This is a genomic window from Sphingomonas endophytica, from assembly GCF_014199415.1.
Lineage (GTDB): Bacteria > Pseudomonadota > Alphaproteobacteria > Sphingomonadales > Sphingomonadaceae > Sphingomonas > Sphingomonas endophytica.
On the sequence record NZ_JACIJN010000007.1, the window covers coordinates 1 to 54,902 of the forward strand.

59 protein-coding genes and 2 pseudogenes (1 of these 61 running past the window's edge) are annotated in these 54,902 nt (G+C 69.5%); 38 read left to right on the forward strand and 23 right to left on the reverse strand.

Translation table 11 applies throughout. The annotated features are described in order from the left end of the window. Positions 1-169 precede the first annotated feature (169 nt). The 11 genes from FHS97_RS11090 to FHS97_RS11140 all read right to left on the reverse strand — a co-directional run bounded on the left by FHS97_RS11090 (position 170) and on the right by FHS97_RS11140 (position 9,192). Positions 170-1,009, reverse strand: a complete 840-nt coding sequence (locus FHS97_RS11090) for a flagellin N-terminal helical domain-containing protein (RefSeq protein WP_184037300.1) — start codon at positions 1,007-1,009, stop codon at positions 170-172. Between the two features lie 62 nt (positions 1,010-1,071). Beyond that, the gene (gene flgK, locus FHS97_RS11095; RefSeq protein ID WP_184037303.1) at positions 1,072-2,415 is read right to left on the reverse strand and encodes a flagellar hook-associated protein FlgK; all 1,344 of its coding nucleotides are present in this window, start codon (positions 2,413-2,415) and stop codon (positions 1,072-1,074) included. Between the two features lie 192 nt (positions 2,416-2,607). After that, the gene (locus FHS97_RS11100) at positions 2,608-2,949 is read right to left on the reverse strand and encodes a rod-binding protein (protein WP_184037307.1); all 342 of its coding nucleotides are present in this window, start codon (positions 2,947-2,949) and stop codon (positions 2,608-2,610) included. Continuing rightward, positions 2,949-4,043, reverse strand: a complete 1,095-nt coding sequence (locus FHS97_RS11105) for a flagellar basal body P-ring protein FlgI (RefSeq protein WP_184037312.1) — start codon at positions 4,041-4,043, stop codon at positions 2,949-2,951. The genes FHS97_RS11100 and FHS97_RS11105 overlap by 1 nt, the downstream gene beginning before the upstream one ends. Beyond that, complete coding sequence (locus FHS97_RS11110) at positions 4,043-4,771, reverse strand: flagellar basal body L-ring protein FlgH (RefSeq protein WP_184037931.1); 729 nt, start codon at positions 4,769-4,771, stop codon at positions 4,043-4,045. The genes FHS97_RS11105 and FHS97_RS11110 overlap by 1 nt, the downstream gene beginning before the upstream one ends. Before the next feature lie 11 nt (positions 4,772-4,782). Next, on the reverse strand, positions 4,783-5,574 hold the full coding sequence (gene flgG, locus FHS97_RS11115) for a flagellar basal-body rod protein FlgG (protein ID WP_184037316.1): 792 nt from the start codon (positions 5,572-5,574) through the stop codon (positions 4,783-4,785). A 14-nt stretch (positions 5,575-5,588) separates the two neighbouring features. Further along, positions 5,589-6,341 (reverse strand): flagellar basal body rod protein FlgF, encoded by a 753-nt coding sequence (locus FHS97_RS11120; protein ID WP_184037320.1) that lies wholly within the window; start codon positions 6,339-6,341, stop codon positions 5,589-5,591. A 32-nt stretch (positions 6,342-6,373) separates the two neighbouring features. Further along, a complete protein-coding gene (locus tag FHS97_RS11125; protein ID WP_184037323.1) occupies positions 6,374-7,660 on the reverse strand; it encodes a flagellar hook protein FlgE in 1,287 nt (428 codons plus the stop codon). A 39-nt stretch (positions 7,661-7,699) separates the two neighbouring features. Further along, positions 7,700-8,425, reverse strand: a complete 726-nt coding sequence (locus FHS97_RS11130) for a flagellar hook assembly protein FlgD (protein WP_184037326.1) — start codon at positions 8,423-8,425, stop codon at positions 7,700-7,702. A 2-nt stretch (positions 8,426-8,427) separates the two neighbouring features. Continuing rightward, positions 8,428-8,838, reverse strand: a complete 411-nt coding sequence (gene flgC / locus FHS97_RS11135; protein WP_184037329.1) for a flagellar basal body rod protein FlgC — start codon at positions 8,836-8,838, stop codon at positions 8,428-8,430. Positions 8,839-8,841: 3 nt separating this feature from the next. Further along, positions 8,842-9,192 carry a flagellar basal body rod protein FlgB gene (locus FHS97_RS11140; RefSeq protein WP_184037935.1) on the reverse strand — a complete coding sequence of 117 codons (351 nt, stop codon included), beginning with the start codon at positions 9,190-9,192 and terminating at the stop codon, positions 8,842-8,844. A 288-nt stretch (positions 9,193-9,480) separates the two neighbouring features. Between FHS97_RS11140 and FHS97_RS11145 the strand changes: the two genes are divergently transcribed. The 9 genes from FHS97_RS11145 (at position 9,481) to FHS97_RS17640 (ending at position 16,007) form a co-directional block, all read left to right on the forward strand. Continuing rightward, positions 9,481-10,170, forward strand: coding sequence for a motility protein A (locus FHS97_RS11145; protein ID WP_184037332.1), 690 nt, complete (start codon positions 9,481-9,483; stop codon positions 10,168-10,170). After that, the gene (locus FHS97_RS11150) at positions 10,167-10,697 is read left to right on the forward strand and encodes an OmpA family protein (RefSeq protein ID WP_246346617.1); all 531 of its coding nucleotides are present in this window, start codon (positions 10,167-10,169) and stop codon (positions 10,695-10,697) included. Before FHS97_RS11145 ends, FHS97_RS11150 begins: the two co-directional genes overlap by 4 nt. Beyond that, positions 10,694-11,203, forward strand: a complete 510-nt coding sequence (locus tag FHS97_RS11155) for a flagella basal body P-ring formation protein FlgA (protein WP_184037336.1) — start codon at positions 10,694-10,696, stop codon at positions 11,201-11,203. The genes FHS97_RS11150 and FHS97_RS11155 overlap by 4 nt, the downstream gene beginning before the upstream one ends. Before the next feature lie 69 nt (positions 11,204-11,272). After that, complete coding sequence (gene flgM, locus FHS97_RS11160) at positions 11,273-11,581, forward strand: flagellar biosynthesis anti-sigma factor FlgM (RefSeq protein ID WP_184037355.1); 309 nt, start codon at positions 11,273-11,275, stop codon at positions 11,579-11,581. Further along, entirely contained in the window at positions 11,568-11,879 is a 312-nt protein-coding gene (locus FHS97_RS11165) for a flagellar protein FlgN (protein ID WP_184037358.1), read from the forward strand. The genes flgM and FHS97_RS11165 overlap by 14 nt, the downstream gene beginning before the upstream one ends. Before the next feature lie 258 nt (positions 11,880-12,137). Next, positions 12,138-12,977 carry a transglycosylase SLT domain-containing protein gene (locus FHS97_RS11170; protein WP_184037361.1) on the forward strand — a complete coding sequence of 280 codons (840 nt, stop codon included), beginning with the start codon at positions 12,138-12,140 and terminating at the stop codon, positions 12,975-12,977. 3 nt (positions 12,978-12,980) lie between these two features. Further along, on the forward strand, positions 12,981-15,044 hold the full coding sequence (gene flhA, locus FHS97_RS11175) for a flagellar biosynthesis protein FlhA (protein ID WP_184037364.1): 2,064 nt from the start codon (positions 12,981-12,983) through the stop codon (positions 15,042-15,044). Further along, on the forward strand, positions 15,041-15,814 hold the full coding sequence (locus FHS97_RS11180; protein WP_184037368.1) for a sigma-70 family RNA polymerase sigma factor: 774 nt from the start codon (positions 15,041-15,043) through the stop codon (positions 15,812-15,814). Before flhA ends, FHS97_RS11180 begins: the two co-directional genes overlap by 4 nt. A 58-nt stretch (positions 15,815-15,872) precedes the next feature. Continuing rightward, the gene (locus tag FHS97_RS17640) at positions 15,873-16,007 is read left to right on the forward strand and encodes a hypothetical protein (protein ID WP_260396535.1); all 135 of its coding nucleotides are present in this window, start codon (positions 15,873-15,875) and stop codon (positions 16,005-16,007) included. Positions 16,008-16,825: 818 nt separating this feature from the next. On the opposite strand, the pseudogene FHS97_RS17775 reads toward FHS97_RS17640, so the two are convergent. Further along, positions 16,826-17,080 (reverse strand): annotated as a pseudogene (locus tag FHS97_RS17775) (flagellin); the annotation flags it as partial. 732 nt (positions 17,081-17,812) lie between these two features. Further along, positions 17,813-18,223, reverse strand: a pseudogene (locus FHS97_RS17780) (flagellin N-terminal helical domain-containing protein); the annotation flags it as partial. A gap of 259 nt (positions 18,224-18,482) precedes the next feature. Here FHS97_RS17780 and FHS97_RS11190 point away from each other — a divergent pair. From FHS97_RS11190 to FHS97_RS11275, 18 genes are all read left to right on the forward strand, one after another. Next, a complete protein-coding gene (locus tag FHS97_RS11190; protein ID WP_184037374.1) occupies positions 18,483-19,754 on the forward strand; it encodes a sigma-54 interaction domain-containing protein in 1,272 nt (423 codons plus the stop codon). Continuing rightward, entirely contained in the window at positions 19,751-20,113 is a 363-nt protein-coding gene (gene fliE / locus FHS97_RS11195; protein ID WP_184037377.1) for a flagellar hook-basal body complex protein FliE, read from the forward strand. Before FHS97_RS11190 ends, fliE begins: the two co-directional genes overlap by 4 nt. A gap of 1 nt (position 20,114) precedes the next feature. Then, positions 20,115-21,857 carry a flagellar basal-body MS-ring/collar protein FliF gene (gene fliF / locus FHS97_RS11200; protein WP_184037379.1) on the forward strand — a complete coding sequence of 581 codons (1,743 nt, stop codon included), beginning with the start codon at positions 20,115-20,117 and terminating at the stop codon, positions 21,855-21,857. Continuing rightward, complete coding sequence (gene fliG / locus FHS97_RS11205; protein WP_184037382.1) at positions 21,854-22,891, forward strand: flagellar motor switch protein FliG; 1,038 nt, start codon at positions 21,854-21,856, stop codon at positions 22,889-22,891. Before fliF ends, fliG begins: the two co-directional genes overlap by 4 nt. Next, positions 22,884-23,654: a FliH/SctL family protein gene (locus FHS97_RS11210; protein ID WP_184037385.1), complete on the forward strand. Its 771-nt coding sequence runs from the start codon at positions 22,884-22,886 to the stop codon at positions 23,652-23,654. Before fliG ends, FHS97_RS11210 begins: the two co-directional genes overlap by 8 nt. After that, positions 23,648-24,979, forward strand: coding sequence for a FliI/YscN family ATPase (locus FHS97_RS11215; protein ID WP_184037388.1), 1,332 nt, complete (start codon positions 23,648-23,650; stop codon positions 24,977-24,979). Before FHS97_RS11210 ends, FHS97_RS11215 begins: the two co-directional genes overlap by 7 nt. Beyond that, entirely contained in the window at positions 24,972-25,379 is a 408-nt protein-coding gene (locus tag FHS97_RS11220) for a hypothetical protein (protein ID WP_246346618.1), read from the forward strand. The genes FHS97_RS11215 and FHS97_RS11220 overlap by 8 nt, the downstream gene beginning before the upstream one ends. 57 nt (positions 25,380-25,436) lie before the next feature. Further along, on the forward strand, positions 25,437-27,863 hold the full coding sequence (locus FHS97_RS11225; RefSeq protein WP_184037391.1) for a flagellar hook-length control protein FliK: 2,427 nt from the start codon (positions 25,437-25,439) through the stop codon (positions 27,861-27,863). Positions 27,864-27,879: 16 nt separating this feature from the next. After that, positions 27,880-28,554: a flagellar basal body-associated FliL family protein gene (locus FHS97_RS11230; RefSeq protein ID WP_184037396.1), complete on the forward strand. Its 675-nt coding sequence runs from the start codon at positions 27,880-27,882 to the stop codon at positions 28,552-28,554. 6 nt (positions 28,555-28,560) lie between these two features. Continuing rightward, positions 28,561-29,499: a flagellar motor switch protein FliM gene (locus tag FHS97_RS11235; RefSeq protein ID WP_184037399.1), complete on the forward strand. Its 939-nt coding sequence runs from the start codon at positions 28,561-28,563 to the stop codon at positions 29,497-29,499. Next, positions 29,496-29,786 (forward strand): flagellar motor switch protein FliN, encoded by a 291-nt coding sequence (fliN, locus tag FHS97_RS11240; RefSeq protein WP_028967502.1) that lies wholly within the window; start codon positions 29,496-29,498, stop codon positions 29,784-29,786. Before FHS97_RS11235 ends, fliN begins: the two co-directional genes overlap by 4 nt. Positions 29,787-29,800: 14 nt before the next feature. Beyond that, on the forward strand, positions 29,801-30,079 hold the full coding sequence (locus FHS97_RS11245) for a flagellar biosynthetic protein FliO (protein ID WP_184037402.1): 279 nt from the start codon (positions 29,801-29,803) through the stop codon (positions 30,077-30,079). A gap of 11 nt (positions 30,080-30,090) precedes the next feature. Continuing rightward, positions 30,091-30,972, forward strand: coding sequence for a flagellar type III secretion system pore protein FliP (gene fliP / locus FHS97_RS11250; RefSeq protein WP_184037943.1), 882 nt, complete (start codon positions 30,091-30,093; stop codon positions 30,970-30,972). 107 nt (positions 30,973-31,079) lie between these two features. Further along, entirely contained in the window at positions 31,080-31,361 is a 282-nt protein-coding gene (gene fliQ, locus FHS97_RS11255; protein ID WP_028967499.1) for a flagellar biosynthesis protein FliQ, read from the forward strand. A 211-nt stretch (positions 31,362-31,572) separates the two neighbouring features. Continuing rightward, positions 31,573-32,346 (forward strand): flagellar biosynthetic protein FliR, encoded by a 774-nt coding sequence (gene fliR / locus FHS97_RS11260; protein WP_184037405.1) that lies wholly within the window; start codon positions 31,573-31,575, stop codon positions 32,344-32,346. Further along, positions 32,346-33,470, forward strand: a complete 1,125-nt coding sequence (locus tag FHS97_RS11265) for an EscU/YscU/HrcU family type III secretion system export apparatus switch protein (protein WP_184037409.1) — start codon at positions 32,346-32,348, stop codon at positions 33,468-33,470. The genes fliR and FHS97_RS11265 overlap by 1 nt, the downstream gene beginning before the upstream one ends. Before the next feature lie 34 nt (positions 33,471-33,504). Further along, positions 33,505-35,049, forward strand: a complete 1,545-nt coding sequence (gene fliD / locus FHS97_RS11270) for a flagellar filament capping protein FliD (protein ID WP_184037413.1) — start codon at positions 33,505-33,507, stop codon at positions 35,047-35,049. Positions 35,050-35,068: 19 nt separating this feature from the next. Further along, a complete protein-coding gene (locus FHS97_RS11275) occupies positions 35,069-35,467 on the forward strand; it encodes a flagellar export chaperone FliS (RefSeq protein ID WP_184037416.1) in 399 nt (132 codons plus the stop codon). A gap of 89 nt (positions 35,468-35,556) precedes the next feature. Here the strand turns inward: FHS97_RS11275 and FHS97_RS11280 are convergent, their stop codons facing one another. From FHS97_RS11280 to argH, 5 genes are all read right to left on the reverse strand, one after another. Then, a complete protein-coding gene (locus FHS97_RS11280; RefSeq protein ID WP_184037419.1) occupies positions 35,557-36,513 on the reverse strand; it encodes a zinc transporter ZntB in 957 nt (318 codons plus the stop codon). After that, entirely contained in the window at positions 36,510-37,265 is a 756-nt protein-coding gene (locus tag FHS97_RS11285) for a precorrin-2 dehydrogenase/sirohydrochlorin ferrochelatase family protein (protein ID WP_184037422.1), read from the reverse strand. The genes FHS97_RS11280 and FHS97_RS11285 overlap by 4 nt, the downstream gene beginning before the upstream one ends. 247 nt (positions 37,266-37,512) lie before the next feature. Further along, positions 37,513-38,769, reverse strand: a complete 1,257-nt coding sequence (lysA, locus tag FHS97_RS11290) for a diaminopimelate decarboxylase (RefSeq protein ID WP_184037426.1) — start codon at positions 38,767-38,769, stop codon at positions 37,513-37,515. A gap of 19 nt (positions 38,770-38,788) precedes the next feature. Beyond that, on the reverse strand, positions 38,789-39,022 hold the full coding sequence (locus FHS97_RS11295) for a hypothetical protein (protein ID WP_184037429.1): 234 nt from the start codon (positions 39,020-39,022) through the stop codon (positions 38,789-38,791). Further along, positions 39,019-40,377 carry an argininosuccinate lyase gene (gene argH / locus FHS97_RS11300; protein WP_184037946.1) on the reverse strand — a complete coding sequence of 453 codons (1,359 nt, stop codon included), beginning with the start codon at positions 40,375-40,377 and terminating at the stop codon, positions 39,019-39,021. The genes FHS97_RS11295 and argH overlap by 4 nt, the downstream gene beginning before the upstream one ends. A gap of 16 nt (positions 40,378-40,393) precedes the next feature. Here argH and FHS97_RS11305 point away from each other — a divergent pair, with 16 nt between their 5' ends. The 7 genes from FHS97_RS11305 (at position 40,394) to FHS97_RS11335 (ending at position 47,088) form a co-directional block, all read left to right on the forward strand. Continuing rightward, the gene (locus tag FHS97_RS11305) at positions 40,394-40,981 is read left to right on the forward strand and encodes a TlpA family protein disulfide reductase (protein ID WP_184037433.1); all 588 of its coding nucleotides are present in this window, start codon (positions 40,394-40,396) and stop codon (positions 40,979-40,981) included. A gap of 179 nt (positions 40,982-41,160) precedes the next feature. After that, positions 41,161-42,081, forward strand: a complete 921-nt coding sequence (locus tag FHS97_RS11310; RefSeq protein ID WP_184037436.1) for a DMT family transporter — start codon at positions 41,161-41,163, stop codon at positions 42,079-42,081. Continuing rightward, complete coding sequence (locus FHS97_RS11315) at positions 42,078-42,746, forward strand: COQ9 family protein (RefSeq protein ID WP_184037451.1); 669 nt, start codon at positions 42,078-42,080, stop codon at positions 42,744-42,746. Before FHS97_RS11310 ends, FHS97_RS11315 begins: the two co-directional genes overlap by 4 nt. A 60-nt stretch (positions 42,747-42,806) precedes the next feature. Further along, positions 42,807-43,070, forward strand: a complete 264-nt coding sequence (locus tag FHS97_RS11320; RefSeq protein WP_184037455.1) for a FeoA family protein — start codon at positions 42,807-42,809, stop codon at positions 43,068-43,070. 22 nt (positions 43,071-43,092) lie between these two features. Beyond that, positions 43,093-44,943: a ferrous iron transporter B gene (gene feoB, locus FHS97_RS11325; protein ID WP_184037458.1), complete on the forward strand. Its 1,851-nt coding sequence runs from the start codon at positions 43,093-43,095 to the stop codon at positions 44,941-44,943. Between the two features lie 9 nt (positions 44,944-44,952). Further along, positions 44,953-45,540: a single-stranded DNA-binding protein gene (gene ssb, locus FHS97_RS11330; protein ID WP_184037461.1), complete on the forward strand. Its 588-nt coding sequence runs from the start codon at positions 44,953-44,955 to the stop codon at positions 45,538-45,540. Continuing rightward, positions 45,541-47,088 (forward strand): PAS domain-containing protein, encoded by a 1,548-nt coding sequence (locus tag FHS97_RS11335; RefSeq protein WP_343053433.1) that lies wholly within the window; start codon positions 45,541-45,543, stop codon positions 47,086-47,088. Between the two features lie 6 nt (positions 47,089-47,094). Here the strand turns inward: FHS97_RS11335 and FHS97_RS11340 are convergent, their stop codons facing one another. The 3 genes from FHS97_RS11340 to metX are packed head-to-tail and all read right to left on the reverse strand — an operon-like array spanning position 47,095 to position 49,256. Next, on the reverse strand, positions 47,095-47,493 hold the full coding sequence (locus tag FHS97_RS11340; RefSeq protein ID WP_184037464.1) for a response regulator: 399 nt from the start codon (positions 47,491-47,493) through the stop codon (positions 47,095-47,097). A 24-nt stretch (positions 47,494-47,517) separates the two neighbouring features. Next, positions 47,518-48,129, reverse strand: coding sequence for a methionine biosynthesis protein MetW (gene metW / locus FHS97_RS11345; protein ID WP_184037467.1), 612 nt, complete (start codon positions 48,127-48,129; stop codon positions 47,518-47,520). Next, on the reverse strand, positions 48,126-49,256 hold the full coding sequence (metX, locus tag FHS97_RS11350) for a homoserine O-acetyltransferase MetX (protein ID WP_184037470.1): 1,131 nt from the start codon (positions 49,254-49,256) through the stop codon (positions 48,126-48,128). The genes metW and metX overlap by 4 nt, the downstream gene beginning before the upstream one ends. Before the next feature lie 169 nt (positions 49,257-49,425). Here metX and FHS97_RS11355 point away from each other — a divergent pair, with 169 nt between their 5' ends. Genes FHS97_RS11355 through FHS97_RS11365 form a run of 3 tightly spaced genes read left to right on the forward strand, consistent with a single transcriptional unit; the run spans position 49,426 to position 52,095 of the window. Further along, positions 49,426-49,989 carry a hypothetical protein gene (locus FHS97_RS11355; RefSeq protein ID WP_184037475.1) on the forward strand — a complete coding sequence of 188 codons (564 nt, stop codon included), beginning with the start codon at positions 49,426-49,428 and terminating at the stop codon, positions 49,987-49,989. Between the two features lie 49 nt (positions 49,990-50,038). Continuing rightward, on the forward strand, positions 50,039-51,187 hold the full coding sequence (gene hisC / locus FHS97_RS11360) for a histidinol-phosphate transaminase (protein ID WP_184037478.1): 1,149 nt from the start codon (positions 50,039-50,041) through the stop codon (positions 51,185-51,187). Then, on the forward strand, positions 51,187-52,095 hold the full coding sequence (locus FHS97_RS11365) for a prephenate/arogenate dehydrogenase family protein (protein ID WP_184037481.1): 909 nt from the start codon (positions 51,187-51,189) through the stop codon (positions 52,093-52,095). The genes hisC and FHS97_RS11365 overlap by 1 nt, the downstream gene beginning before the upstream one ends. Positions 52,096-52,209: 114 nt before the next feature. Here FHS97_RS11365 and FHS97_RS11370 read toward each other — a convergent pair whose 3' ends face one another. Further along, positions 52,210-52,617, reverse strand: a complete 408-nt coding sequence (locus FHS97_RS11370; protein WP_184037485.1) for a DUF1489 family protein — start codon at positions 52,615-52,617, stop codon at positions 52,210-52,212. Between the two features lie 40 nt (positions 52,618-52,657). Beyond that, positions 52,658-54,109 carry a peptidoglycan DD-metalloendopeptidase family protein gene (locus tag FHS97_RS11375; protein WP_184037488.1) on the reverse strand — a complete coding sequence of 484 codons (1,452 nt, stop codon included), beginning with the start codon at positions 54,107-54,109 and terminating at the stop codon, positions 52,658-52,660. Positions 54,110-54,316: 207 nt separating this feature from the next. Between FHS97_RS11375 and FHS97_RS11380 the strand changes: the two genes are divergently transcribed. Continuing rightward, positions 54,317-54,902: the beginning of a helicase-related protein gene (locus FHS97_RS11380; RefSeq protein WP_184037491.1), read on the forward strand. It continues 1,895 nt past the right edge of the window; the window shows 586 of its 2,481 coding nt (coding positions 1-586); the start codon lies at positions 54,317-54,319; its stop codon lies off the right edge, out of view.

The following is a 54,902-nucleotide window of genomic DNA, read 5'->3' on the forward strand; positions in this document are numbered from 1 at the left end:
AACACCGCTCCTCGAGCGTAAGCTGACGATATCTCGACATGGCAGCACCTGTCTCAGGTGTTGCACTTCGTTTGTGAACTCAGGGGGGTCCCGCTAACACGTCGGTCGAGAAAAAGCGGGGCCCGGGATCAAATCCGGGGCGACGACGACAGGAAGGTCGCGGCGGAGATCAACGCAGGTAGCTGAACAGCGACAGCTGCGACAGCTTCGAGAAGCTCGACTGGGTCGCGGTGAGGATCGTCATCGTCTTCGCGAACTCGGCCGCGGTCGCGGTCATGTCGGTATCCTCCAGCGACGAGCGCAGCTCCTCGCGGTCGGCCGAGACATTCTCCTGCAACGTCTGTTGCAGGTCGACGCGCGCGGCGCGGGCGCCGACCGACGCCTGGACGATCGAGACCTGATCGGTCGCGCTGTTGACCTTGTCGAGCGCACTGCGCGCGGCTTCGCCCGTCGCGTCGCCGCCCTGCAAGGCCGCGGCGAGCTGCGACAGGATCGCGAGCGTGTCGCCGGCCGGGCCCTGGAAGATCCGCGCGGCGGTTTCGGTGGGCTGGATCGACATATTGTCGGCGATCGGCACTTCGGACAACGACGGCGCGGTATTGTAGGTGAAGGTGCCGTCGGTGTTCTTCGTGATCGCCGCATCGCCGCTGGCGCTGCCGAACAGCGAACGGCCGTTCGAGTCGCTGACGTTGCCGAGCCCGATCAGCGTATCGACGACTGCCTTCATCTCGTCGCCGATCACCTTGCGGTCCTGGACGCTGAGCGAGCCGTTGCTGGCGCGCACCGTCAGTTCGGTGGCGCGCTGCATCTGCGTGTAGATCGAATCGAGCGTCGTGTCGGCCTGCGACAGCAGCGACGACGACATGTTCATGTTCGACGTATAGGCGGCGGCGTCGATGTTCTTGCGGTCGAATTCGGCGAGCTGCTGCCCGACCGTGACATTCTCGGACGGCGAGGTGAATTTCTTCCCGGTCGCCAATTGCGTCTGGAGCTTGACCGCGTTCGACATCAGCGATCCCATCCGGGCCGCGGAACGATCGAACATGAGGCTGCTGGAGATCTGCATCGCGCTTACCTGATCTCGAGGATCGACTGGAAGGTTTCCTTGGCGACCTGGATGACGCGGCTCGAGGCCTGATACGCCTGCTGATACTTCAGCAGGTCGACCGCCTCGTTATCCAGATTGACCCCGGTCAGTTCGGAACGCGTGGTGATCGCGCCGTCGCGGATCGTGGTCTGCGCCTCCGCGACCAGCCGCCGCTGCTTGAGCGTCGCGGCATTGTCGGTGACGAGCGCCTGCACGCTGCCCTCGAACCCGATGCTGCTGCGCTTGCCCGCCAGCGAAACGAGATTCGACGCATCGCGCGACCCACCGGCGCGCGCCGCCGCGGCGATCTGGTCGCCGCCGGTCAGGGCCACCTTGAACTGGGTGGGATCGGTGGTGCTCGCCGTGAAGAAATCGGTGCCGGCATTGCCCTTCAGGTCGTCGCCGGCGGCTTGCAGCGTGTTGACCGTCTCGGTCAGGTCCTTGGCGATCCGCGCGAGCCCGTCGCGGGTGGTGGCGATCCGCTGCGCGCCCTCGACCATCCCCGCCAGCGACCCGCCCTCGGGGTCGAAGACGGTCGGCGAGCCGCTCGGCGGGCGCACCGCGAGCGCGACGTTGCTGCCGGTGCGGCCATAGGCGACCTCGCTGGCGTCTTTCGGATCGACGAGCACCGGGCCGTTCGGGCCGGCGGCGCGGACGGTGGCGCGGCCGTAATCGTCGATCTTGACGTCGACATCGGTCAGCGCGCTCATCTGCTGGAGCAGATCGTCGCGCTGGTCCATCAGCCCGGCCATCGCCGAGGTACCCGGCGCGGTCTTCACCAGCCCCTGGTTGACCTTGAGCATCGCCTGGTTGAGCCGGGTCAGCTCGGCGGCGGCCTGTCCGGCCTGCCCGTCCAGCTCGGCGGCCGAATCGTCGAGCGCGCGTGCGGTGACGCCGAACGCATCGGCGACCGACGACCCGGCGCTCAGCATCCCGGCGCGCAGCGCGGCGGAAGACGGATCGGCCTGCAACGCGGTGCCGGCGGCGAAGAAGGCGGTCATCCGCGACGACAGCCCGCCGCTGCCCAGCGCGGTCTCGATCCGCTCCAGCCAGACCGAGCCGGCCTCGGTCCGCGACAGGTCCGATGCGGCGGTGCGCAGCGTCTGGTCGGCATAGGTATTGCCGGCGCGCAGGATGTTGAAGGCCGACGACCCCATGCCGTTCGGCGACGAGGTATTGAAGCCGGTGCCACCGGTGATCTCGCGGATGCTGGGGGTGCGCCGGACATAGGACGCATTGCCGGCATTGGCGATATTCTCCGACGTCGTCGCCAGCGCCGTCTGATACGTGCGCACGCCCGAAGCGCCGAGGGAGAGCAGATCACTCATGCGGTGAGAGTCGCACGATTCGGGTTAAGATCGGGTTTATGCTTGGTTTGACAGGCGTTTGGCTCATTGCCCGGCCTTGAGGGAGGCAAGGGTCGCCTCAAGGTCGTCGTCAGTGCGAGCGCAGCGAAGCAATCCGGGGCGTCCTGGTCCGGCTCTGGATTGCTTCGCTGCGCTCGCAATGACGAACAAGGGTCAGGGCTTCGGCGTGGCCGTCCCCGTCCCGTCCGACCCTGCCCCCATCTCCGGCTGCGACTGCGCAAGGAACTTGCTCATCGCCTGCCCGATGCCGAGCGGATGATGTTCGGCCATGTTCTGGACAACCTTCTGGTCGCTCATGTCGCGGAAGGTGTCCATCGCCTTGCTGTCGATCAGCGGATCGGCGAGCTTCGCCTGTCGCATCGACTTGAGCATCATGCCGGTGAACACCGACTCGAACTGCTGCGCGGCCTTGTCGAGGTTCTGCTTCGTCGCGGCGCGCGCGAGCCCGGTGTCGAGGCCGGTCTGGCCCGTGATCGATCCGATCGCGTCGCCCATCACAGCACCACCAGTTCGGCCTTGAGCGCGCCGGCTTCCTTGAGCGCCTCGAGGATCGCGACGAGGTCGGCCGGGGACGCACCGATCGCGTTCACCGCCTTGACGACATCGGCGAGCTTCGGGCCGGGCGTCAGCAGGAACATCGGCTTCTTCTCCTCGCTGACCTGGACGTTGGAGCGGTTCTCCAGCGCGGTCTGGCCGTTGCTGAGCGGCGCGGGCTGGCTGACGCGCTGGCTCTCGTCGATGCGGACGGTCAGCTTGCCGTGCGTCACCGCCGCGGGGGCGAGCCGGACCGCGGAATTGATGACCACCGTGCCGGTGCGCGCGTTGACGATCACCTTGGCGGGCGGCTCGGCGCTGTCGACGCTCAGATTCTCGATCTCGCTCATCAGCGTCGCGCGCACATCCGCACCGACCGGCGCGCGCACCGCCACCGAAACCGCGTCGGTCGCCTGCGCGGTGCCGAAGCCGAGCTTGCGGTTGATCGCCGCGGCGACGTTCTGCGCGGTCGTGAAATCGGCGCGCGCGAGATTGTAGGTGAGGAACGGCGTGTCGGCGAAACCGGTTGCTACCGCACGCTCGACGGTCGCACCCTCGGGGATGCGGCCGGTCGAGGGGATGTTGACGACGATCTTCGACCCGTCGGCGCCCTCGGCACCCAGCCCGCCGACCGCGAGATTGCCCTGCGCCATCGCATAGACCTGCCCGTCGGCGCCGAGCAGCGGGGTGAGCACCAGCGCGCCACCGCGCAAGGACTTCGCCTTGCCCATCGAGGCGACGGTGATGTCGATCCGCTGCCCCGGCTTGGCGAACGGCGGCAGTTCGGCGGTGATGAGCACGACCGCGGCGTTCTTGAGCCCCGGATTGGCGCTGGCGGGCAGTTGCAGCCCGAAGCGCGACGCGACCGCCTTCACCGACTGGACGGTATATTCGAGATTGTCGTCGCCGGTGCCGGGCAGCCCGACCACCACGCCGTAACCGGTCAGCTGGTTCGAGCGGATGCCCTGGAACCCGCCGAGATCCTTGATGCGATCCGCGTGTGCGGGCACCGAGACGATCAGCGCGAGGAGCGCGATGAACAGCGTACGCAGCATCAGAACGGGCTCACCACCTGGAAGAAGCGCGACAGCCAGCCCTGACGGCTGGCGCGGGCGACGTCGCCCTTGCCGGTATAGGCGATCTGCGCATCGGCGACGCGCGTCGACGGCACGCGATTGTCGCGGTCGACGTCGGCGAAGCGGACGATGCCCTTGATCTGCACGAATTCGTCGCCGCGGTTGAGCGTCACGCGCTTCTGCCCGCGCACCAGCATCGTGCCGTTCGGATAGACCTCCGCCACCGTCACCGACACCTCGCCCGACAGCGAATTCGCCTGATCGGCGCTGCCGGTGCCGTTGAAGCCGCGGTTGCCGCTGGCGCCGACATCGCTGGGATTCAGCAGCCCGCCGAGCGGACCGGTGCTCGGCGGCGTGAGCCCGAACGAGCCCTTCGAATCGATCTTCGACGCCGACGACTTGGACGCGGCGGTCCGCTCGACCAGCACGATCGTCAGCGGATCGCCGACGCGGCGCGCGCGCCATCCTTCGTACAGCGCGGCATAACCGCCCGACGCCTGGAAGATCGCGCCGTCGGCGACCGGCGCGGTCGGCACCGGCGCGACCGGCTCGACACGCGCGGCGCTGAAATCCTCGCCCGGCTTCTTCTTGAGCAGCTTGCCGAACACGCTGGCGTGCGCCGGCGCGGGCACCAAAGCGACCGCGGCGGCGGCGCCAAGCACGCCGCCCAGCACCACGCGCAACCGACGAAAAGCGGGAGAAGTCATCATGATGCGACTCATGACAGATTTTGGTTAACGGTTTTCAGCATGTCGTCGGTGGCGGAGATCATCTTCGAATTGACCTCATAGGCGCGCTGGGTCTCAATCATGTCGACCAGCTCCTCGACGACGTTGACGTTGCTCGCCTCGAGCGTTCCCTGCCGCACGCGGCCGCGACCGTCCTCGCCGGGCACGCCCATGTTGGCCGCGCCGCTCGACGCGGTCTCGAGCAGGAAATTGTCGCCGTTCGATTCGAGCCCCGCCGAGTTCGGGAAGCTGGCGACCTGAATCTGGCCGAGGTTTTGCCCCTCGGTCTGCCCCGGGATCGTCGCGGTGACGGTGCCGTCTGTACCGATCGTGATCTGCGTCGCATTGGTCGGCACGGTGATGCCGGGCATCACCTGATAACCCTGGCTGGTGATGAGCAGCCCCTCGGGTGAGCGCGAGAAATTGCCGGCGCGGGTATAGCCGAGCTGGCCGCCGGGCATCTGCACCTGGAAATAGCCGTTGCCGTCGAGCGCGAGGTCGAGGCTGTTGCCGGTCTGGCTCATCGACCCCTGCGTTTCGGTGCGCGACGTGCCCTGCACGCGCACGCCGGTGCCGAGGTTGAGCCCGGTGGCATATTGCGTCTCGCCGGTCGACTGCGCGCCCGGCGCGGTCACGACCTGATACGACAGCGTCTCGAACGCGGCGCGGTCGCGCTTGAACCCGGTCGTGCTGACGTTGGCGAGGTTGTTCGAAATGACGCGCATCCGCGTGTCCTGGGCGTCGAGCCCGGTGCGCGCGATGTGCATGGCGGCGGTGGTCATCGGTCAGTCCTTCCTCAGCCCGGCAGGCGCATCACCGATGCGCTCGATTCGTCCATGGAGCGGGCCTCTTTCAGCAAATTGGCCTGCACTTCGTAGCTGCGCTGGTTCTCGATCATGTCGACCAGCGCCTGGGTCATGTTGACGTTGGAGCCTTCCAGCGCACCGCTGGTCACCCCGGCGTCGAGATCGGCGGGCATCACGCCGCCGCCGCGCACGCGCATCAGATTGTCGAGCCCCTTCACGGCATCGCTGCCCTTGCTCGACACCAGCTTCAGCCCATCGACGACGGTGGTCTGCCCGGTCTTGTCGCCCTGCGGGACGATCGAGATCGAGCCGTCCGATCCGATGCTGATCGAATCGTAGGGCGGTATGGTGATCGGGCCCCCCTGTCCCATGACGAGGAAGCCGTCGCCGGTCTGGAGCGTCCCCGCGGGGGAAACCGACAGGTCGCCGCGCCGGGTATAGGCCTCCGACCCGTCCGACGCCTGCACCGCCAGCCATTTGTCGGCATCGCCGAGCGCGACGTCGAGCGGCCGCCCGGTCTGCTGGACGACGCCCGGCGCGCGATCGGCGTCGCGCACCTCTTCCGAGGTCGGCTGCCGCGCCGACAGCTGGGTCGAGCCGTCGGACAGGATGATCCGGTCGAACACCACGCGATCGGCGCGGAAGCCGGTGGTGGAGACGTTCGCCATGTTGTTGGCGATCGCGGCCTGCGACTGCATGTGCGCGCGCAGACCGGTCGCCGCGGTATAGACCAGCTTGTCCACTTACATCCTCTCCGACGTCCCGACCGTCTGCATCAGCCGCGGATGTTGAGGATCGCCTGCGATACCTGCGTCGCGGTATCGAGCGCCTTCGAGTTCGCCTGGAAGTTGCGCTGCGCGGCGATCAGGTTGACGAGTTCCTCGGTGATGTCGACGTTCGAGCCCTCGAGCTGGCCCGACTTGAGGCTGCCGAAGCCCTCGGCGGCGGCGAAGCCGAGCGTCGCCTTCCCCGAGATACCCGTCGCCTGCCAATAGTTGCTGCCGGCCTGACGCAGACCGGTCGGCGCCGAGAATTTCGCGATCGCGACCTTGCCGAGCGGGACGATGTCCGAGTTGGAATAGCTCGCCTTGATGATGCCGGCGTCGTCGACGGTGATGCCGACCAGCTGGCCGACCGCGACGCCGTCCTGCACGCGGTTGCTGACCGCGGCGGCCGCCGAGGTCTGCGTCGAGCCGGCCAGGTCGAGCTTGATCGTCTGCTGCGCCGCGCCCGAGGCCGGGATGAACGGCTTGAACGTGATCGCGTTCGGCGGGACGAGCGCGCCGGTGGTGTCATACTTCTGCGTGACCGGACCCGGGCCGGTGGCAACGCCGTCATCGGGCGTCAGCATCTGGTCGCCGACATAGGTGTAGACGTCCCACGTGCCGGTGTTCGGCGGCGTCGCGGTCGGCGCGCCCTCGGCGGTGCGGACGTAATAGCTGGTCATCGTCATCGCGTTGCCGTTCGCGTCATAGACGCGCGTCGCGACCGAGTTGTTGTAGGTGGAGGTGTCGGTGCGCTTGAAGGCGGTCGTATCCTTGACCGTGGCGGTGGACGGGATCTGCACCTTGGTGGCGACGTTCTTGGTTGCGCTCGGCGAGCCGCTGGTCGGCTGGATCTGCAGGTTGGTCAGCGACTTGTCGCCGGTCGCGGTGACGTTGCCGTCGTTATCGACCGGATAGACCATCAGATAGCTGCCCTGCGCGTCGATCACGTTGCGGCTGTCGTCGACGGTGAATGCGCCGGTACGCGTGTAGTTGACCTGATCCGACAGACCGGTCGACTTCACCACGAAAAAGCCTTCGCCGAGGATCTGCATGTCGAGCGCGCTCTTGGTCTGGTTCGACGAACCGTCCGAGAATTGCTGCACGGTGCCCTTCACCGACACGCCCGAGCCGACCATCTTGCGCGGATCGGTCGACACGTTCGACGAGATGACGTCGGCGAAGGCGGTGCGGCTCTTCTTGAAGCCGTTGGTCGAGACGTTGGCGAGGTTGTGGCTGATGACCGACATGTCGGTCTGCATGGCCTGAAGGCCCGAGAGCGAGGTGAAGAAGGACATGGGGGGTACTCCTGCGGAAAGTTCGGGAAAAGAATAGGATCAGGCGACCTTGCGGACCGCGGCGGGATCGACCTTGCCGAGGCCGGTGACGTTGAGGACGGGCTCGGCGCCCGCGGCGAGCGAGACGGTCTCGACCGGCGCCCACACCAGCGACTTGGCGGGGACGATGGTGCTGCCGTTGGCGGCCTCGACGGTGACGGTGTACGGACCGTTCTCGACCTTGTTGCCGGCGTCGTCCTTTCCGTCCCAGCTATAGTCGACCGCGCCGGCCTCCTGCTTGCCGAGCTGGATGTTCTTGACCGCCAGCCCGTTCCTGTCGGTGATCGTGACGTCGACGTCGGTCGCCGAGTTCGGCAGCTCGACCGCACCCATGATTCCGCCTGCCGACCGCTCGTAGGCGGTCTTGCCCTCGGTGAGCACGGTGCGGCCGACGAAGCTCATCGCGTCGCTCGACGAGGTCGTGCCCAGCCGATTGGCGATGCCCGCGAGCGTGCTGCTCATCTCGCTGATCCCCGCGACCTGCGAGAAGGTCGCCATCTGCGCGACCATCTGCGTATTGTCCTGCGGGTTGAACGGATCCTGATATTGCAGCTGCGCGGTCATCAGGCGCACGAAGTCCTTCTGCCCGAGCTGCGACTTGCCGACGTTCGCGCCGGCCTCGGTGGTGCCGGTGACGGAGTTGGAACGCGCGACCCCGGCCGAGGAGAAGATCGCGTCCTGCGCGGCCTTGTCGACCCCGCTGGTGTTGGCGGAAATGCTGGTCATGGTCAGCGACCCATCTTGAGAGTGTCGAGGATCAGCGTCTTGGCGGTCTGCATCACCTCGACGTTGTTCTGGTAGCTGCGCGCGGTCTCCATCATGTCGACCAGCTCGCGCGATTCATCGACCGCGGCGTCGAAGACGTTGCCGTCCTTGTCGGCGAGCGGATGATTGGGGTCGTAGCGCTTGGTGGGCTTCTCGCCCGCGGTGACGATCTGCTGCACGTCGACCGTAGACAGCCCGCTCGCCTGATCGAAGCTGGTGCGGAACACCGGCTTCATCGTCTTGTAGGCGGCGTCCTCGGTGCCCGCGACGCCGCCGGCGTTGGCGAGGTTCGACGCGGTGGTGTTCATCCGCGTCAGCTGCGCCGACATCGCGCGGCCCGCGACCTGGAAGACCGTCATCGGATTGCCCGACATGGCTTATTCTCCCTTCAGCGCGCGGGTGATCTGCCCGATGCGTCCGTTGAGGAAGGCGAGCGTGCTCTGATATTGCACGGCGTTCTCGGCGAAGGCGGTCTGTTCGGTGGACAGTTCCACCGTGTTGCCGTCCATCGACGGGTTGGTGGGGACGCGATACTTGACCGCCCCGCCCAGATCGGCGCCGACGCCGCCCGGCTGACTCTCGACCGCGTTGAGCGCGGTGGTGAAGTCGATGTCGCGCGCCTTGAAATTGGGCGTCGATGCATTGGCGATGTTCGACGCCAGCACGCCCATGCGCTGTGAACGCACCTCCAGCGCGGCAGCGTGAACTCCGAACAATCCCTCGGCCATCGGGCCCAACTCCTCCATGCACGACAGGTGCACGAAGCTGTTGAGCAAGGGCCGTGCCAAATGGCGCAGGCGGCGGTGTGAATCACCGTCATCGCGAGCAAAGCGAAGCAATCCAGAGCCGGCCCAGGACGCCCTGGCTTGCTTCGCTGCGCTCGCAATGACGGAGGAGGAATGACCGGGCGGCAAAGGCTTGCCGGTTGCCGGCAATCCCGGTTGCCGCCGGTGCGCCGCGCTGCCGTCCGCTCGAGGACCGGACTCACTTGGCCCGCGGCTTGCAACAGGGCGGGCATGACTCCCGCGCTGCTCTTCGATCCTGTGGCGCTGGCGATCGTGCTGGGCGGCACGATGCTGGCGACCGTCTTGCGCACCCCGCTGCGCGATCTCGCGCGGGCGCTGCTCGCGACCGCGACGCTGCCGCGCCGCCGCTTCCGCGCCGACGCGCGGCTGGAGCAGATCGCGACGCTGGCGCGGATCGCGCAGCGCCACGGCGTCCATGCGCTCGACCGCAGCGTGATCCGCGACACCGACATCGCCGCGGCGGTCGTGCTGATCGTCGACGGCGCGCAGGCCGCGGTGGTGACCGAGGTGCTCGACACCGCGCGCCGCCAGCGCGCCGAGCGACACCGGATCGTCGTCGAATGCTGGACCGGCATGGCCGAGACCGCACCAGCGATGGGGATGATCGGCACGCTGATCGGGCTGGTCGCGATGTTCACGCGGATGAGCGATCCGCAGGCGATCGGCGCGGCGATGGCGGTCGCTTTGCTGGCGACCCTATATGGCGCGCTGCTCGCCAATCTCATCGCGATGCCGATCGCGGCGCGGTTGCGCACCGCGGCGCGCGCCGAGTTGCTCGAGCGCGAGCGGCTGGTCGCGCCGCTCGCCGCGCTGGCCGAGCGCGAGGCGCCGCGCGTCCGTGCGCGCGCGCACGACGCCGAAGCGCCGCTCGCGATCGTCACGCAGGACGAAGCGGCATGAGCGACGACGCGCTGCTCGACATCCAGCCCGGCCGCCCGCTGTGGCTGATCACGCTCGCCGATCTGGCGCTGCTGCTGGTCGGCTTCTTCGTGCTGCTTCAGGCCAATCAGACGCTGACCCCGCACGATCTGGCGCGCGGGATCGCGGAAGGGTTCGGCGTCGAGCCCGCCCCCGTCGCGATGCCGGTCGCCAGCCACGGCGTCGCGGGCTTCGCGCCCGGCTCGGCAGTGTTGCCGCAATCGACCGACGCGCTGGTCAAATGGGCGCGCGCCGAGCTGCGCGACCCGCGCGTGCGGCTGACCGTCACCGCCAGCACCGACGGCAGCGCCGCCGATGTCGACCCCGGCTCCCACAGTGCCACGGTGCTCGCCGCCGATCGCGCGCGCGCCGTCGCCGCCGCGCTCGCCGCGGGCGGGGTGCCCGATGCGCGGCTGCTGCTTTCCACGACGCCGGCGCACGGTCCGCGCGCGGTCGTCGTCACGCTCGCTTTTGCCGGCGAGACCATTTCGCAAGGAACCCCCCGATGATCGCGCTGCTCGCCGCCGCCTCGCTCGCCTTTCAGGACACCGCCGCGATCGACCGCGCGGTCGCCGCCTTCACGACGCGCCCGATCGGCGCGGAGGGCGGCGCGCGCGCGCCGGTCGACGCACGGCTGCGGCTCGCTACCTGCGGGATGGTCGCGCTGTCGTGGCGCACCGATGCGCATGATGCGGTGGTGGTCGCCTGCGCCGACCCGGCGTGGCGGATCTTCGTGCCGGTGATCGCGCCGCCGCGCACCGCCAGCGCCGCGCCTGCGATGCTGCGCGCCGGCGCGGTTGCGCCGCCGTCGCGCGCCGAGCCGGTAATCCGCCGCGGGGATGCGGTCACGATCGAGGCCGGCTCGGACGGCTTCTCGATCACGCGCGAGGGCGTCGCGATGGCCGATGCCGCGCCCGGCGGGCGCGTGATGGTGCGCGTCACCGATTCAGCGCGCCCGGTGCAGGCGGTGGCGGTCGATGCGGGCCGCGCGACGCTGCCCGGCTGGCCGGAATAAAAAAAGTGCTAAAGCCGCCCGCGCAACGGTCGTTTCTGCCGGTGTCAGCAGAAACCCACGGGTGTGGACATGGTGGAATCAATAGGATCAGCGACGATCAGGACGGGGGTTTCCTCCGTCTCTGCCGTTCAGCCGGCCGCAAAGGCCGAACCGGTCGCCAGGGCGGCGTCGGTCACGAAGCAGGCGAGCCCCGATGCCGCGCAGGCACCGGGCGCGCTGGCCAGCGCGATGGCCTCGGCCCCGCCGGTCAACGCCGACCGCGTCCAGGAGATCAAGACCGCGCTCGCCAACGGGACGTTCCCGCTGTCGCCGTCGACGATCGCCGACCAGTTCATCGCGCTGCGCTACGATTGGATGTCCCGCAATGAACAGGCGTGATGCGCTGGTGCGCGTGATCGACATGCTCCATGCCGAGATCGCCGCACTCAAGACCAACGACATGAACGCGCTGGAACGCGCGACGTCGAACAAGCTGCGCGCGATCGAGGAATTGCAGCAGCTCGGCGACGGCCCCGCCACCCCGGAGCTGCGCGGGCTGGTCGAGGAGGCGGACCGCCTCAACGACACCTGCCGCATCTACGTCAACCTGATGGCGGCAAATGTTCGCCGCCGCCTGCAACTTCTTTCCGGTCAGGGCGGCAGCTCCTATGGCCGCGGCGCCGTCGCCTACGCCTGACCGCAGACGTTACTGCTGACACGACGACGCCCCGGCCCACCCCGGGGCGTTGTGATTCCGACCGACCAAACCGCGTCGCCCCTGCGAAGGCAGGGGCCTATGTCTGTCGCGTCGCGCGCAACGCCGACACAGGCAGCGGCGCGCTTGTGTCAGGCCGCTCACCCGGACGATGCAGCCATGGGCCCCTGCCTGCGCAGGGGCGACGGCGGTTTGGGTCGGCCTCACCCTTTTGGCACGCCCCTTGCAGCGATGCCGGGCATGAGCGTTGCCACGATCACCTCTGCCACCCAGCGGGTCACGTCCGCGATCCAGCGCGCCGCGCAGCGCACCGGCGTCGACTTCGATTACCTGATGGGTCAGGCGCGGCTCGAGAGCGGGCTGAACGCCAATGCGCGCTCGGGCACCTCGTCGGCGAGCGGGCTGTACCAGTTCCTCGACCAGAGCTGGCTCGCGGTCGTCAAACAGCATGGCGCCGAGCACGGCCTGAGCTGGGCCGCCGACAGCATCCAGAAGTCGGGCGGGCGCTACACCGTGGCGGGCGGCAATCGCGAGGCGATCCTGGGCTTGCGCAACAACCCCGAGGTCTCCGCGCTGATGGCCGCCGAGCACGCCAGCGACAACAAGGGCGCGATCGAGGCGGTCACCGGGCGTGAAGCGACCGGCACCGACCTCTATATGGCGCACTTCCTCGGCATCGGCGGTGCGCGCACCTTCCTGTCGGCGATGCAGAGCAATCCCGATCGCAGCGCGGCGGCGGTGTTCCCGACCGCGGCGCGCGCGAACCGCAGCGTCTTCTTCGAGCGCGACGGTTCGGCCCGTTCGCTGTCGGAGGTGTACAAGCGCTTCGCCGACAAGCTCGGCAACGGATCGGATGCCGCCGCCACCGCGAAGGCCAACAACCAGTGGCAGTTCGCCGCGCAGGCGCTGTCGATGGGCGAGGACGCCACCGTCGTCACCGGCACCGGGCAGAGCGCGACCGACGCGCTCGACTGGGCGAAGTCGGCGCTCGGCCAGCGCAGCACGGGCGCCAGCCTGCTGCGCCCGTCGCCCGACAATGCGCGGCTCGCCTATATGATGCTCGCCGGACTGGGGCGCTAGACGATGAAGATCCTCGCCCACGCGCGCCAGGGCGCGCTGCCCGCCGCGATCCTGCTGCTCGTCGTCCTGATGGTCGTGCCGATCCCGGCCTTCCTGCTCGACGTGTTCTTCATCATGAACATCACGATCAGCCTCGCGGTGCTGATGGTCGCGCTCAATGCCGAGAAGCCGCTCGACTTCTCGTCCTTCCCGACCGTGCTGCTGTTCGCGACGCTGTTCCGGCTCGGCCTCAACGTCGCCTCGACGCGCATCGTGTTGGTCCACGGCCATACCGGCTCGGCGGCGGCGGGGCATGTCATCGAGGCGTTCGGATCGTTCGTGATCGGCGGCGACTATGTCGTCGGCCTGTTCGTGTTCGCGATCATCGTCATCATCAACCTGATCGTCGTCACCAAGGGCGCAGGCCGCGTCTCCGAAGTCTCGGCACGCTTCACGCTCGACGCGCTGCCCGGCAAGCAGATGGCGATCGACGCCGACCTCAACGCCGGGCTCATCACCCCCGACGAAGCCAAGAAGCGCCGCGTCGACGTCGCCACCGAGGCCGAATTCTACGGCTCGATGGACGGTTCGTCGAAATTCGTGAAGGGCGACGCGGTCGCCGGCCTGCTGATCCTCGCCGCGAACATCGTCGGCGGGCTGATCCTCGGCCCGGTCAGCCATTCGCTGACGATCGCCAAGGCCGCGCAGACCTACACCATGCTCGCGATCGGCGACGCGCTGGTCGCGCAGGTGCCGGCGCTGCTGCTCTCGATCGCCGCCGCCGCGATCGTCACCCGCGTGAAGTCCGAGAAGGATCTCGCCGGCCAGATCGGCAGCCAGTTCGGCTCGGCGCGCACCTGGACGCCGGTGGCGGTGATCCTCGTGCTGCTCGGCGTGCTGCCCGGGATGCCGCATTTCGTCATCCTGCCGCTCGCCGGTGCCGCCGGGTTCGCGGCGTGGAAGCTGAACCAGATCGCCAAGCGCCCCGCAATCGTCGAAGCGCCGCCCGCGGTCGAAGCGCCCGATCCCTCCAAGATCGGCTGGGACGAAGTGTCGGAGACGATGCTGGTCAATCTCGACATCGGTTACGGGCTGGTCCCGCTGGTCGACGAGCGCCGCGGTGCGCCGCTGATGGGCCGGATCACCGGCGTGCGTCGCCAGCTGTCGAAGGAACTCGGCTTCGTGGTGCCGCAGGTGCGCGTCCGCGACGACATCAACCTCGCGCCCTACACGTACCGCGTCATGCTGGGCGGGGTGTGCGTCGGCGAGGATCAGGTCTCGCCCGACGAGATGCTGGCGCTCGACACCGGGCAGGGCTTCGGCGAGTTGATCGGCAAGAAGGCCAAGGACCCGACCTTCGGGCTCGACGCGACGTGGATCGCGACCGGCGACGCCGATGTCGCGACCGGCCAAGGCTATCTGGTCGTCGATTCGGGCACGGTGATCGCCACGCACCTCAACCATGCGCTGGGCGCCAATGCCGGCGACCTGCTGGGCGCGGACGAGGTCCAGTCGCTGCTCGACGAGCTCAAGGAGCGTGCGCCGCAGCTGGTCGCCGCGCTGGCGCCGCTGCCGCTCACCTCGCTGGCGACGGTGCTGAAGGGGCTGTTGTCCGAAGGTATCCAGCTGCGCGAATTCCGCCGCATCGCCGCCGCGATCTCGATCGCCGCGCAGCGCAGCGCCGACCCGGTCGAGATCATCGAGCTGATCCGCCCCGAACTCGGCTCGCTGATCATCGCCAAGCTGGCCGGCGTGCGCGAACCGCTGCGCGTCATGACGCTGGAGGGCGGGCTGGAGCAATTGCTCGGCCAGGCCGCGCGGCAGGATCCCGGCCGCCACGTCATCGAACCCGAACTCGGCCGTCGCATCGTCGACGCGCTGCAAGCCGCGGCCCAGCCGCTCATCGCGGAAGCGAAGCCGTTCGCGCTGGTCGTCCAGCCCGCGATCCGCGTCGCGATCCGCAAACTCGTCCGCACCGTTCTACCGGATACGCCCGTCATGAGCTTCTTCGAAGTCCCTGAAGACAAGGCCGTCGAGGTCGTCGCGATCATCGGCAACCAGCCGCAGCAGCAGGCACTGGCGGCATGAGCGCCGAACCGATGCCGCAGGCGTTCACCGGCGCGCAGCCCGCCCCGCTGCCGATCGACGGCGCACCCCTCACCTATAGACCGCGCGTACGCGCGCGCGACGAGAATGCGCTGGTGCGCGAGCATCTTCCGCTCGTCCGGCGGCTGGCGTGGCACGTTCACGGCAGTGTCTCGACGGCGATCGAGGTCGAGGATCTGGTGCAGGTCGGGCTGGTCGCCTTGGTCGAGGCGGTCGCCGCCTTCGAGGATCGCGGGCAGGTGACGCTCCGCCAATATCTGGTCACGCGGCTGCGCGGCGCGATGATCGACGAACTGCGCCGCCACGCCGCGATGACGCGCGGCGCGATCCGCCGGAAGCGCGAATATGCGCGCGCGGTCAATCAGCTGAGCCATCAATATGGCCGTGCGCCCACCGAGCGCGAGCTGGCGTCGCGGCTGGAGGTGACGCCGGAGAAGTTGCGCACCGACTATGCCGCGGCCGAGGCGATCAGATATGAGTCGATCGACGAGGTCTACGCCGACGACCAGCCGTGGTTCGCGAGCGACGCGCCCGACGCGTTCGAGCAGCTTTCCGAAACGCAGACCCGCGACCGGCTGATCGCCGCGATCTCGGGATTGCCGGAGCGCGAGCAGCTGGTGATCCAGCTCTATCACGTCGAGGAACTCAACCTCGAAGAGATCGGGCAGGTGCTCGGGATCGGCGCGGCGCGCGTCTGCCAGATCAAGAGCGCCGCGCACGCCAAACTGAAGAAGGCGATGACGCAGCGCTGACGGTTGCGACCTTCGCCGGTGGCCATGCGTTGGTATGGCGATCAGGAGGAGGAACGCGATGACCGAACCCCGCAGCCACCCCGCGCTCAGCGAAGACCAGCGCGATCCCGACGGCGGCGACGCCCCGGACGACCTCCCCGCTGGCGAGCCGGACGACAATCCCGACGATCTGACGGTGTCGGACGAGGAATGACACGGAACCCCGGTGGCCGGATGCGGTCGCCGGGGTTTTCGTTTGTGGGTGCCGGCGGGCGTGGTCGAGCGGAGTGTCCCGTACCTTTCGCGCCTGCCTGCATGCCTTCCCGGCCGTCGAACCGCGGCACGTCGCCTCGTCACCGGAGGGCGGAACCGCTATCCCATGAGCCTCGCGCGCTGCGACGTAGCCGAGGGCCAGACCTAGTCCGAGATGACGAGGGAACAGCGGGTCGCAGCCGTCCCTTTCATTCACCGTCGCTCCTGCGCAGGCAGGAGCCCATGACTGCATCGTCTCGCGCGAGGCCGACACGTTAACCAGCGCGCCTGTGTCACAACGCCTACCCGGACGATGCAGACATGGGCCCCTGCCTTCACAGGGGCGACGGCGGGTGTTGCGTGCTGGTCAGACGGACCGCTCGGGTCGAACTCCGGGCCACCCTCACCTTACTTCTCGGTTATGACCAGCTCGCCCAAGCCGCTGCGACGCAGCGGGGTTCCGCATCAAGTCCCGGACGACGAAGGAACAGACGGTCGCAGCCGTCCCCTTCCTGCACCGTCGCTCCTGCGAAGGCAGGAGCCTGTGACTGCATCGTCTCTCACGACGCCGACCCGCTGACCGGCCCGCCTGTGTCACGCCGCCCACCCGGACGGGACAGCCATGGGCCCCTGCCTGCGCAAAGGCGACGGATCGTGCGGCGAGCACAGGCTTCCATCGACGCGAAAACCCCCGCCAGCCTTGCGGCTGACGGGGGTTTCCCTGTCCGGCACCGGCCCCGCTCTGATCGGGGGCGAGAGGCCGGTGGTCGGCTGCCGGACTTAGCCGAGCAGCTTCATCACGCCCTGCTGCGACTGGTTGGCCTGCGCCAGCATCGCGGTCGAGGCCTGGCCGAGGATCTGCGCCTTGGCGAGCGCGGTCGTCTCGGTCGAGAAGTCGGCGTCCTCGATGCGGCTCTTGGCGTCAGACAGGTTGGTCGCGGTGGTGGTCAGGTTGTTGACCGTCGATTCCAGCCGGTTCTGCGCCGCACCCATCGTGCCGCGTGCCGACGAGATCTTGTCGAGCGCGTTGTCGATCACCGCCATCGCTGCCGAGGCGCCGGTCTGCGATGCGATCGAGATCGCCGAGGTGCTACCCTCCGTCAGACCCGCCTTCGCGGCACCCGCACCGGCAACCGTGATGCCGACGCCGTTCTGGGCTTCCAACGTAACCTGACCACGTGCGACAGCGGCGGTCGTCGGAGCGGTGGTGATGTCCAGCGCTTCGTTCTGCTTCTCGCCGACCTTCGCGTTCGACAGCAGACTGTCGGTGTTGGTGATCGAAATGTTGCTGCCGTCCTTGCTCGTCAGCACCAACTTGTTGTTGCTGTCGGTGCTGGCGACGATGTTGCTGCCCGAACCAAGCGTGGTGTTGATCTTGGCCGCAAGCGAGTTCGAGTCCTTCTCGGCCGCCGTCATCGTGATTGCGGTGGAGCCGATGCTGAACGACTTGCCCGCGGTGAGCGTACCGACATCCATCGTGACCTTGTTCTTGGCGGTCGCGACCACGTTCGAGTCGGCGGTCGTAGCATTGATGGCGCTTGCGATTGCCTTCGCATCCAGTGCCGTGCCGGTGGTCGTCACGGCCTGACCATTGATGGTGAGCGGATCGCCGTTGGCGGCGGCGAACGCGGCGGTGCCGTCCACGGTGCCGCCCTTCGCTTGCGCGGTCAGGCCGAGCGTCGACGCGCGGGTGTCGGTCAGGGCCATCGAAATCGTCTGGTCGGCGTTGATGCCGGTCTGCAGCTTGACCGAGTCGGAGCTGCCGTCGAGCAGGTTGACGCCGTTGAACGAGGTCGTCTTGGCGACGTTACCGATTTCGGCGGTGAGCTGGGTCATTTCCGACTGCAGCGCGGTGCGATCGGTGTCCTTCAGCGTGCCGTTGGCCGACTGGGTGGCCAGTTCCTTCATGCGGGTCAGCATGTTGGTGACTTCGCCCATCGCGCCTTCGGCGGTCTGCGCCAGGCTGATGCCGTCGTTGGCGTTGCGGACGGCCATCGCCATGCTCTTGGTCTGGCTCGCCATGCGGTTGGCGATCGCGAGGCCGGCGGCGTCGTCCTTCGCCGAGTTGATGCGCTTGCCGGTCGACAGGCGCTCCATCGAGGTCGCGAGCATCTTGCTGGCGCTGGTCGAGGCGTTGGTGGCGCGCATCGCCGAGGTGTTGGTGTTGATCACGGTCATGGGAAAAGCTCCATCTACCGGCCCGTCCCGCCGCCCCCGAATGAGCAGGTGGCCGTGCCGTCACCGCATCAAACGGCTGCCCGCGCCGGACCTTTAGCGCTTTTCTCCGCAGATTTTTCGGGCGCCCCGCCGCCCCGCCCCTTCCTACGTATACGCGCGCGCACGCCCGGAAAAAACTTGCCGGCAAAACGGCAGTTATACCGCGCGTTAACCAGCCCGGCCGCATCACGTTCGCACTGATTCGAGGGAATTTCTCGCCATGCGTTCGATCATGCCGACAGCCACCGTGGAGCGCGCGCACCTGACGCTCGTGTCCTCGCTGCGCGCGCAGGGCTTCGCCGTGCAGGCGCCCGCCGCGCGGCCACAGCCGAACGTCGCCTATCTCGTCGCCGAGGGCGAGGCGGTGCCCGCCCCGGCGCGCACGCTGATCGTCGGCAATGCCGGCCGCGAGGTGATCCCGTTCCGCGACGGCCAACCTGCCCGCATCGCCTATGGCCACGAGGATGCGGCGGTCGGCAACGCCTTCGCGCGCGCGCTGGTCGGCGGGCCGGAGCTGCCGACCGCCGCCGATCCCGAGTCGCTGGCGCTGCTCGCGCTTGCCGAGCGCGTCGCGCAGGCCGACATCACGGTGCTCATCAACGGCCCGACCGGCACCGGCAAGGAAGTGCTGGCCCGCACCATCCACCTGAACTCCGAGCGCCGCGACGGCCCGTTCGTCGCGATCAACTGCGCTGCGCTGCCCGAGACTATGCTCGAGGCGATGCTGTTCGGCCACCAGAAGGGCGCGTTCACCGGCGCGTCGTCGGGCGGCGAGGGCTTCTTCCGCGCGGCGAACGGCGGCACGCTGCTGCTCGACGAAATCGCCGAGATGCCGCTCAACCTCCAGGCCAAGCTGCTGCGCGTGTTGCAGGAGCGCGAGGTGGTGCCGATCGGCGCGACGATGCCGCAGGCGGTCGACGTCCGCGTCGTCGCCTGCGCCAACCGCGACCTGCAGGCCGAAGTGGCGGCGGGCCGGTTCCGCGCCGATCTTTACTACCGCCTGTCGGTGTTCCCGCTGTCGACCCGTGCGCTCGCCGAGCGGCCGCAGGACATTCCCGCGCTCGCCGCGACGATGATCCTGCGCCACGCCGGCACCCGCGCCGCGGTGCCGTGGCCGAGCGACGCCGCGATCGCGCGGCTGGTCGCGCACGACTGGCCGGGCAACGTCCGTGAGCTGGAAAACGTGATCCAGCGCGCGTTGCTCTTCGCCGGCGGTGACACGATCGAGGCCGATCACATCGTGTTCGACCGTCCTTCGCCCGCGCCGCGCGTCGCCCCGCTGGGCGGCGGTGACGACAACACGCTGGGTCAGGTCGTGCAATTCTCCGAATTCGCCGCGATCCGCGAGACGCTGGCGGCGTGCGGCGGCAGCCGGATCGAGACCGCGAAGCGGCTCGGCATCTCCGAGCGCACGCTGCGCTATCGCCTCGCCAAGGCGCGCGAACAGGGTGACGATCTCGCCGCCGGCACCAGCCGGATGCTGTCGGCATGAGCGCGATCGGAGGCGTCGGCGGCGTCGACCGGGTGATGGCGCTGCGCGCGCAGATCCTGGAGCGCAACGCCGCGCTGAACCGCGCCGGCGGCGCCGCCTCGGCCGCCCCTGCCCCGGCCACCGGCGGCGCGGCGAACGCGACCAGCTTCGCCGACACGATGCAGTCGGCGATCGCCAAGGTGAACGACGGCCAGCAAAAGGCCTCGGCGCTGTCGGAGCAGTATGAACGCGGCGAGACCGTCGACATCGCCAAGGTGATGCTCGCACGTCAGGAAGCGTCGGTCGGCTTCGAGGCCACCTTGCAGGTCCGCAACAAGATCCTGTCCGCGTACAAGGACATCATGAGCATGCCGGTCTGATATGAGCAACGCTCTCACCCCGCAGAACCCGGTGCCGGTCACGCTGGTCCCCGAGAAGTTCGCCAACCCGCTGCGCCAGATCCAGGGCGTGATGGCGCAGCCCGCGGTGCGGCGCGCCGGTCCGATGGCGTTGATGGTCGGGCTGATCGGCGCGGCCGGGCTCGCCTGGTCGGCGCTGTCGACCCCGCCGCAGAAGACGTTGTTTTCGGGGCTGCCCGATTCGGACAAGGCCGCGGTCACCACCGCGCTGTCGGCGGCGAACATTCCCAGCCACATCGACGATTCGGCAGGCACGCTGACCGTCAACGAGGAGGATTTCTCCAAGGCGCGGCTGCTGCTCGCCGGGCAGGGTCTGCCCAAGGCCGCGCCGGGCGGGTACGCGATCCTCGACGAGCTGCCGATGGGCGTCAGCCGCGCGGTCGAGGGCGAACGCCTGCGGCAGGCGCGCGAGACCGAGCTGGCGCGCTCGATCCAGGAGATCGACGCGGTCGCCGAAGCGCGCGTCCATCTCGCAATGCCCGAGGCGAGCGTGTTCGTGCGCGACAATGCCGCGCCGTCGGCGTCGGTGGTCGTCAAATTGCAGGGCGGGCGCTCGCTGAGCGACGCGCAGGTCCAGTCGATCGTCAACCTCGTCGCCTCGTCGGTGCCGGGGCTGAAGCCCGATGCGGTCACGGTCGTCGACCAGATGGGCGGCCTGCTCACCAAGTCCGGCGACGGCCCCGACAGCGCCAACGACAAGCGCATCGAGTTTCAGCGCCGCGTCGAGGACAAATATCGCCAGCAGCTGATCCAGCTGCTCACCCCGCTGGTCGGCGCGGGCAATTTCACCGCCGAGGTGCAGGCCGACGTCAACCTCGACGAGACCAGCGCGACGCGCGAGAGCTACGACAAGGAAGGCCGGCTGCGCGCCGAAACCGGCAACTGGACCGGCAACATGGCGTCGGGTCAGGCACCCGGCGGCATCCCCGGCGCGCTGAGCAACACGCCCCCGCCCGCCTCGCAGCTGTCGACCCCGCAGCCGGCGACCGGCAATCCCGGCACGCCCGCCGCCCCGCCGACCGCCGGCGGCCCCGCGCCCGACCCGGCCAAGCAGACCGACGCCTTCCAGCGCGCCTACGACCTCAACAAGGAAGTCTCGGTGACGCGCGCCGCGCCGGGCAACATCAAGCGGCTGTCGGTCGCGGTGCTGTTGCGCGACCCGGAGAAGACCAAGCGTACCGCGATGGAGATCCAGCAGATCAACGATCTGGTGAAGAGCGCAGTCGGCTTCGATCAGGCGCGCAACGACAACGTCACTGTCATCAGCCGCAAGTTCGCCGACGCCAGCGCCGATGCCGGCGCCGCGCCGAAATGGTACGACAATGCGCTGGTGCCGATGCTCGCGCGCAATCTGACGGCGCTGGTCATCGCGCTGCTGGTGCTGCTGCTCGGCGTGCGGCCGATCGCCAAGGCGCTGATGAAGAAGCGCGAGGACGCCACGCCCGCCAAGGACGCCGCCGCGCTCGCGGACGGCGCGAAGGGCGAGGGCGCAGCGCTGACCGACGGGTCGGGCGAGGGCGGCAGCGCGGGCATCGGCCCGGACGGCGAGCAGATCGCGGTCCAGCCGCCGGTCAGCCTCGACCAGATCGAGACCAGCCAGAGCTACGAGGAGCGGATCGACGCGGTGCGCGGCTTCACGCGCGACAATCCGGCGCGCGCGGCGCTGGCGGTGCGTGACATGCTCGGCGCGGACGCCAAGCCGTGAGCGAAGTCGCCACCGCCCCGCGGACCTTCACCGGCGTCGAGCGCGCCGCGGTATTGATGATGCTCGTCGGCGAGGAAGAGGCCGCCGCGATCCTCCAGAAGCTCGATCCCGAAGAGGTCCGCAAGCTCGGCACCGCGATGTTCGCGGTCGCCGACGTCAGCGAGGACGAGGTCGAGCTGGTGCTCGACGATTTCGTCGGCAAGGCGCGCGAGCGCACCGGCATCACCTTCAACCCCGGCCCGAAGGTCGAGGCGGTGATGACGCGCGCGCTGGGCCGCGACAAGGCCGAGAGCGTGCTGGCGCAGATCACCCCGGCCGAGGCGGTGTGCGAGATCGACCTGCTCGACTGGCTCGATGCCAAGGAGATCGCGGCGATGCTCGACAAGGAGCATCCGCAGATCTGCGCGGTGATGATCGCCAATCTCGATCCGGCGATCGGCAGCCAGGTGCTCGAACTGCTGCCCGAACTGACGCAGCCCGACATCCTGCACCGCATCGCGCGCCTCGGGCCGATCACCCCCGACGCGGTCGACGCGCTGCGCACGCTGATCGCCAGCCGCACCGGCGGCGGCAGCGCGAGCGGCGGCGGCGGTGGGTCCTCCACCGCGCTCCAGCTGGGCGGCGCGCGCGAGGCGGCGAAGATCCTGCAGGGCGCGCGCAAGTCGACCGAACAGCGCGTCATGCCGAAGCTGCTCAAGATGGACCGCGACATCGCGCGGCAGATCGAGGAGGCGATGTTCGTCTTCGACAACCTGCTGGAGCTGGACGACAAGGGGCTGGGCACGCTCATCCGCAACGTCGACGGCGATACGTTGGGCCGCGCGCTGAAGGGTGTGGACGAGGCGGCGCGCAACCGCATCCTGGGCTGCATGTCGGCACGCGCCGCATCGGGCATCCGCGACGATATGGAAGCACGCGGGCCGATGAAGCTGAGCGAAGTGCTCGAGGCGCAGAAGGCGATCATCCAGATCGCGCGCAACCTTGCCAAGGACGGCACGATCAATCTGGGGGCAGGCGACGACGATTATGTCTGAGGCGGATTTCGTCAGTGGTATGCCATCGCGCGCCGATGCCGCGGCGCTCAGCCGCACGCGCGCGCAATCCGGGATCGCGCCGGGCTTCACGCCCGCCGACCTGATCGCACGCATCGAACAGGCGTTCGGCGCGCGCTCGCCCGCGCCGTCGTCCTCGGAGGAAATGTCGGACGAGGCAACCGGCGACCAGCCGCGCCATTTCTCGCCCGCCGATCCGGATGCCGATCCGACCGCCGGCTGGGATATGATGGACGCCGACGCGCCGATCCCGGCCTGCGTCGAGCAGATCGAGGCCGCCCGGATCGCCGGCTATCACGAGGGGCTCGCCGACGCCGCGATGGCCGCCGACGCGGTGGTGTCGCGCGAGCGCGAGCTGCTGGAGGCGGTCGCGGGCGCGATGAAGGCCGGCGGCGCGATCGACCGCGTCGCTTTGGCCGAGGCATTGCGCCGCACCGTCACGATGCTGGTGACGCAATTGGTCGGTGAGATCGGCGTCTCCGCGCCGTTGCTCGCCGCGCGCGTCGAGGCCGCGACCGAGCTGCTCGCCGACGCCAGCGAGTCGGCGATGCTGCGCGTCCATCCCGAGGATCTGCCGCTGCTGGAGGGCCGCGTGCCCGGCACCGTCTTCCCGGTCGGCGACGAGAGCATCGAGCGCGGCAGCTTCGTGATGGAGGCCGCGTCGACAATCGTCGAGGACGGTCCGGCGATGTGGCTGGAACAACTGTCCACCGCGATCGAACGCGCGGCGGTGCCGGCGTGCTGAACCGCTTCGCCGAAGATTACCTCGGCACGCTCGCGCTCGCCGGATCGCGGCCCAAGGCGCGCGTCGCCGGGCGGCTGTCGTCCTATGACGGGCTGCTGATGGAAGCGGTCGGGCTGTCGCTGCCGGTCGGCACCATCTGCAAGATCGGCGCGGACGGCGGGCAACAGGTCGAGGCCGAGGTGATCGGTTTCCGCAACGGCCGCACGTTGATGATGAACCTCGGCGGCCCGGCGGCGCTGCTCCCCAATGCACCGGTCCGTCCGCTCGGTGCGCCGGGCGAGGCGGAGGTCGGCGCGGCGATGCTGGGGCGCGTCGTCGACGGCGCGGGCAATCCGATCGACGGGCTCGGCCCGATCCGCGGCGCCGGCCGCTGGCCGCTCGCCGGGCATATGCAGTCGCCGCTCGACCGTGGCCGCGTGCTCGCGCCGATGGACGTCGGGGTGCGTGCGATCAACGGGCTGCTCACCGTCGGTCAGGGCCAGCGCGTCGGGATCATGGCCGGGTCGGGTGTCGGCAAATCGGTGCTGCTCGGCATGATGGTGCGCGCGGCGCAGGCCGATGTCGTCGTCATCGGGCTGATCGGCGAGCGCAGCCGCGAGGTCGCCGACTTCCTCGAAACCAAGGTCGCGGGCGAGGCGCGCAAGCGCTCGGTCGTCGTCGCGGTTCCCGCCAACCATTCGCCGGTGCTCCGCATCCGCGGCGCGCTGCGCGCCACCGCGATCGCCGAGGCGTTCCGCGCCGAGGGCAAGAGCGTGCTGCTCATCATCGATTCGCTGACCCGCGTCGCGCACGCCGGGCGCGAGATCGGGCTGGCGCTGGGCGAGCCGGCGTCGGCACGCGGCTATCCGCCGTCGGCGATCGCGATGCTCCCCAACCTGCTCGAGCGCGCCGGGTCGGACGTGAACACCGGCGGGTCGATCACCGGTATCTATACCGTGCTCGCCGACGGCGACGACGGCAACGATCCGGTCGTCGATTCGGCGCGTTCGATCCTCGACGGGCATATCGTGCTGAGCCGCGCGATGGCCGAGCGTGCGGTCTATCCGGCGATCGACATCTCCAAGTCGATCAGCCGCGTCATGAACGACATCGTGCCGCAGCATCACCAGCAGGCGGCGCGCATCCTGCGTCGCCATCTCGCAACCTATGAGGAAAACCGCGACCTGGTGCTGATGGGCGCGTATCGCAGCGGCAGCGATCCGGCGATCGACGCCGCGATCGCCTATCAGCCCGCGATCATGGAATTCGTGCGTCAGGACACGCATCAGATGGTGTCGCTGGCCGATGCCGAGATGGAGCTGGTCGGCGTCTTCGGCGATGCCTGACGCCAAGCGGCTCAAACGCCTGCACCGCGTCCGCACGCTCCAGCTCGGGCTGGCGCGTGCGGATGAGGCGCGGACGCAGGCGCAGCTGACCAGCGAGACGCAACTGGCGCAGCGCATCGCGCAGCTCGCCGATGCGGTCGCCCCTGCCCCCTCGACCTTCGCCGGCGCGGCCAAGCTCGCCGCGACCGCGCATTTCCGCGAGCGGCTGCACCGCTCGGCGGAAGCCGCGATGAACCGCGTCCGCGCCGCCGAGGCGCAGGTCGAGCGCAGCACCGAGGCGACGCGCGGCGCGCGCCGCGACCAGAGCGCGGTCGAAAAGCTGATGGAACGCCAGCACGCCGCCGATCTGCGCGCCGAGATGAAGGCGCTCGAGGACGTGCCCGCGCGCCCAAAGAAGTAAACGGCACGCTCCTTGCAACGTGGCCGGCGAACCCTGTCCACGAAAGCGGCCTGACCCTTGACCACGATCGCAAGCCTTCTCCCGACGACGGCACCGGGCGCGATGCTGCCGGGTGCCGCCGCGCCCGTGCCGGGCGTGGCGGGCGCGAGCGGCGACTTCCTGAAGCTGGTGCTGCCCGGGTGCGGCGATGGAATCGCGGTCGGGGTCGCACCGGTGGCGGGCGAGGCGGGGCGGCAGGATCTTGCCGGCTCCGGCACCGGGCTGCCGCTGGTCGATGCCGTGTCGCCGAGCGGCGAGGCGGCGCTGGCGTGGCTGGCCGATGCCACCGGGGTGCCGGTGCCGCCGCCGCCGCCCGCGCTGCCGGTCGAGACCGTCGTGCCTCCGCCGCCGGTCGCGGCGAAGGTGGCGGTGACCGCCCCGGCGCTTGGCGAAGCGACGGCTACCGTCCGGCCGCGGCTGCGGGTCCTCACGCCGGATGTACCGGTGCAGGTGCCGGCGCGCGATCAGGTCGAGCCGCTCGCCGATGCCGATCCGGCTGTGCCGACCGAAGCGGATGAGGATGATACCCCGCTCGCCAGCCCGACGGTCGTCGTTGCGGGGCCGGTCGCAGCCGTACCGCTCACGCCAACGCCGGACATGGTCGCCGCGGCACTGGTTGCCGCGCCGACGACCGTCACGCCGGAGCTTGCTCAGGCAGCCGTGGCGGTCGCTCCGACGAATACGCCGCTGCGCGGTCGCGAGGCGCTTGCGGTCGACCGGCGGCCCGCGCCCCACGCCGACGCGCCGTTTTTACCTGCGAACCCGTCGCTACGGTCGGACGCTGCGGCCGGCGCACCGGCGGCAGCTCAGACCGACGATGCCCCTGTCGCAGACGCCACAGCGACGCCGCCCACGCCGACGTCGGCACCCGCAGCGACCGTAGCGCCGCGAGGAACGGCGGCACCCGCTGCCGGCCGGGCGCGTTCGCTTCCGCCGTCGACAGCCGTCCCGCCGCAGACCGCTTCCGAAGCGCCGCAACAGCGCAGCGCGCCGGCAGCGAGCGTTTCACCGGCTCCGCCACCGCCTGTGGCGGCCGCTGCCCGAGCAGCGCGCCGCGACGCGCCCACGGTAGCCGAGATCAGCGCCGACACCGCCGCCGCGATCGTCGCCGACGCCGCGCCGCGGATCGCGCAACCGGTCGCACCCGAACGTGTCGCGTCGTCGCCGCTCGCCGCTACGCCGGCCCCGACCAACGCCGATGCGCCGGTCGCTGCTGCGTCATCGACTCTCCGTACCCCCGAGGTGACGTCGGCCGCGCCACGCCGCGCCGCGGTTGCCGCGCGCGCTATGCCGATTGAGACTGCGCCGGCCGTTCCGCCGTCCCCCGCAGCGGCCGCGCCTGTCACGGACGCGCCGGTCACGCCCACGCTTCCCGCCGCCGCGCGCCCGGCCGCAGCGCACGCCGGCGAAGCCCCTTTGCCCGCCACTTCGCGTGGCGAGGCCGCGCCACGCGTTGTCGAGACTCCCACGACGCCGGTCCTCGCCACCCCGCTCGCCGAGCGCGCGCCGGCTTCGACGCCTGCGGTGATCGCGAGTGCGGCGGCGGTGCGCGTCGATACGCCCGTCCTAACGCCCGTGACGATGCCGCCCGCCCATGTCGCCGCTCCGGTGACGCCGCCGATCGCGAGCGCCGCCGCTCTCCTGCCGCAGCCCATCTCGGACGTCGTCGCACCCACGTCGCCGCCGCTCGCCGGCACGGCTGCACCGCTGGCGACGCCGACCGCCCCCGGGACGAGTGTCGACGCCCCGGCGGCAGATAGCCCTGCCCCGCCGGCCGCACCTGGCGAGTCGTCACCGATCGTGCGCGAAGTGGCGCGCCCTTCGCCCGCCCCGCTCCCGGTCGCTGGCGACGCAGCGCCCGCGCCGGCGATCGCCAGCGCCGCGCGCACCTTCGCCGAGGCGATCCACCGCGCGGTCACCGCCGACGACCGCGCGCGCCCCGCCGATCCGACCGCGCCGGTGAGCCAGCCGCAGGCGACCGCCGCGATCTCCGCCGCCGCGGTCACCGCGACCGGGCAGGCGCAGCAGCAGACGCTCGACATGCGCCAGCCGCACTGGCCCGCCGCGATGATCCAGCACATCGAAAAGCTGCGCGACATGGCCGACGCCAATGACATGCGCATCCGCGTCGTCCCCGACGCGCTGGGCGCGATCGACGTCGCGCTGCGCCGCGAGGGCGACACGGTGCAGGTCCAGCTCACCGCCGAGCAGCCGCAGACGCGCGCGATGCTCGCCGATGCGCAGCCGCGGCTGACCGAAATGGCCGAGGCGCGGGGGCTGAAGCTCCACCATGCGCAGCCCGGCGGCACGACTGCGCAGGGCGACCGCCAGCCGTCGCAGCACCAACAACAGCAACAACGCGCCGCGCCAGTTCCGGCCGCGCCGCCGTCCGCCCGTCGCGCCGCCACCGCGGACGCCGACGACACCGAACACCGAATCGCGTGATTGAGGGAATCGAACGATGAGTGACGCTCCGGCCGCAGACGCCGCGCCCAAGAAGAAGGGCAAGTTGAAGATGATCGTGATCGGCGCCGTCGGCGTCATCGTCCTGCTGGGCGGTGGCGTCGGCGCCGGTCTGTATGCCGCCGGATCGGGGATGGTCGGCGGCGGCGGCAAGCCCGCCGCGCACGACGACCCCAACAAGCCCAAGCTCGTTCCCAAGAGCGAGCAGAAGCATCCCGGCGCGGGTGGTGAAGGCGGCGAGGGCGGCGAGGGCGGCCACGGCGGTGGCGAGGGCGCGGCCGAGGGCGGCGAGGGTGGCGAAGGCGGCGGCGAGGCGCATGGCGCGCCAACCCCCGAGGGCCATGGCGGCGAGCCCTATGCCTCCAACTATTTCGCGATGGAAAAGGAGTTCACCTCCAACCTGCAGGATTCGGTGCACTTCATCCAGATCGGGCTCGCGGTGTCGACGCCCTATGACGACAAGGTCATCACGAATCTGAAGACCAACGATATCGCGATTCGCTCGGCGATCCTGCTGACGCTCGGCGACACGCCCGAGGATCAGGTGTTCACCGGGGCCGGCAAGGCGCAGCTGCAGAAGCGGCTCGTCGCGACAATCAACCAGGTTTTGCGGGAAAAGGAAGGGTTTGGCGGGATCAGTAACGTCTACTTTACCACTTTCGTGGTTCAGTGAACGTAGATGGTTAACAGGCCCGCCTCCCCCGACGCCGGATTCGATTCCGGTACGCCGATCGGCACCGCTGCCGCATTGGGCGGAGGGTCGGGGGCGCCTGCCAAGCTGCATCCGTTCGGCGATCTGCACACGTTGCAGCATCTGTCGGCGCGCGCCGCGCGCGGCGTACGCCAGACCTTCGAGAGCTATTGGCGCGCCGAGACACGCGCCTGGGCCGAGCCGCTCGAGGTGCTGCGGCTCGCCGACTATCGCGCGGCGCGCGGCGACAAGCTGACCGCGTGGCTGCCGCTGTCGATGGACGGCCGCCCGGCGCTGTGCGTCATCGACAGCCAGTTCGTCGTCGAGATCATCGACCTGTTCTTCGGCGGCACCGGCGACGTCTCGCCGGTACTCGCGCTCGAATTCACCCCCGCCAGTGACGTGATCCTTGCGCGCATCGCCAAGGCGCTGGCGCGCGCGCTGGAAGTGGCATGGGAGCCGCTGGCGCGCGCGCGCTTCACCGCCGAGCCGTTCGAGCTGGGTGGGAACATGGTCCCCGGCGTCGAAGCCGACGAGGTGGTGATCGCCACCCGCTTCGCGATCGCGCGCGGCAGCGCCAAGCCGGCGTTCGTCGACATCCTCTATCCGGTCGCGACGCTGAAGCCGCACACGGTCGCGCTGACCGGCAAGGTCGTCGCCAAGCCCAGCGAGGTCGACGCCGAATGGCGCACCCAGCTGACGCGCGCGGCGATGGGCGTGCGCTTCCCGGTCCGCTCGGTGCTCGCCGAGCCGACCATCCCGCTCTCGCGGCTCATGGATCTCAAGGAAGGCGACATCATCCCGATCAGCTTCGGCGCCGACGTGCCGATCGTGGTCGGCGGGATGGCGCTGGGGCTGGGCACCGTGGGCACGTCCAACGGCCGTGCGGCCATTCGCATCTCCAAGTTCGAAGGACCCCTGCAATGAACGACATGACCGGCGGATTTGCCATCGACGCCGCCGTCGCCGCCAACCTGCGGCTGCTGCAGGGCGTCGACGTCAAGCTGACCGTCGAGATCGGCTCGACCACCTTGTCGCTGCGCGAATTGCTCGCGCTGGGCGAATCGAGCGTGATCGAGCTGGACCGGCAGGCGGGCGAACTGCTCGACGTGCTGGTCAACGGCACGCTGATCGGACGCGGCGAGATCGTCACAGTCGGCGAGCGCTACGGCGTCAAGATGACCGAGCTGGTCTCGCCCGAGAAGCGCGGCTGAGGGGCACGCACAAGATGATGTGGACCTATATCCTGAAGCTGGTCGTCATGCTCCCGCTCGTCTGCGGGCTGATGATCGGCTGCCTGTATCTCTGGCGCCGCCTTGAATCGCGGATGCCGGGCAAGCCGTCGACGCGCGGCATCGCGGTGCGCGAGACGATGATGATCTCGCCGGGCGTCAAGCTGGCGGTGGTCGATTTCGAGGGGCGTCGCCTGCTCGTCTCGGTCAACCGCGCCGGGGTGACGCTGGTCGACAAGGCCGAAGGGCGCGTGCCGGTGGAGCCGGTCGCGTGAGCGCCTCGGCGATGCACAGCGGCGCGCTGATTCGCCCGCGCGCGCGTACCGCGGGCAAGCGCTCGCACCTGATCCTCGCGCTGCTCGCGATCATCGTGGCGCTGTGCGTCGCGATGCCGGCGCTGGCGCAGAACTTCCCCGCCCCGTCGCAGCCGGCGGTGCAGGGTGCCCCGGCCGCGCCCGCGCCGGGGGTCGGCGACGCGGTCGACCGCGCGCTCGGGCAATTGTCGCGCGGCGATGCCGGCGCGCAGAACAACAACGGCTCGCTGTCGCTGTCGCTGCAGGTGCTCATCATCATGGGCCTGCTCACGGTGCTGCCGGGCATCGTGCTGATGATGACCAGCTTCACGCGGATCATCATCGTCCTGTCGATCCTGCGGCAGGCGATGGGGCTGCAACAGACCCCGCCCAATCAGGTGCTAATCGGCCTGTCGCTGTTCCTCAGCTTCTTCATCATGGCGCCCGCGATCAACCAGATCAACACGACCGCGATCCAGCCCTATTCGCAGGGCCGCATCGGCGGCACCGAGCTGATCCAGACCGCCGCCGCGCCGCTCCACGCCTTCATGGCCAAGCAGACGCGCGTGAAGGACGTGACGATGTTCGCGCAGATGGCGAAGTCGGGGCCGTATGCCACGCCGACCGACATCCCCTATTCGGTGCTGCTGCCGGCGTTCGTCACCTCCGAGCTGAAGACAGCGTTCCAGATCGGCTTCCTGCTGTTCCTGCCGTTCATCGTCATCGACCTGGTCGTCGCCACCGTGCTGATGGCGCTCGGCATGGCGATGCTCAGCCCGACGATCATCTCGCTGCCGTTTAAACTGCTGCTGTTCGTGCTGGTCGATGGCTGGGCGCTGACGATGGGCAGTCTGGCCAATTCGTTCGCCACCTAGCCCGTCATTGCGAGCGCAGCGAAGCAATCCAGTGTTTCGCGCGCCGCCCTGGATTGCTTCGCTACGCTCGCAATGACGAGTGTGGGACCGGAATGAGAGAGTAGCTCATGCAACCGCTCGTCGACGCCGATTACTTCCTGACCGTCGCCAACCAGACCATGTGGGTGCTGGCGCTCGTCTCCGCGCCGATCCTGATCCCGGCGTTGCTCTCGGGGCTGATCCTCGGGATGGTGCAGGCCGCGACCTCGATCAACGAGCAGACGCTGAGCTTCGTCCCGAAGCTGATCGTCGTCGCGGTGTCGATCATGGTGTTCGGCGCGATGATCCTCGGGCTGCTGAGCGACTTCACGACCGAGATCTTCGCGCGCATCCCGGATCTGGTTCACTAATCTTGCGCCAGCCTCTCCCCGTCACCCCGGCACAGGCCGGGGTCCAGAGCCACGCAGAACCGCGCTTGCGGCGCTGGACCCCGGCCTGCGCCGGGGTGACGGGAGAGATAGACGCGCCGCGGCAAAGCCGCGTCGTCGGACGGACGCATGGCCTCCGCCGGCCGCGCTTGCTCCTCTGGCGCGCAGGGTGCGTGCGCTCGGAGCCGACGCAATGTTAGGCTTCGGCCTCTCCATCGAACCGCAGCTCTGGGCGCTGATCTTCGTGATGATCCGCGTCGGGGCGGCGTTCATCGCGGCGCCGGTGTTCGGCAACGTTTCCGTGCCGCTGCCAGTGCGGATCACGCTCTCGGGCGCGGTCGGGGTGCTGGTGCTCGGCACCACGTCGATCCAGCCGCCCGCGACGATCTTCGCATTGTCGACCTTCGTCGCGGTCGCGGCCGAGGCGCTGGTCGGGCTGGCAATGGGCTTCATCGTCCAGATCGCCTTCGCCGCGCCGCTGATCGCGGGCGAGATCATCGGCGGGTCGATGGGGATCGGCTTCGCCAACATGATCGACCCCAATTCGGGCCGCTCCAGCCCGGCGATCGGCCAGTTCCTGTCGATCCTGCTGACGCTGCTGTTCCTGTCGCTCGACGGGCATCTGGTGCTCGTCGACATGGTGGTGAAGAGCTACACCGCCTTGCCGCCCGGCGCGGCGTGGATGAACGCGGCGCAGCTGCGCGACATCGCGCTGTTCGGCGGCTATGCGTTCATGGCCGGGCTGCTGCTCGCGCTGCCGGTCGGCTTCCTGCTGTTGTGCCTCAACCTCGTGATGGGGATGGTGTCGCGCTCGGCGCCGTCGCTCAACCTGTTCTCGATCGGCCTGCCCGCCAGCCTCGCGGTCGGCGTCATCAGCCTCGCGATCGCGCTGCCCGCGATGGGCGATTACATGCAGGTGATCGTCCGTGAGGGCCTCGCCGCCGCGCAAAGCCTGGTGCTCGGCTGATGTCGGAGGGTGGCGACAAGACAGAAGCCCCAACCCAGAAGCGTCGTGACGACGCCAAGGAGAAGGGCGACGTCCTCAAGAGCCGCGACCTCGCGACCGCCTTCGTCGTGCTGGCCGGCATCACCTGGATCATGTTCTTCGGCCCGGCGCTGCTCGCTGCGTGTCGCGAGGTGATGGCGGCGAGCTTCAGCTTCGGGCGCGCCGATGTCGAGGATTTCCAGCCGTGGCGCCCGCTGGTGCAGGCCGGGTGGAAGCTCGCCGCGCCGCTCGGGACTTTGTTCGCGATCACGATCGCCGCCGCGATCGCCAGTCAGGCCGGGCTCGGCTCGCTCAGCTTCAACGCCAAATTGCTCGCGCCCAAGGCGTCGCGGATCAATCCCGGCTCGGGGATCATGCGCATCGTCGGGATGCAGGGCTGGATCGAGCTGGGCAAGTCGCTGCTCAAGGTGACGTTGCTCGGCGCGATCGGCGCGTGGATGCTGTGGCAAACCGCGCATTTCAGCTTCGGGCTCGCCGCCTCCAACCTGCCCGTCGCGCTCGCCGGGCTGGGGTCGACGCTGACGCACGTCCTGCTCGTCATGGCGATGGGGCTGGTCGCGATCGGCATGATCGACGTCCCGACCCAGATCATGCAGCTGCTCAAGAAGCTGCGCATGACCAAGCAGGAGGTAAAGGACGAGCATAAGGAGAGCGAGGGCAACCCCGAGATGAAGGGGCATATGCGCATGAAGCAGCGCGAGATGCTGTCCGGCGGCATGCACAAGGCGCTCGATCAGGCGCATGTCGTGCTCACCAACCCGACGCATTTCGCGGTCGCTTTGCGCTACGAGCGCGGGCGCGACGAGGTGCCGGTGGTGGTCGCCAAGGGGCGCGGCGCGCTGGCGCTCGCGATCCGCTCGGCGGCGAAGGATCGCGCGTTGCCGATCCTCGAATATCCGGCGCTGGCGCGTGCCGTCTATTACACCAGCCGCGAGGGACAGGAGGTGCGCGACGACCTGTACATCGCCATCGCCACCGTGCTGGCATTCGTCTTCGGCCTCAATGCGCAAGCCGGCGGGACGCAGCCGCCGATCGACGTGCCCGATACCGCACGTTTCGACGAAAATGGTGTCCGCCAGTCATAAAGAATCGCCGCGCGCGGCCGTTTAGGAGAGCATCATGGCGACGATCAGCAGCACGAGCACGAGCAGTACGGCAACGACGACGAAAACGTCGTCGACGGCGTCGACCACCAAGACCGGCAGCGCGGCGTCGATCAACAAGTCGACCGCCAACTCGATCCTGACCTCGCTCGGCTCGGGCTCGGGCGTCGACACCGACACGCTGGTCGGCCAGCTCGTCGACGCGCAATTCGCCGCCAAGCGCGCGCAGATCACCGCCAAGACCGAGAAGCTGACCGCGCAGATCTCCGACGCGGCGACGCTCAAGAATTTCGTCAGCGACTTCGCCAAGGCGGTCAACACGCTGGTCACCGGCGGGTCGCTCGCCACGCAGCCGAACGTCAGCGACCCCAGGGTCGCGGGCGCCACCGCGATCTCGGGCGCGCCGATGTCGGCCTCCGCCTCGGCGAACGTCACGGTTACGTCACTTGCCACCGTGCAGACCGTCACCAGCGCCAAGCTCGGCAAAACCGACCAGTTCGGCACCGGCAAGCTGACGATCAACATCGGCACCGCCACCTACAGCGCGGGCAAGATGACCGATCTGGCGGTCGGCACCGCCAGCGACGGCAGCGCATTGTCGTTCGACGTCGACATCGCGCCGCCCAACGACACGCTGTCGGGCATCGCCGCCGCGATCAACGCCAGGAACACCGGCGTCACCGCCGCGATCATCACCGACGCCGATGGCGGCGCGTTCCTGTCGCTCAAGGGGCAGAGCGGCACCGCGCAGGCGTTCTCGATGACGGGCAGCGGCGGCACGCTCGACACGCTCAGCATCGGCAAGGACGCGACCGCGACCTCCAAGCTGTCGGTGGTCGGCCAGTCCGCCAACGCGAAATTGTCGGTCGACGGCGTGTCGGTCGAGCGGCCGAGCAACGAGATCAGCGATCTGGTCCCCGGCGTTAAGCTGACGCTCGCCGGCACCGGCTCGATGACGTTGACCGGCACGCGCCCCGACACCGCGCTGACCAACGGCGTCAAGGATTTCGTCGAGACCTTCAACCAGTTGCTTAACGAGGTAAAGCAGCAGACCAATGCGGTCGATGGCAGCCTGCGCGCCGATCCCGCCGCCAAGCAATTGCTGCGCAACCTGCAGGGTTTTGCGAGCAAGACCTTGCTCCCCGATGCGGCGCCGGGCACGCCCTCGACGCTGGCCGGGATCGGCGTCACCACCGACAAGACCACCGGCGAGCTGACGATCGACGACGCCGCGCTGACCAAGGCGATGAAGGACTCGCCCGATTCGATCCAGGCGATGTTCACGCCCAACAGCTTCGGCGCGACGGGGCTCAACGCCGCAATGCAGTCGTTGAAGCTGTCGTCGGGCAGCACGCTCTACGGGCTGGGCGCGACCGATCTGAAGCTGCGCAAGGCGCAGGACGACCTGACGAAGGAAAGCGCCAAGATCGACGAACAGTCGACGCGCTTCTCGGCGCGGCTGACGCAGCAATATGCCAGCATGAACTCGCGCGTGTCGGCCTATAAGCAGACGCAGTCGTTCATGAAGCAGCAGATCGACGGCTGGTACAAGTCGAGCTGATCGGGAAAGACGAGAGATCATGGCCTACGCCTCTTCCCTGCTGCGCGATCCGGCGCGCACGTACCGCGAGATCGACCTCGCCGGCCGCACCGCCGCGGCCGACGGTCCGGCGCTCGTCCAGCTGCTCTACGAGGAGCTGACGCAGGCGCTGCGCGTCGCCGCCTGGGCGGCCGACCGCAAGCAGTTCGCGACGCGCAGCGAACGCATCACCCGCGCCACCGCGATCCTGTTCGCGCTGGAGGCCAATCTCGATTTCGAGAAGGGTGGTGACGTGTCACGCGCGCTGGCGCGTTTCTACGGCGGGTGCCGGCGGCAGGTGATCGAGGCGAGCATCGGTACCGACGGCGCGCCGTTCAGCGCTGTCGCCGCCGAGCTGGAGGAAATCGCCAGCGCGTGGCGGCAGGCACGCGCGGCGTAACACACCGTCACTGCGAGCGTAGCGAAGCAATCCAGGGCCGGATCAGGGCGCCCTGGATTGCTTCGCTACGCTCGCAATGACGAGGTGGATCACCCCCGGAACCAGTGCCGCCGCACGAACCACACCACGATCCCCGCCGCGATCACCGCGCAGGCGCCAGCGATCGCGTCGAACGCCCACGGCTCCTCGGCATAGGGCAGCCCCTTGACGTTCATGCCGTACAGCCCGGTCAGGAACGTCAGCGGGAGGAAGATCATCGCCACCATCGCGATCACCAGACTGCGCTGGTCGAGCTGTTCGGCGCGCAGATCGGTCAGCGCCTCGTGCATCAGCGCGGCGCGCTCGCGGATCGCCTCCACCTCCTCCGCCATGCGCGCCGCGCGGTCGGCGGCGGCGGCGAGGTGCGCGCGATCGTCCTCCGCCAGCCAGTCGCCGGGCAGCGTCGCCAGCCGCTCCAGCGCAGCGCGTTGCGGGCTGAGGAAGCGGCGATAGTTGATCGCCTCCGAGCGCATCCGCGTCACCGAACGGCGCAGCTCGAAGATACGGTGCGGATTCAGCTTCTGCTCGCAATCGTCGAGCCCGTCGCCGAGATCGGCGACGACCGGATCGAGGTCTTCGGTGATCGCGGTGGCGATCGCCGCGATCAGGTCGCCGGGGTCGCGCAGCTCGCCGCGCTCCATCTCTTCCTCGACGCGCGCCAGCGTCACCAGCCGCTTGCGCGACACGGTGATGACGCGGCCCTTGGTGGCCCAGATCCGGATCGAGGCGAGCACGTCCGACGTGTCGAGCGGCTCGTCGGTGCGCCCGCGCAGGTTGACAAAGGCGCCATGCCCGATCTTCTCGGCGCGCGGCCGCGTCTCGGCGGCGGTCAGCGCGTCGACGGTGAAGGGGTCGAGCCCGGCGGCGTCGCGCAGCCACGCCTGCGCCTCGGCGGCGTTGGAGGCGAGATGCACCCAGCGGAACGCCGCGTCACCCGCCAGCGCCGCTTTTGGCGCGACCTTCTCGACCGTGCCGTCGTCGCCGACGCGCCATGCCACGCCGCTCATGATCGCATCCCGATGTCGACGGTCAGCCCGGTGCCGTTCGCCGAGGGTGCATCGCATTGCTCGCGCGCGGCGTCGGCGCGCGCGCGGTCGAGGATCGCGGCGGGGACGTCGGCGCGGTGCGTGACGCGGTCGGCGGCGGCGAGCAGCCGCGCCTGTCGTAGCGTGAGGTCGTCGGGGTCCCGCGAGGCGAGCGCGAGCCGCACGACCCCGGTCACCGGCTGCCCGGCCAGCACCGCCTGCGCCGCGTCGCGTTCGTCATAGTCAGCGAGCGGATCGAGCGCCGCGCCGGGGGCGAGCGCTGCCCCGATCGCGCGCCGCCGCTCCCCACCGTCGGGCAGCGCGGCGCGTAACGCCGCACGCGCGCCATGCAGCGCCTCGGCGAGCCGCCCGAGCGAGGCAGGCAACACCGCCTCCAGCCGCTGCCGCACCGCCGCCGCCAGCCCGGCCGAGACGCCGCCGGTGCCGATCGCGATCAGCACCGGCGCGCGGTCGACGATCGCGGGCAAGGTGAAGTCGCATAGCTCGGGCCGATCGACGGCGTTGACCAGCACCCCGCGTTCCTTGAGCCGCGCTACAGCGTCGTCATCGTCGGCGACGATCGCGAGCCGCGCGTCGGGATCATCCTCGCCGACGACGATCGACCCGGCGCGTTCGAGCAAGCGTCGCTTCGGCTCCGCCGCCTCGCTCTCGCCGACGAGAATTACCGGACGGCCGTTCAGCCGGACGAAGAGCGGGAGGCTGTGGAGGGTCATGCCGCCGTTCCTCGCGCCGTCATTGCGACCCCGGCCTTGAGCCGGGGGGAGCAATCCAGCGCGTGGCGCGCTGGGCTCTGGATTGCGTCGCTGCGCTCGCAATGACGAAGGAGCGGGCCTCTCTCCGACGCCGTCGTCCCGGCAGAGGCCGGGGTCCAGTGGCGAGCGAAGCGTTTCATGCGGCTGCGTCCCCCAACTGGACCCCGGCCTCCGCCGGGGTGACGCCAAGCGGCGGAACGCACTGCCCCTACAACCACTCCGGCACGCGCTCCGCGGCGAGGATCGTCTCGGCGGCGATCCGGTCGGCGACCACCGCATAGCGGTCGCCATCGACCAGCACCTCGGGCACCAGCGCACGGCTGTTGTAGGTCGACGCCATCGTCGCGCCATAAGCCCCGGCGGTACGCAGCACGGCGAGGTCGCCGCCCTGCACCGCGTCCATCTCGCGCGCCATCGCAAAGGTATCGCCGGTCTCGCACACCGGCCCGGCGACGTTCGCCGTCATCCGCGCGCCGCTCGGCGTCACCGCATCGACATCGTGCCATGCGTCGTACAGCGCCGGACGCGCCAGATCGTTCATTGCCGCGTCGACGATCACATAGGGATGCACCACCCCCGGCTTGACCCAGATCACGCGCGTCAGCAGCACCCCGGCATTGCCCGCGATCACGCGGCCGGGCTCGAACATCAGCTGCACGTCCCAGCCCTTCGTCACCCGCTGGACCATCGCACCATATTCGGCCGGGGTGCGCGGATCGTCGCCGGCCTTGTAGCGGACGCCGAGCCCGCCGCCGAGATCGACGCGCGCCACCGCATGGCCCGCGCCGCGCAGCTCGTCGACCAGCTGCTTGACACGGCGATACGCCGCCTCGAGCGGGGCGAGATCGAACAACTGGCTGCCGATGTGAATCGCAACGCCCTGCATCGACAGGCCGGGCAGCGCGGAGAGCCGCGCATACATCGCCGGGGCCTGGTCGATCGGGACACCGAACTTGTTCTCCTTGCGCCCGGTCGAGATCTTGGCGTGGGTGCCCGCATCGACGTCGGGGTTCACCCGCAGCACCGCGCGCGCGGTCACCCCGCGTTCGTGCGCGAGCTGCGCGAGGACCACGCCCTCTTCCTCCAGCTCGAGATTGAACTGGCCAATCCCGGCCTCCAGCCCGCGCAGCAATTCGGCGCGCGTCTTGCCGACGCCCGAGAAGACGATCCCGCTCGCCGGGATCCCCGCCGCCAGCGCACGCGCCATCTCGCCGCCCGACACAACGTCCGCGCCATAGCCCGCGGCGGCGACGACGCGCAGCACCGCCAGATTGGGATTGGCCTTGATCGCGTAAGCGAGATGCACGTCGGGCACCCCCGACAGCGCATCGCGGAACGCGCGCGCCTGCGCGCGGAAGGCGGCGGCGGAATAGACGTAGACGGGGGTGCCCACCTCGTCGGCGATGCGGGTCAGCGGCACGCCCTCGCACCACAGGGTACCGTCGCGGTAATGAAAATGGTCCATGGTCACTCGCAGGAAATCGTCAGCGTGGGGGAAGGTCGAACGGGTCGGGCTCCCGTTTCTGCGAGCTTTTCAAGACTTCCCCGGTCCGCTGCGGCCGCGCCTGCACCGAGGGGGTGAGCAGGTCGGCGACCGCCGGCTGTTGCGCCGCGCCATAGGGCGTGACCGGCATCGCCTGCCCCGGCGCGGGCTTTAGCGCCTGCGTCGAGCCGCATGCGGCGAGCGGGAGCGCGGCGAGCAGCAGCAGCGCCCTCATGCGCGCGCCGCCCGGATCGCGGCGCGGACATTGTCGGGCGCGGTGCCGCCGAAGCTCCTGCGGCTCGCCACCGAGGCGTCGACCGACAGCACGCCGTACACCGCCTCGGTGATCCGCGCGTCGATCGCCTGAAGGTCGGCGAGCGCCACCTTGTCGAGCGTGCAGCCGAGCGCCTCGGCACGCGCCACCGCGCGACCGGTGATGTGATGCGCCTCGCGGAACGGCACATCGGCCTCGCGCACCAGCCAGTCGGCGAGGTCGGTCGCGGTCGCGAAGCCGCTCTCCGCCAGCGCGCGCATCCGGTCGGTGCGGAAGGTCGCGCTCTCGATCATGCCGGTCATCGCCGCGATCGAGATCGCCAGCAGGTCGTGGCACTCGAACACCGGCGGTTTGTCGTCCTGCATGTCCTTGGAATAAGCAAGCGGCAGCCCCTTCATCGTCACCATCAGGCTGACGAGACAGCCGGTGATCCGCCCGCTGTGCCCGCGCACCAGCTCGGCGGCGTCGGGGTTGCGCTTCTGCGGCATGATCGAGCTGCCGGTCGACCATTGATCGCTGAGCGACACGAAGCCGAACGGCTGCGACGCCCAGAGCACGAACTCCTCCGCCAGCCGGCTGAGGTGGAGCGAACATTGCGCGGCGGCCGTCAGGTAATCGAGTGCGAAGTCGCGGTCGCTGACCGAATCGAGACTGTTGCGCGTCGGCCCGTCGAAGCCGAGCGCGGCGGCGGTGGCATGGCGGTCGACCGGGAAGCCGGTGCCCGCCAGCGCCGCGGCACCGAGCGGGCAGAGGTTGCCGCGCGCGCGATTGTCGCGGAAGCGGCTGATGTCGCGCGACACCATCTCGTGATAGGCCATCAAATGGTGGCCGAGCGTCACCGGCTGCGCGGATTGCAGGTGGGTGAAGCCGGGCATCACGCTGCCGGCATGTTCCTCGGCGCGCGCCAGCAGCGCGGCGTCGAGCGCGTCGAGCGCGGCCAGCACCTGATCGGTCGCGTCGCGCACCCACAGGCGGAAGTCGGTCGCGACCTGGTCGTTGCGGCTGCGCGCGGTATGGAGTCGCCCGGCCGCCGCACCGATCGCGGCGGACAACCGCGCCTCGGTCAGCATATGGATGTCTTCCATCGCCAGATCGTCGGGGACGCCGTCGGCGGCATAGCCCGCCGCGACCTGCTCCAGCCCGTCGCGGATCGCCGTCGCATCCGCGGGCGAGACGATCCCCTGTTCGGCGAGCATCGCGACATGCGCGCGGCTGCCCGCGACGTCCTGCCGCCACATCCGCTTGTCGAAGGGGATCGAGGCGTTTATCTCGCGCATCACCGCGGCCGGCCCTTCGGCGAACCGCCCGCCCCACATCTGGTTGGAACCGCTCATGGCATCCCGCGTCGCGATCGTCTGTCTCCTCGGCACCGCGCTGGCTGTGGCCGCGTGCGATAAGCCGTCCCCGGGCAACGGGCAAGCCGGCGAGCAAACCGCGGCCGCCAGCAGCGACGAAGTCCCGGCCACCGCTGCGCCGAAGGTCGACAAGATCGACCGCAGCCACAAGGGCGAGGCCGCACCCGAGGTCTCCTTCACCCCGGCCGCGGGTGGCGCGGCGACGACGCTGGCGGCGTTCAAGGGCAAGCCGGTACTGGTCAACCTGTGGGCGACGTGGTGCGCGCCGTGCGTCAAGGAAATGCCGACGCTCGACGCCGCCGCCGCGACGCTCGGCGACACGCTGCCGGTGCTCGCGATCAGCCAGGACATGGAGCCCGCCAAGGCCAAGGCCTTCCTCGCCCAGCGCAAGTTCACGCATTTGCGCGCGTTCCTCGACCCCAAGCTGGGGCTGAGCACCGGCTATGGCGCGAACCTACCGACGACGATCCTGTACGGCGCCGACGGCAAGGAGATCTGGCGCATGACCGGCGATATGGACTGGACCGGCGCGGAGGCGAAGAAGCTGCTCGCCGAGGCGGCGTAGGCAGGCGTCCTCGCCACAGACAAACGCCGTCATTCCCGCGAAGGCGGGAATCCAGAACCTCTGACGTCCGAGGCCGTTGCGAAAACCTGCGCGTCTGGATTCTCGCCTTCGCGGGAATGACGGACTTGGCCGGTGTGACGAGTGGCCGTGGCTGCGACGAACGAAAGCTTTCGAGGATCATGACCCGCCCCGCCCCCACCAGCACCGCGCCCGCGCTCGTCGCGGTGGTCGTCGCAAATGCGGCGCTCGCGTTCGGACCGCTGTTCGTCCGCCTCGCCGATACCGGCCCGGTCGCGGCGGCGTTCTGGCGGATGGCGCTGGCGGTGCCGGTGCTCGCGATGATCGCCTTCGCTACCCGCGAGCCCGCCGCGGCCGCGCCGTCGCGACGGGTGTGGCTGTTCGTCGCTCTGGCCGGCCTCGCCTTCGCCGCCGATCTCGGGACGTGGCATCTCGGCATCCTCCATACGACGATGGCGAATGCCACGTTGCTCGGCAATTCGGCGACCTTCCTGTTCCCGCTCTGGGGGTTCCTCGTCACGCGTGCCTGGCCGACGCGGATGCAGGGCGTCGCGCTGCTGCTCGCCGCCGCCGGTGCGGCGCTGCTGATGGGGCGGTCGTACCAGCTCGACCCAAAGCATCTCGCGGGCGACCTGCTGTGCATCGTCGCGGGGGTGCTCTACGCGCTCTACTTCATCCTGATGTCCGACGTGCGCCGCGCGCTCGCGCCATGGCCGGCGCTGGTGCTGTCGTCGCTCGCCGCGCTGCTGCCGCTGCTCGGCTATGCGCTGGTGCTTGGCGAGCGGATCGTGCCACAGCACTGGACGCCGCTGATCGCGCTGGCGCTGGTCTGTCAGCTGCTTGGGCAGGGCTGCATGATCTATGCGCTCGGGCGCCTCTCGCCGCTGGTGATCGGGCTGGCGCTGCTGATCCAGCCGGTGGTGGCGGCGACGATCGGCTGGGTGCAGTTCGGCGAAGCGCTCGGCACGCCCGATTTCGTGGGGATCGCGATGATCGCTGCGGCATTGGTGCTGGTGCGCGACACGCGGCGCAATGCTAAGGAACCGCCACCTGCCAATCCGGTGCCAGAGGAAATGCGATGACCGAGGATCTGACGCCGGACGACCTGACGCTGGACGAGGTGCGCGCGCGGCTCGCCCCCGCGATCGCCGCCAATGCCGCGTTCGACGGCTGGGGCGACACCGCGCGCGATCTCGCCGCCGAGCAACAGGGCATCGACCGCGATGTCGCGCGACTCGCGTTCGGCGAAGGCGCGGTGGCGATGATCGACGCGTGGTTCGCGCACGTGGATGCCGAGATGGCCGCGGCGTTGCCGCCCGCGACGCTGGCCACGATGAAGATCCGCCAGCGCATCACCGCGTTGGTCGAGGCGCGGCTGGCGGTACTCGCCCCCGAGCGCGAGGCGCTGCGCCGCGCGCGCGCGATCCTCGCGCTGCCGGTCAACGTCGCCGCCGCCGCGCGGCTCGGCTGGCGCAGCGTCGACGCGATGTGGCGGCTGGCCGGCGATACGGCGACCGATTACAATCACTACACGAAGCGCGCGATGCTGCTGGCGGTCTATGCCGCGACCACCACCGTCTTCCTCGACGACGACAGCGAGGAACAGGCGGATACCCGCGCCTTCCTCGCTCGCCGGATCGACGGGATCATGCGCTTCGAAAAGGCCAAGGCGCAGTTCACCCGCCGGACGCAGCACCGCCCGAGTCTCAGTCGCTTCGTCGGGCGGCTGCGGTATCCGGTCGTGTGAAGCGCCAGATCGGGCCAAAGTCGAATTGATAATCACTCTCATTGTGCTTATAGAAGTCGGGTGACCACGCCCATCAGCCTCGAAACGCTCCCGCGGCATCAGGCCGCCATCGTCGACGATATCGACTGGTCGCGGCTCGCCACGCCCGAGGCGCGACGACTGCGCGAACTTGGGTTCGATTCGGGGGTGCCGGTGCAGGTGCTGCACCGCGCGCGGCTCGGCGCCGGACCGGTCGCGTGCCGGATCGGGCGGATGACGGTCGCGCTGCGCCGCCCGGTCGCCGGTGCGATCCGCGTCTCGATCGAGCCGCTGGCCGCCGAGTGACGCGCCGTCGGCGCTACGCGTGATGGAAATGCCTCCGCTGGTCGCGATGGTCGGCAACCCGAATGCCGGCAAGAGCGCGCTGTTCAACGCGCTGACCGGCGCGCGGCAGAAGGTCGGCAATTACCCCGGCGTCACCGTCGAGCGCCATTCGGGCCGGCTCGCGCTCGACGACGGACGGCCGGTCGAGCTGGTCGACCTACCCGGCGCCTACAGCCTCGAACCCTCCTCGCCGGACGAGCGCGTGACGCGCGACGTGCTGCTCGGCGCGCAGAGCGGCGAGCGGCGCCCGGACGCGCTCGTCGTGGTGCTCGACGCCGCCAATCTCGACAACCATCTGCGCTTCGCGATGCAGCTGATCGCGCTCGGGCTGCCGGTGGTGATCGCGCTCAACATGGTCGATCTCGCCGAGCGCGACGGGCTGGTGCTCGACCCGACAGTGCTGGCGCGCGAGCTGGGCGTGCCGGTCGTGCCGACAGTGGCGGTGCGACGGCGCGGGATCGACACGCTGCGCGCGACGCTGACCGGGCTCGTCGGGACCGCCGCCGCGCCGACCGCGCCCGCTGCGCCGGTCGAGGACATCCGCACGCTGCAACGCCGCGCCCGCGCATTGTCCAAGGCGGCGACGGTCAGCGAGACGCCGACGCGCCGCTGGCACCATGCACTCGACAGCGTCGCGCTGCACCCGGTGTTCGGGCCCATCCTGCTCGTCGCGTTGCTGTTCGTGATGTTCCAGGCGGTGTTCAGCTGGTCCGAGGCTCCGATCGGCTGGATCGAGGATGGGTTCACCGCGCTGGAGGCGGCGCTCAAGGGCATGATGCCCGACGGCTTCCTGCGCTCGCTGCTCACCGATGGCGTGATCGCGGGCGTCGGCGCGGTGCTGGTCTTCCTGCCGCAGATCCTGATCCTGTTCCTCTTCATCCTCGTGCTCGAGGCTTCGGGCTATATGGTCCGCGCCGCCTTCCTGATGGACCGGATGATGGCGGGGGTCGGACTGTCGGGGCGCGCGTTCATCCCGCTGCTGTCCAGCTTCGCGTGCGCGGTGCCGGGGATCATGGCGACCCGCACGATCGAGGACGAGAAGGACCGGCTGACCACGATCCTGATTGCGCCGCTGATGACCTGCTCGGCGCGGCTGCCGGTTTACACGATCATCATCGGCGCGTTCATCCCGGCGCGGCAGGTGGTGCCGTTCGTCGGCCTGCAGGGGCTGGTGCTGCTCGGGCTGTATTTGATGGGGATCGTCGGCGCGTTCGTCGCCGCGCTGCTGCTGCGCCGCACCGTGACCAAGGGCGAAAGCTCGGGCTTCATGATGGAGATGCCCAAATACCAGCTGCCCCGCCTCCACGATGTCGCGATCGGGTTGTGGAGCCGCGCGGCGATCTTCCTGAAGCGTGCGGGGACGACGATCGCGCTGACCACCGTCGTGCTGTGGGCGCTGCTCAGCTTCCCGCAGGCGCCGGCCGGGCAGAGCCAGGTCGAATATTCGGTCGCCGGGCGGATCGCGAGCGGGCTGGAGGTGATCGTTCGTCCGATCGGCTTCAACCACGACATCGCGCTGGCGCTGATTCCGGCGATGGCGGCGCGCGAGGTCGCGGTCGCGGCGATCGGCACCGCCTATGCGATCGACGATACCGAGGATGCGTCGGGCGCGAAGAGCCTCGTCGATCATCTGCGCGGGCGCTGGTCGCTGCCGACCGCGCTCGCCTTCCTGATGTGGTTCGTGTTCGCCCCGCAATGCATCAGCACGATCGCGGTGACGCGCCGCGAGACCAACGGGTGGCGCTGGCCGGTGTTCATGTTGGCTTATCTGTTCGTGACCGCCTATGTCATGGCCGGAATCACATTCTGGCTGGCGACGTTCGCCGGTCTCTAAGAGGGCTTCATGGCAGGCAGCGTCAACAAGGTCATTCTCGTCGGCAATCTCGGGCGCGACCCCGAGTCGCGCTCGTTCCAGAACGGCGGCAAGGTGGTGAACCTGCGCATCGCGACGTCGGAATCGTGGAAGGACCGCAATACCGGCGAGAAGAAGGAAAAGACCGAATGGCATTCGGTCGCGATCTTCAACGAAGGGCTGGCGAACGTCGCCGAGCGCTTTCTGCGCAAGGGCAGCAAGGTCTATATCGAGGGTCAGCTGCAGACGCGGAAGTGGCAGGACCAGCAGGGCAACGACAAATATAGCACCGAGGTCGTGCTGCAGGGCTTCAACTCGGTCCTGACGATGCTCGACGGCCCCGGCGGCAACGCAGGTGGCGGTGGCGGCGGTGGTCGTGACGACTTCGGCGGCGGCGGCGGCGACGATTTCGGCGGCGGCGGCGGTTATGGTGGCGGCGCGCGCGGCGGTGGCAGCAGCGGCGGATCGCGCGGCGGCAGCAGCAGCAGCGGCGGCGCGGGCGGCGGATCGCGCAGCGGCGGCGGTGGCAATTATGGCGGCGGCTTCGCGGACGACCTCGACGACGACGTGCCGTTCTAAGTGACGCCGCCGCTCGCCGACCGGACACAGATCTGCCCCGAGGCGCTCGACGAGGCGAAGCGGTCGCAGGCGCTTGCCGCTTACGACGTCGATTCGCTGCGGGGAGAGGCCGCGCTGAAGCAGATCACCGACTTCGCCGCGCATCTGTGCGGCGTGCCGGTCGGGATCGTCAGCATCCTCGACACCGATCACCAAACGTTCCTGGCGCGCACCGGTGTCCCCGAGGGGCCGGAGCCGCCGCGCGAACATTCGTTCTGCGGCCATGCGATGTGGGGCGACGGGCTGATGGTCGTCCCCGACGCCACCGCCGACCCGCGCTTCGCCACCAATCCGCTGGTGACTGGCGACATGAACCTGCGCTTCTACGCGGGCGCGCCGCTGATCTCCGACGACGGGTTTCCGATGGGCTCGCTGTGCGTGCTCGATACGGTGCCGCACCCGGAGGGGCTCACCGCGCTCCAGCGCGAGGGACTGACGGTGCTCGCCGCCAACGTGCTCGCCCGGCTGCGCGATTCGCGCGACGTTGCGGTACGGCGCGCCTCGGTGCGCCGGGCGCGTACCGCCGCGGCGGACAGCGAGACGCGCTTCCGCGTGCTCGCCGACACGATGCCGCAGATGGTCTGGTCGACGCTGCCCGACGGCTTCCACGATTACTATAACGCACGCTGGTACGCCTTCACCGGCGTTCCCGAGGGGTCGACCGATGGCGAGGCGTGGAACGGGATGTTCCACCCCGACGATCAGGCGCGGGCCTGGGCGGCGTGGCGGCGTTCGCTGGAAACCGGCGAACCGTACGACATCGAATACCGGCTGCGCCATCATGCGGGCGGCTATCGCTGGGTGCTGGGCCGCGCGCTGCCGATCCGCGATGCCCGGGGCGCGATCACGCGCTGGTTCGGCACCTGCACCGATATTCACGAACAGAAAAGTACGCTGGAGCAGCGCGAGATCGTCAGCCAGGAACTGAGCCACCGGATCAAGAACATCTTCTCGGTGGTCGCCGGGCTGGTGCATCTGACCGGGCGCACGCACCCGGAGCTGGCCGGGCTGCTCGGAGAGTTGCGGCAGCGGATCACCGCGCTCGGCCGTGCGCACGACTTCGTTCGCCCGCACAGCGAGCAGTCGCGCCCGACGCTGCGGCAGGACAGCCTCCACGGGCTGCTCGGCGAATTGTTCTCGCCCTATCAGTTGCCCGGCAGCGAGCGGATCCGGATTACCGGCGACGACGTGACGGTCGACGATCGCGCCGCGACCCCGCTGGCGCTGATCTTCCACGAGCTGGCGACCAATGCGAGCAAATATGGCGCGCTATCGGTGCCCGACGGACATATCGCGCTGACGATCGCGACCGAGGCGAGCGATGTCGTGCTGCACTGGTGCGAGCGTGGCGGGCCGCCGCTGTCGGGAAGCCCGGCGCAAGCAGGCTTCGGCTCGCAGTTGATCGAGATGAGCGCCGCGCGGCAGCTGGGCGGCTCCGTGGTGCGGGACTGGCCGGCCGCCGGTCTGGAAGTGACGGCGCGTGTCCCGCAGGTCGCCTTCAGCCGTTAGCGGACGTCAAGCGATCGTCGTCCACTGGACGAAGTCGAGACACTCGCCGCCGGCCGTCTCGCGCTGCGCCGCGGTCCGCGCCGCCGCGAGGATCGCCTCTTCGTTGAACGGCTTGCGGACATAGCCCAATGCGGCGTCGCGGTTGGTGATCTGCCCGGGGTTCGCGGTCACGAACACCACCTTGACCCCATAGTCGCGCGCGATCCGCTCCGCGATCTCGGGACCGGTCGGGCCGTCGCGCAGATTGACGTCGACGAACGCGAACCCGCATCCCGGCGCCGCTTTCAGCGCCGAAGGCGCGTCGGCCGCAATCGCTGCGACATGATAGCCTGCATCCTCCAGAATGCGTTCGAGGTCGAGCGCGACGAAAATCTCGTCCTCGACGATCAGCGCGGTAGCGGTCATGTCGGAGTTCTCGTCACGACGGGCTTAACCGCGATCAACTTTGCTTTGTTCCCGGCGCAGCAGGAAGATCGCGTGCTCGGCGAGGAAATTGGCCGCCGCGCCGCCGGTCTGCTTGTCGCCGGACAGGAACCACGCCCCCTCCACGATCACCCCGCGCTCGGCGAGATGCGCGCGGAAATCGTCGATCGTCAGATGGTGGATGTTGGGCGTATCGTACCAGCGTTCGGGCAGCAGCCGCGTCACCGGCATCCGCCCGCCCCACAACAGCGACAGCCGCACGCGCCAATGCGCGAAGTTGGGGAAGCTGACAAAGGCATATCGCCCGATCCGCAGCAATTCGTCGAGCACCCGGTCGGGCGCACGCGCGGTCTGGAGCGTCTGGCTGAGGATCGCATAGTCGAAACTCTGGTCGGGATAGCCGGCGAGATCGGTATCGGCATCGCCCTGGATCACCGACAGCCCACGCCCAACCGCCACTGCGACATTGCCGGGATCGAGCTCCAAGCCGCGCACGTCCGCGCCGCGATCGTCGCGCAGCGCCGCCATCAACTCGCCGTCGCCGCAGCCGATATCGAGCGCGCGCGCGCCGGCGGGCAGATGCGCGGCGATGATCGCCAGATCGGGTCGCAAACTCATCGGCCTGCGCTCAGAAAGCCATGGATCACGCGGTCGAGTTCTGGCGAGTCGAGCAGGAAAGCGTCATGCCCGAACGGGCTCGACAGCTCGACGTAGCTCGCCGGCGCGCCCGCCGCCATCAGCGCATGGACGATGCTGCGCGACTCGGCGGTCGGGTACAGCCAGTCGGTGTCGAAGCTGACGAGGCAGAAACGCGTCGCGGTGCCGCGAAAGGCATTGGCGAGCAGCCCGCCATGCTCCTCGGCGAGGTCGAAATAATCGAGCGCGCGGGTGATGTAGAGATAGCTGTTGGCGTCGAACCGGTCGGTGAACGCCAGCCCCTGATGACGAAGATAGCTTTCCACCTGGAAATCGGCGTCGAATCCGAACGACTTCTGCGCGCGCGCCTGCAAGCGCCGGCCGAATTTCTCGGTCAGCCCCGCTTCGGACAGATAGGTGATGTGCGCCGCCATCCGCGCCACCGCCAGCCCGGCGGCGGGCGGATCGCCGTCATAATAATCGCCGCCGCGCCAGTTCGGATCGGCCATCACCGCCTGCCGCCCGACCTCGTGAAAGGCGATGTTCTGCGCCGAATGCCGCGCGGTCGAGGCGATCACGACGCATTTCTCGACGCGGTCGGGGAAGGTCGCTGCCCAGCTCAGCGCCTGCATCCCGCCCATCGATCCGCCAACCACCGCCATCAGCCGCGCGACGCCGAGATGATCGAGCAGCAGCGCCTGCGCGCGCACCATGTCGCGGATCGTGATGACCGGGAAGGTCATCGCATAGGGGCGGCCGGTCGTCGGATCGGTGCTCGCCGGTCCGGTCGAGCCCATGCACGAGCCCAGCACGTTGGTGCAGATCACGAAATAACGGTCGGTATCGATCGGCTTGCCGGGCCCGACCATCCGCTGCCACCAGCCCGGCTTGCCGGTGCGCGGGTGCGCGCTGGCCAGATGCTGGTCGCCGGTCAGCGCGTGGCAGACCAGCATCGCATTGCCGCCGTCCGCCGCCAGCGTGCCATAGGTTTCATAGGCGATCTCGACCGGCGCGAGCAGCGCGCCGCCGTCGAGCCTGAGCGGCCCGGGCAGCACGACGCGCCGCGACAGGCCGAACCGCTGATCGAGCGAGGAGGGCGTGGTGAGCATCGAGCCGCCGCCTTTACGCGCCGCGCGGGGCCGGTGTCGAGATGGCGGGTCGGCAAGCATCGGCCTGCCCGTTGCCGACCTGATTCAGATTGATCGGTTACGATGGCCGCGTTGACCGATCGGTAACTTCGGCTGCCTAGCCCCGCGACCGCGGGGCATGGAGGCGCTTATGGAATTACTCAGTTCACTTGCGGGGTTTATCGACAACGAAGGGCTGGCCGAGGCGTTCGCGATCAAGCCCGACGACCCCGCGAAGATTCGCCGCCCGCTGCTCGACGGGATCGCGCGCAGCCGCGAGCAATTCGCCGAGCGCGCGGCCGGCGCCGTGAAGGGCGGCAGCCGCTGGTGGCAGCTGCAGAACGGCATCGTCGCCTTCACCGTCAAGCTGGCCGGCAGCACCTTCGCGCTCAGCGGGTCGCCGACCAACCATATTCCCGAGGCGCTGTTCGAGGCGTTTCTCGACAAGCTCGAACAGATCGTTGACGCCGGCGCGCTCGACGATGCGCTCAAGGCCGCGCAGGCAGAACGCGCGCGCGCGCAGGCGGCGGGGACCGGCGCGAACCGGCGTCGCGTGCGCAGCAGCGGCGAACGCCACCCCAGCAACGACCGCGAGGATTGGGACAGCCTCACCTGGGCGCAGCGCCAGAAGGTCAACGCGCTCTTCCGCGACGGCTGCAACCCCGACGGCACCACGATCGCCGAGGTCGGCTACAAGCCCGACGCGCAGCTTTAAGGGTTCCGCCCCTTCCCCCCGCGGCGCGCGCGCGCTACCCGCATCGGCCATGACGAACGCGCCCGCTCCCAAGCCCTGGATCATGGACATCGCCCCGTACATTCCGGGGCGCTCGACCACCGACGACGGTCGCAAGGTCGCCAAATTGTCGTCGAACGAGAATCCGCTCGGCACCTCGCCCGCCGCACGCGCCGCCTTCGCCTCGGCCGCCGACACGCTGGAGCGCTATCCCGACGCCAGCGGCGCGATCGTGCGCGAGGCGATCGCGGCGCGCTTCGGGCTCGACGCGGCGCGGATCATCTACGGCAACGGCTCGGACGAGATCCTGCACCTCGCCGCGGGGGCCTTCGCCGGGCCGGGCGACGAAGTGATCTTCGTCCGCTACGGCTTCGCGGTCTACGAGATCGCGACGCGGCGAGTCGGCGCGACGCCGGTGATCGCGCCCGACCGCGATTACGCCACCGACGTCGACGCGATCATCGCCTGCGTTACCGAGCGGACGCGCGTCGTCTATGTCGCCAACCCCAACAACCCGACCGGCACCTTCGCGCCGGCCGCCGAGATCGCGCGGCTCCATGCCCATCTGCCCGGCAACGTGTTGCTGGTGCTCGATCAGGCCTATGCCGAATATCTCGCCGACCGCGATGACGACGGCGGGCTGGAACTGGCGAAGACCGCACGCAACGTGCTGGTGACACGGACCTTCTCGAAGATCCACGGCCTCGCCGCCGAGCGGATCGGCTGGGGCTATGCGCACGCCGACATCGTCCAGGCGCTGCACCGCATCCGCCTGCCGTTCAACATCACGATCGGCGGGCAGCGCGCCGCGGTCGCCGCAATCGAGGATCGCGCGTTCGTCGAGCACACCCGCGCGCACAATGCCGAATGGCGGGCGTGGTTCGCCGAGGAAATCGCCAAGCTCGGCAATGCCGGGCTGCGCGCGATCCCGAGCGAGGCGAACTTCGTGCTGGTGGTGTTCGAGGGCGAGCTGACCGCCGAGACCGCGTACAAGGGGCTGATGGATGCGGGCTTTATCGTCCGCTGGCTGCCGGGGCAGGGGCTAGCGCAGGGGCTGCGCATCACGATCGGCACCGAAGCGGAGACCCGCGGCGTCGCCGCGGCGCTGCGAGAGCTGGTCGAGCGTGGTGCGGCCCCGGCGCACGCCGCCCCCGCCGATAAAGGCGTCGAGCGCGGCTGATGCTGCCGTTCGCGCGTGTCTCGATCATCGGCCTCGGGCTGATCGGTTCCTCGATCGCGCGCGCGGTGCGGCAATATATGCCGACCGTGCGGCTGACCGGGCATGACGCCGACGCGGGCGTGCGCGAGATTGCGCGGCGGATCGACCTGCTCGACGATGTCGCCGATCATGCCGGCGCGGCGGTGACCGACGCCGATCTGGTGATCCTGTGCGTGCCGGTCGGCGCGATGGGCGCGGTCGCCGCCGAGATCGCTGCCGATCTGCCCGCCGATGCGATCGTCAGCGATGTCGGAAGCTGCAAGGCGTCGGTCGCGCAGGCGCTGTCGGCGGTGCTGCCCGCGGCGCGAGTCGTCCCCGCGCATCCGGTCGCGGGCACCGAGCAGAGCGGGCCGGAGGCGGGCTTCGCGACGCTGTTCCGCCGTCGCTGGTGCATCGTCACGCCCTTGCCCGACAGCGACGAGGCGGCGACGATCCGCGTCGAGGATTTCTGGCGGCGGCTCGGCGCGGATGTCGAGCGCATGGCGCCCGACCACCACGACCTCGTCCTCGCGGTCACCAGCCATCTGCCGCATCTGATCGCCTATACGATCGTCGGGACCGCCGACGACCTGCAACAGGTCACCCAATCGGAGGTCATCAAGTTTTCGGCCGGCGGGTTCCGCGACTTCACGCGCATCGCCGCGTCGGACCCGGTGATGTGGCGCGACGTGTTCCTGTCGAACAAGGACGCGGTGCTGGAGATGCTGCAACGCTTCAGCGAGGATCTCAGCCAGTTGCAGCGCGCGATCCGCTGGGGAGACGGCGACGCGCTCCACGACCGGTTCGCGCGCACCCGCGCGATCCGGCGGTCGATCGTCGATCAGGGGCAGGACGACGCCGCGGCCGACTTCGGGCGCAGGCACGACTGATAACCGTCATTCGTCATCCCCGCGCAGGCGGGAATCCAGACGCGCAGGTCCGTCGAAAGAGCCGAAACGTCCGAGGTTCTGGATTCCCGCCTGCGCGGGAATGACGGACTTGGCCTAGATCAATCCCAGCTCATTCAGCTTGCCCACCAGCAGCGGCGGCATCGCGGCGAGCCCGTCGGCCACGTCGCCGCCCAGATCGACCGGTGCGTCGCCCGCCTCCAGATAGCGCCAGCCCTGATGCGCGCGGCGCGGCTGCGCGAGCACCAGCCGCAGATCGGGATCGATATGGATCGCGACCCGCCCGCCCTCGGCATCGCCGAACGACAGGATCGGCGAGCGCGCGACCAGCTGGTGCTTGATGATCCAGAACAGCGACCCCTGCCCCGCGACCTCCTCGTGCCGCTTGGGCAGATAGCGCGTGGTCAGGAACACCGGCCCGGCGGCGGCGCGCGCCTGCAACCGCTCGGCAAGCAGGTCGACGCTCGCCGCGCCGAACGCGACCTTGGTGAGATGAAGCGGCATGGAAACAGCGATGTGGGTCGGCCACGCGCCGCCCGCAAGATCAGCGCACCGGCGTATCCAGCAGCCGCGCCATCTTCGCCTTCATCGCGCGGATCGTCGCGGCGGGCAGCGCCTGCAGGCTGCTCATCGAGATGCTGCGCGGGTTCACCGGCCGGCCGTTCTGCCACACCTCCCAATGGAGATGCGGCCCCGTCGAGATGCCGGTCGACCCGACATAGCCGATCACCTGTCCGCGCGTCACCCGCATCCCGGCGCGCACCGCGAAGCGACTCATATGGCCGTAGCCGCTGGACAGCCCGCCGGCATGGGCGAGCTTGACGAAATTGCCGTAGCCGCCCGCGCGCCCGGCGGACTGCACCACGCCGTCCATCGCGGCATAGATCGGGCTGCCATAAGGCGCGCCGATATCGGTGCCCTTGTGCATCCGCATGAAGCCGAGCAGCGGGTGCATCCGCATCCCGAACGTCGAAGTGACGCGCCCGGCGACCGGCATCCCCATCGTCCCGCGCCGCTCGACCTGCCCGCCCGGGTCCATCAGCGTGCCGCCGTCGCCCTCGCGGTCGCCCCAGCGCACCAACGCCACCTTTTGCCGCCCCTGATCGAGCCCGGCATATTGCAGCTGTCCGACCTCGACCTCACCGGTCGCGGCACGCTGCTGGTCGGCGACGATGTCGAACGTGTCGCTCGGGTCGATCCGCTCGATCGGCATGTGTGCGCCGAGCGCCTTGAGGTAAGTCTCGACCACCCGCGCCGGCACCCCCGCCGCGCGCGCCGAGCGATACAGGCTCGCGCCGACGATCCCGCGGACATGCAGTGGGGTGCGGTCGATCGCGATCGGCCGGCGCACCACCGTCAGCCCCTCGCCGGCGCGGAGCACCGTCATGTTGAGATCGAACGCCGCGCGGAAATCGAGCTTCTCGAGCGGGCGCGGCTGGAATTTGGTCGGCCGCCGCCCAAGCGTCAGCGACAGCAACGTCCCCGGCCGCAGCGACGCAGCCCCGACCAGCGACGCGACCCGCGCCGCCTCGCCGCCGCCGACTCCGGCGCGCTGCAACGTGCCCGCCAGCGTGTCGCCGTCGCCGAGCGCGGCGGTCAGTTCGATCTGCGGACGCTCCGGCGTTTCGCTCAGCGGACGGACCAGCGCCCCCGCCGCCATCCGCCGCCCGGTCGTCGCCCCCAGCGCGAGCGGCGCGAACGACTGCGTCCGCGCTTCCTCGAACGCCGCCTCCCCCATCACCGGCGCGCTCGCCCCGATCAGCGGCCGGAAGCCCGGCGACAGCAACCACGCGCCCGCGCACAAAGCGGTGCAGGTCGCCAGCCCGCGCCACCACGTCCGGCTGCCGATATCGCGGCCGAGATCGGGCACCCAGTCGGTTTCGCGGGCCGCGGCGCGCGCACGGTGCAGCCACGCGCGATCGTCGGGGGGCAGGACGACCCGGCCGGACGCACCCGCGCCCGCCCATTCCAGTCCCTGTTGCTCGCGCAAGAACACGCCGGCTTCTGCCCCGCTCTCGAAAAGCACGCCGCCCAGGCGACCTGCGTCAGGCGCAGCGTTGTGGACGTGATTCGCTAAAGTCAAATTAACCGCGCGCCCCGGAGCGTCACGCTGCGGTGGAGCGTTGATTTGGGACGGCGAACTGGAGGCGCCCGATTTGCAGCAATTGCATCCCCGCGCCGCACATCCGATGTAGGGCAGGTCATGGTGGCTTTCGACCGACCCCGCGTCACGGCCGTGCTGGGTCCGACCAACACCGGCAAGACCCATCTCGCGATCGAGCGGATGTGCGCGCATTCCAGCGGCATGATCGGCTTCCCGCTGCGGCTGCTGGCGCGCGAGGTCTATGACCGCGTCGTCGCGATCAAGGGCGCCGATCGCGTCGCGCTGATCACCGGCGAGGAGCGGATCGTCCCCAAGGACGCACGCTGGTTCCTGTGCACCGCCGAAAGCATGCCGCTGCAACAGGACGTTGCGTTCGTCGCGCTCGACGAGGCGCAGCTCGGTAGCGACCGCGAGCGCGGGCATGTCTTCACTGACCGCATCCTGCGCGCGCGCGGCCGCGAGGAGACGATGATCCTCGGCGCCGAGTCGCTCCGCCCGGTGCTGCGCGCGCTGGTGCCCGGCATCGAGATCGTCGAGCGGCCGCGTTTCTCGACGCTCAGCTATGCCGGCGCGAAGAAGCTGTCGCGGTTGCCGCGCCGCTCGGTGATCGTCGCCTTCTCCGCCGAGGAAGTCTATGCCACCGCCGAGATGTTGCGGCGGCTGCGCGGCGGCGCCGCGGTGGTGA

Bases quoted from the DNA above. Each gene is read 5' to 3' on its own strand.
- fliN (WP_028967502.1), top strand. From the start codon at position 29,496: ATGAACGACATGACCGGCGGATTTGCCATCGACGCCGCCGTCGCCGCC.
- FHS97_RS11155 (WP_184037336.1), top strand. From the start codon at position 10,694: ATGATCGCGCTGCTCGCCGCCGCCTCGCTCGCCTTTCAGGACACCGCC.
- FHS97_RS11285 (WP_184037422.1), bottom strand. From the start codon at position 37,265: ATGACCCTCCACAGCCTCCCGCTCTTCGTCCGGCTGAACGGCCGTCCG.
- FHS97_RS11305 (WP_184037433.1), top strand. From the start codon at position 40,394: ATGGCATCCCGCGTCGCGATCGTCTGTCTCCTCGGCACCGCGCTGGCT.
- fliD (WP_184037413.1), top strand. From the start codon at position 33,505: ATGGCGACGATCAGCAGCACGAGCACGAGCAGTACGGCAACGACGACG.
- FHS97_RS11365 (WP_184037481.1), top strand. From the start codon at position 51,187: ATGCTGCCGTTCGCGCGTGTCTCGATCATCGGCCTCGGGCTGATCGGT.
- FHS97_RS11105 (WP_184037312.1), bottom strand. From the start codon at position 4,043: ATGCTGCGTACGCTGTTCATCGCGCTCCTCGCGCTGATCGTCTCGGTG.
- FHS97_RS11140 (WP_184037935.1), bottom strand. From the start codon at position 9,192: ATGGCCGAGGGATTGTTCGGAGTTCACGCTGCCGCGCTGGAGGTGCGT.
- FHS97_RS11235 (WP_184037399.1), top strand. From the start codon at position 28,561: ATGGTTAACAGGCCCGCCTCCCCCGACGCCGGATTCGATTCCGGTACG.
- ssb (WP_184037461.1), top strand. From the start codon at position 44,953: ATGGCAGGCAGCGTCAACAAGGTCATTCTCGTCGGCAATCTCGGGCGC.
- FHS97_RS11265 (WP_184037409.1), top strand. From the start codon at position 32,346: ATGTCGGAGGGTGGCGACAAGACAGAAGCCCCAACCCAGAAGCGTCGT.
- FHS97_RS11280 (WP_184037419.1), bottom strand. From the start codon at position 36,513: ATGAGCGGCGTGGCATGGCGCGTCGGCGACGACGGCACGGTCGAGAAG.
- FHS97_RS11355 (WP_184037475.1), top strand. From the start codon at position 49,426: ATGGAATTACTCAGTTCACTTGCGGGGTTTATCGACAACGAAGGGCTG.
- fliP (WP_184037943.1), top strand. From the start codon at position 30,091: ATGCACAGCGGCGCGCTGATTCGCCCGCGCGCGCGTACCGCGGGCAAG.
- FHS97_RS11100 (WP_184037307.1), bottom strand. From the start codon at position 2,949: ATGGGCGACGCGATCGGATCGATCACGGGCCAGACCGGCCTCGACACC.
- fliR (WP_184037405.1), top strand. From the start codon at position 31,573: ATGTTAGGCTTCGGCCTCTCCATCGAACCGCAGCTCTGGGCGCTGATC.
- FHS97_RS11275 (WP_184037416.1), top strand. From the start codon at position 35,069: ATGGCCTACGCCTCTTCCCTGCTGCGCGATCCGGCGCGCACGTACCGC.
- FHS97_RS11315 (WP_184037451.1), top strand. From the start codon at position 42,078: ATGACCGAGGATCTGACGCCGGACGACCTGACGCTGGACGAGGTGCGC.
- fliE (WP_184037377.1), top strand. From the start codon at position 19,751: ATGAGCGCGATCGGAGGCGTCGGCGGCGTCGACCGGGTGATGGCGCTG.
- FHS97_RS11210 (WP_184037385.1), top strand. From the start codon at position 22,884: ATGTCTGAGGCGGATTTCGTCAGTGGTATGCCATCGCGCGCCGATGCC.
- FHS97_RS11340 (WP_184037464.1), bottom strand. From the start codon at position 47,493: ATGACCGCTACCGCGCTGATCGTCGAGGACGAGATTTTCGTCGCGCTC.
- FHS97_RS11130 (WP_184037326.1), bottom strand. From the start codon at position 8,425: ATGACCAGCATTTCCGCCAACACCAGCGGGGTCGACAAGGCCGCGCAG.
- FHS97_RS11170 (WP_184037361.1), top strand. From the start codon at position 12,138: ATGAGCGTTGCCACGATCACCTCTGCCACCCAGCGGGTCACGTCCGCG.
- FHS97_RS11110 (WP_184037931.1), bottom strand. From the start codon at position 4,771: ATGACTTCTCCCGCTTTTCGTCGGTTGCGCGTGGTGCTGGGCGGCGTG.
- FHS97_RS11190 (WP_184037374.1), top strand. From the start codon at position 18,483: ATGCGTTCGATCATGCCGACAGCCACCGTGGAGCGCGCGCACCTGACG.
- FHS97_RS11165 (WP_184037358.1), top strand. From the start codon at position 11,568: ATGAACAGGCGTGATGCGCTGGTGCGCGTGATCGACATGCTCCATGCC.
- FHS97_RS11180 (WP_184037368.1), top strand. From the start codon at position 15,041: ATGAGCGCCGAACCGATGCCGCAGGCGTTCACCGGCGCGCAGCCCGCC.
- FHS97_RS11245 (WP_184037402.1), top strand. From the start codon at position 29,801: ATGATGTGGACCTATATCCTGAAGCTGGTCGTCATGCTCCCGCTCGTC.
- FHS97_RS11150 (WP_246346617.1), top strand. From the start codon at position 10,167: ATGAGCGACGACGCGCTGCTCGACATCCAGCCCGGCCGCCCGCTGTGG.
- argH (WP_184037946.1), bottom strand. From the start codon at position 40,377: ATGTGGGGCGGGCGGTTCGCCGAAGGGCCGGCCGCGGTGATGCGCGAG.
- FHS97_RS11090 (WP_184037300.1), bottom strand. From the start codon at position 1,009: ATGTCGAACGCGGTCAAGCTCCAGACGCAATTGGCGACCGGGAAGAAA.
- flhA (WP_184037364.1), top strand. From the start codon at position 12,981: ATGAAGATCCTCGCCCACGCGCGCCAGGGCGCGCTGCCCGCCGCGATC.
- flgG (WP_184037316.1), bottom strand. From the start codon at position 5,574: ATGACCACCGCCGCCATGCACATCGCGCGCACCGGGCTCGACGCCCAG.
- feoB (WP_184037458.1), top strand. From the start codon at position 43,093: ATGGAAATGCCTCCGCTGGTCGCGATGGTCGGCAACCCGAATGCCGGC.
- fliQ (WP_028967499.1), top strand. From the start codon at position 31,080: ATGCAACCGCTCGTCGACGCCGATTACTTCCTGACCGTCGCCAACCAG.
- FHS97_RS11125 (WP_184037323.1), bottom strand. From the start codon at position 7,660: ATGTCCTTCTTCACCTCGCTCTCGGGCCTTCAGGCCATGCAGACCGAC.
- FHS97_RS11295 (WP_184037429.1), bottom strand. From the start codon at position 39,022: ATGAGGGCGCTGCTGCTGCTCGCCGCGCTCCCGCTCGCCGCATGCGGC.
- flgM (WP_184037355.1), top strand. From the start codon at position 11,273: ATGGTGGAATCAATAGGATCAGCGACGATCAGGACGGGGGTTTCCTCC.
- metW (WP_184037467.1), bottom strand. From the start codon at position 48,129: ATGAGTTTGCGACCCGATCTGGCGATCATCGCCGCGCATCTGCCCGCC.
- FHS97_RS11370 (WP_184037485.1), bottom strand. From the start codon at position 52,617: ATGCCGCTTCATCTCACCAAGGTCGCGTTCGGCGCGGCGAGCGTCGAC.
- metX (WP_184037470.1), bottom strand. From the start codon at position 49,256: ATGCTCACCACGCCCTCCTCGCTCGATCAGCGGTTCGGCCTGTCGCGG.
- FHS97_RS11230 (WP_184037396.1), top strand. From the start codon at position 27,880: ATGAGTGACGCTCCGGCCGCAGACGCCGCGCCCAAGAAGAAGGGCAAG.
- hisC (WP_184037478.1), top strand. From the start codon at position 50,039: ATGACGAACGCGCCCGCTCCCAAGCCCTGGATCATGGACATCGCCCCG.
- FHS97_RS11145 (WP_184037332.1), top strand. From the start codon at position 9,481: ATGACTCCCGCGCTGCTCTTCGATCCTGTGGCGCTGGCGATCGTGCTG.
- lysA (WP_184037426.1), bottom strand. From the start codon at position 38,769: ATGGACCATTTTCATTACCGCGACGGTACCCTGTGGTGCGAGGGCGTG.
- flgC (WP_184037329.1), bottom strand. From the start codon at position 8,838: ATGTCGGGCAATCCGATGACGGTCTTCCAGGTCGCGGGCCGCGCGATG.
- flgK (WP_184037303.1), bottom strand. From the start codon at position 2,415: ATGAGTGATCTGCTCTCCCTCGGCGCTTCGGGCGTGCGCACGTATCAG.
- FHS97_RS11310 (WP_184037436.1), top strand. From the start codon at position 41,161: ATGACCCGCCCCGCCCCCACCAGCACCGCGCCCGCGCTCGTCGCGGTG.
- FHS97_RS17640 (WP_260396535.1), top strand. From the start codon at position 15,873: ATGACCGAACCCCGCAGCCACCCCGCGCTCAGCGAAGACCAGCGCGAT.
- fliF (WP_184037379.1), top strand. From the start codon at position 20,115: ATGAGCAACGCTCTCACCCCGCAGAACCCGGTGCCGGTCACGCTGGTC.
- FHS97_RS11220 (WP_246346618.1), top strand. From the start codon at position 24,972: ATGCCTGACGCCAAGCGGCTCAAACGCCTGCACCGCGTCCGCACGCTC.